Origin of the sequence: Allobosea sp. UC22_33 (assembly GCF_042700715.1) — a bacterium.
Classification (GTDB): Bacteria; Pseudomonadota; Alphaproteobacteria; order Rhizobiales; family Beijerinckiaceae; genus Allobosea.
In genome coordinates this window covers 4,474,367-4,531,520 of record NZ_CP170556.1, presented here as the reverse complement: position 1 = coordinate 4,531,520, position 57,154 = coordinate 4,474,367, and the positions used below count along the sequence as shown (strand labels likewise).

Below are 57,154 nucleotides of genomic sequence, written 5' to 3'. Positions count from 1 at the left end.
AGCTCCAGACCAAGCAGAGCGAGTTATCCGGCAAGGCCGGCGAACTCACGGCCCGCAAGGCCAAGGCCGAGCAGGCGGTCGCCGGGGCCAATCTCGAAATCCTCTCGATCAGCCTCGAGCAGCAGAACGATATCGGCGGCGAGATCCAGGAGGCCCAGCTGATGCTCTCGGAGGTGACCGAGCGCATCGTCCAAGCCGAGGACGTGCTGCGCCGGCTGGTGGTGACCTCGCCGCAGGAGGGCGTCGTCGCCAATATCCGGACGCGGACGGCGGGTAGTGCGATCGCGGCGGGCGAGGCGATCCTCGATATCGTGCCGGAGAATGAACCGCTGATCGTCGAGGCGAAGGTCGACCCGCGCGATATCGATTCGGTCCGCGTCGGGTCCAGCACCCGCGTGCGCCTGACCGCTTTCAACTCGCGCCTGCTGCCGCCCCTGGAGGCCAAGGTGAGTTATGTCGCGCCCGACCAGCTCGTGGACGAGAAGTCTGGAATTCCCTATTTCGTGGTGCGGGCCGAGATCGATCCCAAGAGCCTGCGGGATTATAAAGTCACGCTCCATGCCGGCATGACGGCGGAGGTCATGATCGTTAATGGCGCGCGCCGCGCGGTCGACTACCTGCTCTCGCCGATCACCGACAGCTTCAACCGGGCCTTCCGTGAGGATTGAGCCCTCGTTGACGATGCGCAGCCGGGCACACCCGCATAGCCGGACTTATATTTCGATTTTGAAAGTATATCCGTTGGAATATCGATAGTTTATTGATCGTAAAATAAAGACCAAATCATGCTGCGTCGCAAAATGATCACAATAAAAAGCTTGCTGCACTGCATCTATTGAGCAATCTTCGTTCGGTCGAGCGATGGCCTGATCTATCGATGGCTGTCGAACCAGTCCTGGTCTTCCCGTTCCGCGGTGCGGCCGCCGAATGATCCAGGTTCACAGATCGCCCAGGAGGTGCCGTATGGCGACGATCGAAGGAAGTGCATTCGACGACTTTTTGATTGGGAGTCGTTTCAGCGACGTGATTCTCGCCGGAGCTGGCGACGACATCGTCAAGGGTGGGGATCAGGTCGATTCCCTGTTCGGCGAGGAAGGCGACGACACCCTGTTCGGCGATGGCGGCAACGATGCCCTGTTCGGCGGCGAGGGTAACGATACCCTGTTCGGCGGGCTCGGCGACGATGTCCTCTCCGGCGACGAGGGCAACGATGCCCTGTTCGGTGGCGAGGGCAACGACATCCTCTCCGGTGGCGCCGGCGATGACATCCTGCGCGGCAATAACGGCGACGACGTCCTGATCGGCGGCGAAGGCAACGATATCCTGCAGGGCGGGCCGGGCGACGACATCCTCCAGGGTGGTGTCGGCAACGACGTCCTCCAGGGTGGCGACGGCGCCGATATCCTGAATGGCGGCGTGGGCGACGACATCCTGCAGGGTGGCGCTGGCGACGACATGCTGTTCGGCGGTGCCGGCAACGACATCCTGCATGGCGGCGCGGGCAGCGACACCTTCGTCTTCGAGGGTGGCGGCGGCAACGATGTCGTCCTCGATTTCGAGGCCGGGTCGGACATGCTGCAGATCGCCTCCGACATCAACGGCACGGGCATCGGCTCGGCGGAAGACGTCGCAGCGCGTGCAACCACGGTTGGCGGCAACACCGTCGTCGATCTCGGCAATGGCGACACGCTCACCCTGGTCGGCGTCAGCGCCGACGACGTCCAGGCCGATCCGAACGCCTACTTCACGGTCGCCTGACCCTGATGCGACCCCTCGCCCGGCCGATGCCGAGCGAGGGGTTTGCTGCCCCGGAGCGCGCACGCCCCCGGAAAGCGTCCCCCCGCTTTCCGCAAGCGCTCCGGGATTGTCTGTGCCGCAGGAGCGCTTTCATGCTTTCTCTCGCGCCCGTCGCGATGGCGACGACACCGCCTGCCCAGCTCGAACTCCACCGCCTCGGCGGCTCGGTCTTCCTGCTCTGCTGGACGCTCGAGGCTTCGCCCTTCGGCAAGCCCGCGATCGCGCTGACGGCTGGCGGCCGGCGCCTGCCTGCGGCCTCGATCACGCTTGGCCTGCGCGACGGACGCGAGCGGCTCGCCGTCGCCTTCCGCTCGTCCGGCCATGACAATGTCGTCGCGATGCTCAGCGACCACGGCCCGCAGGGCGAGGTGACGGCTGGCTTCGACCCCACGCTCGTCCACGGCCTTGCCGATCCGACCGAGATTCTCAGGGACCTGACGCCGCAGGCGCGCCTGACACTCGCCAATGCGCTGGTCCGCGCCTGGCCGCCGCTGTTCGGCCTAGCCGCGATCCCGAATTATCTCTCTTTTCTACGCCAGTTCCTGCTGACGCTGTTCCCCAAGCCGGTGGCGATGCTGCCGACTGCGGCGCTGGTCGAAGGCCAGTGGCTGTTCGAGACCGTTGTGCCCCCCGATTTCGGCGCCTTGCAAGGCGTCGCGCGCCTCGATGGTGCGGGGCTCGCGCGCCTCGATCTCAAGGCCCGTCTCGGCTCCTCCGATCGCAGCGGCAAGCGCGAGGTCCATCTCGTGCTCGATGCGCCGCCGAGCCGCGGCGGCGGGCTGTTGATCCTGCAAGGCGAACGCTCGTTGGTCCTGCGCGCTCTGCCCGGCCGGCAGGCTGCGCCTTCGCTCGGTCGCTGGTGGGCTGGCAAGGCCGCGAGCCGCGACGGCCTGCGCAACTGGGTGGTCGAGCAACTCGCTGGCCTGTCCGAGCAGGGGCGGTTGCTCGCGATCGAGATGCAGCGGCGCGTGCCGCTCGCGGTCCAGCATGTCCGCCGCAGCGACGACCTGCCGGCTGCCGAGCTTGATCTCGCGGTCTGCAACCAGGCTGGGCTCCTGATCGGAGGCTTGCTGCGCGATCCCGATGATCTCTTGGAAGAGGTGCTGCTGCATCGCGGCAATGGCGAGCCGATCGCGATCCTCTCGCGCCTGCAGCGCTTTCCCGTGCGCCTGCCGACCGGGACGGATGGCGAGACGCGCGCCGCCACGGGCTTCGCCGGTTTCGCGGCGGACTATGCCGGCGGCGCGCCGGTGCTGCAGCCGCGCTGCGAGATCAAGCTGAAATCCGGGACGACGCTGACGCTGCGCCCACCGGTGCAGCCGGCCGATCCGGTGACGATCCGGGCGCGGGCGCTGGCGGCGATCCCGCCGCAATATCTGACGGCGGATATGATCGAGACGACGCTCGCGCCGATCCTCGCCGCTTGTCAGGAAGATTTGCGCGAGAGCCGGCCGGAGCCGGTGATCAAGGCCTTCGGGCGGCTGCCGGCGCGGCCGAAGGCCTCGGTCGTGATCCCGCTCTACCGCGTCTATGATTTCCTGCGCGTGCAGGTCGCGGCCTTCGCCGGGGATCCGTGGTTCGCTGGCAATGCCGAGCTGATCTACGTGCTCGATTCGCCCGAGCACGAGGCCGAAGTCGCGCATCTGCTCGGCGGCCTGCATCTCGCTTATGGTCTGCCGATGCAATTCGTCGCGATGCGGCGCAATGGCGGCTTCTCGGCCGCCTGCAATGCCGGCGCTGCCGTCGCACGCGGCGAGGTTCTCGCTCTCGTCAATTCCGATGTCATCCCGACCGGCAATGGCTGGCTGGAGGGGCTGATCGCCAGGCTCGACCGCCGCGCGCGGGTCGGCGCGGTCGGTCCGAAGCTGCTCTATGACGACGGCTCGCTGCAACACGCGGGGCTGTTCTTCAAGTGCGACAGCAAAGGCACCTGGCTCAACCATCATTACTTCAAGGGCATGCCCGGCAGCTATGCGCCGGCCAATATCGAGCGGCCGGTACCCGGCGTTACCGGCGCCTGCATCGTGATGGCGCGCGATCTCTACGCGGAGCTCGGCGGCTTCGACGAGAGCTATGTGATCGGCGATTACGAGGACAGCGATCTCTGCCTCAAGATCAGGCGGGCCGGCTTCGGCATCCTCTATGTCCCGGATGTCGCGCTCTACCATCTCGAACGGCAATCGATCGCGCGCAGCGTCGATTACACGCGCGGCGCAGCCTCCCAGCACAATGCCTGGCTGCAATCGCAGCGCTGGGGCGCCCAGATCGATGCGCTGATGCAGGCCTTCGAGACCTCCGCGCCCGAGCTTGCCTTGCCGGCGCCCGCGCCCGCCGAACCCGATCTTGTTCCCCGCTTCAGCTTCCGGAGAGCGACCGCCGCATGACCGCCCTGAGACAGATCGCACCAGAGCCAGCTCCCGCGGACGCATCCGCCGGGCCGGAGCTCGACTGGCTTCTGGCCTCGCTGCAGAGCAATCGCTTCATGCCGCATCCGCCCGAAGGTTCGATTTTCGTCGGCGACGGCGATTATCGCGCGATCGGGGCCGAATTCCTCGGCCATTTCATCCGCATCGGCCGGCTGAAGCCGCATGAGCGCGTCTTCGATATCGGCTGCGGCATCGGCCGCATGGCCGTGCCGTTGACGCAATATCTCGATCCCGAGCGCGGCAGCTATGACGGCGTCGACCCGGTGATGGAAGGCATCCTCTGGTGCGCCCAGACGATCACGCCGGCCTATCCGCGCTTCCGCTTCCAGCGGCTCGACATCGCCCATCCGCTCTATAACCCGCAAGGGTCCCTGCCGGGCATCGAGGTCCGCTTCGGCTTCGCCAATGGCAGCTTCGATTTCGTGACGATGACCTCGGTCGCGACGCATCTGCCGCCGGACGAGCTCGTGGTCTACTTGCAGGAGGCCGCGCGCCTGCTGGCGCCGGGTGGGCGCCTCTTCCTTACCGCCTTCGCGCTCGACGGCACGTCGACCGGACAGGAGCGCCTCTCGTTCAAGCGCTGGCAGGACGGGCCGGGCTGGTACGCCATCGACGAGGCGCCGCTCGCCGCCGCCGGCATCGACAGCCGCTTCCTGCTGGAACAGACGGCGCAGGCCGGGCTCACCGTCGAGGCGCTGCGACCGGGGCATTGGCGCGGCATCAGCGCGGCGCATTACCAGGACCTGCTGATCGCGACGAAGCCGGGGGGCAAGGGTCCGGGAGGCCACGCATGAGCCGCCGCATCCTCGTCGTCGCGCATAACCATCCGTCGCTGCATCCGGGCGGGACCGAGATCTTCGCGCATGATTTGTCCCAGGCCTATCGCGAGCAGGGCTGCGAGGTTTTGTTCCTCGGTGCCACCAATGCGATGCATCGCGAGCCGCATCCCGGCACGGCGCTGCAGGCGGTCGGCGAGGACGTGGTTTTGTGGAGCGCACATTACGACCGCTTCCACATGAGCCAGATTGACCATTACGGCACGTTGCAGGACCTCGCGACGCTGCTGGAGGAGTTCCGGCCGGACGTGATCCACGTCCATCATCTCGTGCTGATCGGCGCGGAGTTCCTGACGCTGGCACGCCGGCTCCTGCCGCAGTCGACGATCGTGATGACGCTGCATGACTACTATCCGATCTGTCATCATGACGGGCTGATGGTGCGGCCGGGCGACCGGCAGCGCTGCAACGGCTCCTCGCCTTCGGCCTGCCATGGCTGCTTCCCGGAGATCGGCTCCGACCGCTTCCTGCTGCGCGAGCGCTTCATCAAGACCCATCTGGCGGCGGTCGATCGTTTCGTCGCGCCGAGCCGCTTCCTGCGCCAGCGCTATGTCGATTGGGGCCTGCCGGGTGAGCGGATCGAGGTCATCGCCAATGCCCGCCCGGCCCAGGAGGCCGCGCCGCATCGTCAGGCGGCAGGCCGGCGCACCAGCTTCGGCTATTTCGGCAATCTCAACCCCTGGAAGGGTGTGCTGCCGCTGTTGCAGGCGGCGCAGTTGCTGCGCGCTTCCGGCGAGACCGAGTTCTCCCTGCGCATCCATGGCGGCGCGCCGTTCCAGAGCGAAGCCTTCACCAGCGCGCTCGATACGGCGTTGGCCGGTGCCGAGGGTGTCGTCACCCATTGCGGGCCCTATTCCCGCGACGAGGTGCCGGGTTTGATGGCCGAGGTCGACTGGGTGGTGATGCCCTCGATCTGGTGGGAGAACGCGCCCCTCGTCATCCAGGAAGCCTTCCAGCACCGCAGGCCAACGATCGTCAGCGCCATCGGCGGCATGGCCGAGATGGTGCGCGACGAGATCGACGGGCTGCATGTCCGGCCGGGCGATCCGGCCGCGCTGGCCCGCACCCTTCGCCGGGCGATGGAAGAGGCCGGTCTCTGGCAGCGCCTCGTCCACGGCATCGCCGAGCAGCCGACGCTCGCCGGCTGCGCCGGCCGCCACCTCGCCCTCTTCGACAGCCTCAAGCTCGCAGAGGCCGCATGACAACGGCTCAGTATCAGGACAACGAAACCCGCCTTCCCAACGTCAATCCCGCACGCCTGAACGGACGGGTCGATGCCCTCGACGGCAGCCGCCTGCATGGCTGGATCTGGGACGAGGCCCGTCCGGATGAAGCGATCACGGTCAGGATTTCCCTGGACGGCAAGGTCGTCGCGGAAACGAAGGCCGACCAGAGCCGCATCGATCTCCGCCGCAACGGCATCGGCGACGGCAAGCACGCCTTCTCGATCGATCTCGACGAGGCGCTGGTCGCAGTACGCGCACATCTGACGGTGGTCGGCATTTCGCCTGCGACGGGGGCGGAATTCGAGTTGCGCCTGCCGGCTGCGGATGAGCTCGCGGCGGAAGCGGCGATCGCCGTGCCGTTGGCCCGCTTCTTCGACAAGGTCGAGATGCTTATCGTGCTCAACCGGCGCGCCCAGCTCGCCCAGAAGGAGCTCAACGAGAAGCTCGACCGCATCGCAGCGCGGCTCGAGGAGAACCATGCGCTGGCAGAGGCCACCAAAGCCGAGACCGAGAGCCAGAGCGAGATCGTGCGCCGGCTCGGCGAGCTCGACGTCTTTCAGCTCCGCTTCGACGGCACCTTGCGCGGCTTCGATGCGCGGCTGGACGCGATCCGCAAGGAGGCGCGGGCGCCGCTGCGGCAGGTCACCGTCATCCTCGGCTTCCTCTCGGCGCTCGCCGCGGTGATGTCCTTCGTCACGCTCGCCGTGACACTCTGGGGAGGCTGAGGCGATGAGCGAGGTCATCGTTCCCGAGAGGACAGCGATCGCGCAGGCGCCGACCGTCTCCTGGACGCCGCTCGGCGAGAACGCGATCCTCGTCCGCAGCCATTGCGACGCCATTCCGGCCAAGGTTCCGGTCGCGGTCGACGGCAATCCGCGCAACCGCGCCCAGACGATGGTGCTGAGCTGGCGCCGGCCCGGTGCCGAGCCCACGTCGGCCACCGGGTTTCTGTGTCTCGCTCCCGCGCCCAGCGTCGACAATAGCGGCACCGGCGCCCTGTTGATCGGGCGCCCCGGCCGTCCCCTGCGCCTGATCCTGGCGCCGAAGCCTCAACCCCTGCAGACGTTCCTGTCGGAGCTCGCCGACGATTCCGGCCAGGCTTTTCCGAGCGTCGTCGATGGCCTGCTCGAAGTGCTGCTGACCGGCGCGCCCAATCCGCGCCGCCTGCGGGCCGTGGCGATGCTGTTGCAGACGGTTGCGCGGCCGGGCGGCTTCGTCGAGGTGATGGGCAAGCTTGGCGAAACCGGCGGCGTCGGCGACGGCATCTTCCTGCAGGGCTGGACCTCCCATTTCGCGGCGGGGCGCGTGAAGCTGCTGATCTCGCATGGCGGCCTGTCGCCGGCTCATCTCGAAACCGGGACCTTCGAGCGCGACGATCTCGGCGAAGGCGCGCGCGGCTTCTTCGGCCTGCTGGAGGATTGCCACGCCCAGCATCCCGGCGAGATCGAGCGGCTCTATTTCCGCGGCAATGACGGCTGGCGCGCGCTCGAGGTCTATGAGCGCCATGTCCTGCTCGAGCCGATCACCGTGCCCGGCCATCTGCGCGACGGCTTGCAGCGCGGGACTGCCCCGCAGGCCACCGTCGATAAGTTGAAGCGCGCCTCGCAGCGCTTCGACGGGCGCGACACGGTCTGCCTGCTGGAGGAGCCGGTGCGGGCCGGTATCGACTCGGTGACGGTCGTCGAAGGCACCGGCGTGCTGATCATCGGCTGGCTGTTCGATCCCGAGCGTCGGGTCGGTGGCGTCACGCTGCGCAGCGGCAGCCAGTCCTGCGCCGTCGATCGCCTGTGGACCCGCGTGCAGCGCGCCGATGTGACCGCGGCCTTCGTGGAAGACCCGCGCTTCGGCCCGGCGCTGGCCTCCCGTCGCAACAATCACGGCTTCATCGTCTTCGCGCCGAAGCTGCTTCCCGAAGCCGGCCAACCGCTGTATCTCGCCTTCGAGGTGCAGGGCACGGGCCCCGCCTTCCTGCCGCTCGAACCGAATCGTGCCCCGGCACGGCGGGCGCTGGAGCGCGTGCTCGGCCTGCTCGACCCGCGCTCCTCGACCGCCAGTTCCGTGGTCGAGCGACAGATCGCGCCGGCCTTGCAGGCGGCGGAGATCGCGCCACCGCGCGCCGCGGAGACGCTCGACGTTGGGAACTTCGATCCCGAGGCACCGCTTGGCCTCGTCATCGGCCTCGATCATCGGCATCGCGAGTTGTCGGCGCTGTTCGCGTTGCTGGCGATGGACCCTGAAGCGCGGCCCTTGCCCATCGTGCTTGCCGCACCCTCCGAAAGCTTCGACCGCGTCGGTGCCGAAGCGCGGCGGCTCGCACGCTTCTATGGGCTTTCCGTGCGGCTCGTCGCGGTCGAGGGCGTCGAGGATGCCTGCGATGCGCTGGAGGCCGGCGTACGCGCCTGCCGCTTCAACACGGTCGCCTTGTTGTCCGGCGCCGCGCAGATCCGGATGCCCGGCTGGCTCGGGCGGCTGGAGCGGGCCTATCGGGCGCGCGGCGGCCAATGCGTCGCGAGCCCGACCTTGCTCTTCGAGGACGATTCCATCCGCTGGGCCGGTGCCTGGCTGGAAGGCGAGGGGGCGAGCCGGCGCATCGCCAACCGTTTCGTCGGCTATCCCCTGGAGGCCGTCGGCAATCTCGGCCCGATGGAGGTCGCGGCCGGCGCCAGCGAATGCTGCGTCCTGTCGCGTGCCGCCTTCATCGAGGTCGGCGGCTTCGCGCGCAATTATTTCACCACGGCGGAGAAGGGGCTCGACCTCTGCCTCAAGCTCCGGATGGCGGGCTCACCCTCGCTCTGGGTGCCCGATGTCGAGGTCTATGCCGTCGACGACGCGGAGACCGCGACGCCCCATGCTGGTGCGCTCGCCCAGCTCGCCGACCGCACCAGCTTCGACCGGCGCTGGGCGCTCGCCATCTCCAACATGAAAGGCTGAGGATGCGGGTTCTCGTGATATCGCACGGCCATCCTTCGCTCTCGCTCGGCGGGGCGGAGGTGGCGTCCTACAACCTGCACAAGGGCTTGCAGGCCGGCGAGGGCGTCGATTCCCATTTCCTCGCCCGCGTCGGCGCGCCGACGCCGCGCCATGCCGGCACGGCGCTGATGAGCCTGCGCCAGCGCGGCGGCGAACTGCTCTATTACGCCGAGGATTACGACCACTTCCTGATCTCGAACCGGGCCACCGACGAGATCGAGCGCGATTTCGTGCGCGTGCTGCACGATCTGAAGCCGGATGTGGTGCATTTCCACCATTTCATCGGGCTCGGACTCGAATGCCTGTTCGCGGTGCGCGACGCGCTGCCTGATGCGCTGATCGTGGTGACCTTCCACGAATATCTCTCGATCTGCCACCACCACGGCCAGATGGTGAAGACCGGCGCCTTCAAGCTCTGCTACCGGGCCTCGCCGACCGATTGCAACGCCTGCTTCCCGGAAATCTCGCCGGCCCGCTTCCTCGCCCGCGAGACCTTCATCAAGGGTATGCTGGGGCTGGCCGACCATTTCGTATCGCCGAGCCGCTTCCTCGTGGATCGCTATGTGGACTGGGGCCTCTCCGAGGAGCGCTTCTCGGTGATCGAGAACGGCATCGACGTGGCCGCCGCCGCCCCGCCGCGCCCTCTCCCGGAAGGTAAGGGGCGCCGCTCGCGCTTCGCCTATTTCGGCCAGCTCACGCCCTACAAGGGCGCCGACGTGCTGATCGACGCGGTGACGCGCATTCCCGAGAAGGTTTGGGGCGAGGATTCGATCCTGCTCGTCTATGGCGGCAATCTGGAGCGCCAGCCGCAGGCCTATCAGGACAAGTTCGCGAAGCTCGTCGAAGCGGCCGGGCGGCGCGTGCGCTTCTGCGGCGCCTTCCAGAACCGCGAGATGCCGAACCTGATGCGCTCGGTCGACTGGATGGTGATGCCCTCGGTCTGGTGGGAGAACTCGCCGATCGTGATCCAGGAGGCGTTCTTCCATGGCCGTCCGATCCTGGCGAGCAATCTCGGCGGAATGGCCGAGAAGATCACAGACGAGGTCGACGGCCTGCATTTCCGACCCGGCAGCCCGGAAGACCTTGTCGACTGCATGACGCGCGCGCTGACCGAGCCCGGCCTCTGGGAGCGCCTGCGCGGCGGGATCAAGCGGCCGATGAGCCATGTCGAATGCGCGGACGCGCATCTCGAGCTCTATCGCCGCCTCCTCACCGAACGTAGCAAGCCTGCCGCCGCGCGGCAGGACCAAGCCGCGATGATCGCCTGAAACCATAACGAAACAACAGGGGAGACCCGACCATGGCCCGCATCCTCGTCATAAGCCCCTCCGGGGAGGTCTATGACCACGACAATGTCCGCTGGTATCGCCATGCCGATCTGCAAAGCCATATCGAGCACTACCACAATATCGGCGACGCCTTCGTCTTCGATTCCTCGCTGAAGCTGCTCAATTTCGAGAAGCTCGACGAATTGCCGATCGACCACGTCGATCCCGCGATGATCGACCGGCTCAATGCCGAGTACGACTACGTCTTCCTGCGCGGCTCCAACTACGTCCATGCGCAGATGAACTGGTCGAAGGCGGCCGAGGTGTTGCGCCGGCTGAAGCTGCCGGTGATCGCCTTCGGCATCGGCGCTCAGGCTCCGGTCAGCGGCAAGCTGGAATTGAGCGAGGACACCAGAACGGTGCTCAAGCTCATTTCGGACTCGACGGCTTCGCTCGGCGTGCGCGGTACCTATTCGGCGGAAGTGCTGAACGATCTCGGCATCCGCAATGTCCGCATCATCGGTTGCCCGACGGCGTTCCGGAACAACGATCCCAACCTCGCCATCCGCCTGCCGCCGCTGGAGCAGATAAAGACCGCTGGCGTGACGCTGCGGCGCGAGGTCTCGAAGACCTATGCGCAGGACATCAAGCGCTACCTCACCTTCCATCGCTCCCTCGTGAAGGCGATGGCCGATCGCTTCGAGGTGACGCTGATGTCCCAGGGCGAGGTCGAGGAGAAGAAACTCGCGCTCGGCACGTCCGAGCAGAAGGCTCAGGCTCTCGCCGCGCTGAAGGAGAACGAGTGGGCCAATAACTGGTATCTCGATGAGCAGGTGACCGGGCTCTACCAGAGCCGGATGTTCTATTCCGACGTGGTCGCGGAATACGAGCGGCTGGTGCGCGGGCTCGATCTCGTGCTCGGCTACCGGCTGCACGGCAACCTGATGGCGCTCGCGAACGGCACGCCGTCGATCTACTTCACCTATGACAGCCGCACGGTCGAGTTCGCCGATACCTTCAAGATTCCGAGCATCGACGTCTTCGCCGGCCAGGATTTCAGGCTGGAGGAGCACTGGGAGCAGGCGCGCTTCGACCGTTTCAACACGGCCTATGGCGAAGTCTACCGCGCGATGAGCGCCTTCCTCAGCGAGAACAGGATCGACCACAAGATGGCCAAGCCGACTGCTGCTGGCCAGGAGGCGCCCGCGCCGGAACGGAAGGTGGCATGAGGGGCGCCTGCAACCTGCGCGGTGCGCTGTCGGCGGCCTGCCTGCTGCTGGCGCTGCCTGCGATGGCGCAGGGCTATCGACTCGAGCTTGAGCCCGGCGCGCAGGAGGAGACGGTAGTGTCCTGGGCACGCGAGCGCTGCGAGGAATGGGACCTGCCGGACGCGCCGTTGCGCGCCTTCCGCGACGACAAGGGCGAGGTTGTCGCCTTCGCCAGCCATTATCGCAGCCGGCCGCTGATCGGCGCCGACCTATCATCGATCCGCAAGAGCTGCGCGGTGTCCTTCGAAGCGAAGAACAGCGCCGATCCCAGCCAGTTCAGCGACAAGAGCTGGATCGCCGCGACCTGGACCGGCGACGGGCGCCATGTCCAGGCGCTTGTTCACGCCGAATACCATGCCGACAAACATCCCGGCGCCTGCCGCTTCAAGGAGGCGATGAGCTGCTGGTACAATGTCGTGACTGCCGCTCAGTCCGATGATGGCGGGCGCAGCTTCAGGACCGACGAGCCGCGCCCGCTCGTGGCGGCGCCGCCTTACAGGCAGGATGTCGGCCAGGGGCGGCATCGCGGCTTCTTCAACCCCTCGAATATCGTCGAGAAGGACGGCGCCTGGTATGCGCTGATCGCGACGACGGGCGGCGAGGGCCAGAAGAACGGCGTCTGCCTGTTCCGGTCGACGGACCTCAAGGATCCGACGACCTGGCGCGCCTTTGACGGGCAGGATTTTACGATTCCCGCCGTCGATCCCTATCGCGACGATCTGAGCCAGGCGCGGCCATGCCAGCCGCTGAAGAACCTGCCGACCACGGTCGGTTCGGTCACGCGGCACGAGGCGAGCGGGCAGTGGCTCGCGATCTTCCATCTCGGCCCCGATCCCCGGCAGGGCATCGTCGGCGGGCGCGTTGCCTATAGCTGGTCCAAGGACCTCGTGACCTGGGCGCCGCTGCAGACGCTGGTCACGCATCCGACGATGTGGAGCAAGGATTGCGGCGACCGCGACCGTTACAGCTACGGCGCCGTCGCCGATCCGGCCTCGCGCTCGCGCAATTTCGAGACCACGGGCGACCAGCCCTTTCTGTTCATGACCAAGATGCATGTCGCCGACTGCAAGGTCGGCCCGCAGCGCGATCTCGTCCGTATCAAAATCCGCATCGTGAAGGACAATCCATGAATGCGCCCGCCCATCCGCTTCCGGCCAGCCAGGCCGTGCAGAGCATGAAGATCCTGCGCGCCACCACGCAGGAGGTCGTCGTACTCGTCGCGCGCGAGCCCGGCGGAAGCTGGCCGTCATTGCGCCTGCTCATCGACGGGCAGGACTACGCCACGATCAACCCGGGCGCGCTCGCCACCGGTGATGCGACCGTGGCCGAGATCGCGATTCCGCTGCCGGCCCTGCCCGAGACGCGGCTGCGCTCCATTGCGGTCGCGGATGCGCGGACCGGCGCGCTCGCGCCCGGCTCGGAATTGCGCCCGGTCTCGAAGACGAAGCCGCTGCGGGCGCTGGTGATCTATCCCGCGGGCGAGGTCTACGACCATGACAAGGTGCGCTGGTATCGCGCACCGATGGAGAAGCTGCTCAGCGACTATTTCAATATCGGCGATATGATCGTCTACGACTCGACGCTGAAGCTCCTCGACTACGCGCATCTGGAGCCGATGAAGATCATGTCGCCGACGGATGCCGATATCGCGCGCTATGCCAGCGAGTTCGATTTCGTCTTCGTGCGCGGCTCGAACTTCATCCATGAGAGCATGGAGTGGTTCCGCGCCGTCGAGGTGCTGGAGAAGGTCAAGCTGCCGGTCTACGCCATCGGCGTCGGCGCGCAGGCGAGCCAGAATCGCCGGATCGAACTGCCCGAGGCGTCCCGGCACTTCTGGTCGATCGTGGCCGAGCGCTCGGCGGCGATCGGCGTGCGCGGTGCCTTCAGCGCCGAGACGCTCAGGCAGAACGGCATCCGCAATGTCGAGGTGGTGGGCTGCCCCTCGATCTTCCGCACCCGCAATCGCGATCTGAAGATCCGCATTCCCGACCAGCGCGACATCCGCAAGGTCGCGTTCAGCCTGCGCCGCGAGGCCGACAAGAGCTATACCGCCGACCCGGAAGCCTATCTGCGCAACCAGAAGGCTGCCTTGCTCAAGGTCGACGCCCAGAGCGAGATGGTGATGTCCTCGCATGGCGAGCAGGAGGAGAAGGCGTTCTTCCTGCGCGACCCCGCCGCCAAGGAGAAGGCTGTCGCCGAATTCACCCGCACCGGCTGGTGGAGCGGCGCGGACGATGCCGCGATGCGCCGGATTTACGAGAAGCAGCTGTTCTCCTTCTTCGATGTCGAGCATTACGACGCCTTCACTCGCTCGCAGGACCTTGCCGTTGGCTATCGCGTCCATGGCGTGCTGCCGGCCGTGGCGCATGGCGTGCCCGGCGTGCTCGTCGCCTATGACACGCGCAGCCAGGAACTGGCCGAGACGCTGAAGATCCCGGTCGTACCGGAGGCGGCGCTCGCCGAGGGCGGCTGGCGCGCGGTCTACCAGGAGGCGGCGTTGAACGGCCTCGCGAAGAGCTACGCCGGCTCCTACGACCGGATGCGCGGCTTCCTCGACCGGAACGGCATTCCGCACCGGATGTGAGGGACTGGCCGGGGCGGGATCACGGTCGAACTGCCCCGGATCTCGGAACGGCTTTCGCCGGCCCGGCAGGGCGCGAGGCCTCCCGGCTATCGGCTTCCACCAACCAGGAGACGATCATGAAGATCGAGTACGATGCGGGCACGGCGCTTTCGATCATGCGCGGCAACCCGGTGCGCGGCTGGACCTCGGGCAAGCCCGAGAAGATGGCCAGGGAGCGCCTGACCACCGGCGACTATGTCGCGGTGGAGCACAAGTCGAAGTTCCGGCTCGATCCGGCCGAGCCGATCTTCACCATGGGCTCCTGCTTCGCGCGCGAGGTCGAGAACATCCTGATGGCGCGCGGCCTGCCGCTGCTGCTCGAAGGCCATGGCGTGCCGGCCGAGCATTTCGAGAGCTGGAACGAGGAGAGCGGGCGCGGCGGCGGGGCCGATCGCGGTCAGCTCAGCCGGGGCGCGTTGAACAAGTACTCGGTGCGCTCGATGACGCATGAGCTCAAGCGCGTCCTGACGGGCGAGAGCTACCCGGACGAGGGGCTGATCGAGCTCGCGCCCGGGCAATGGTTCGATCCGCAGGCGAGTGGTCTCAAGCTGCTCGATCGCGAGAGCGCCTTCGCCAACCGCAAGCGCCTGACCGCAGCGACGGCGCAGATCAAGCAGGCGCGCGTCTGCTTCTTCACGCTGGGCCTGACCGAGACCTGGCTCGATGCGCAGACGGGCATTGCGATGAACGCCCATCCCGGCCCGGTCTGGCTGCAGCGGATGCCGGAGCGCTTCCGCTTCGTCGATTACGGCTATGACGCGACGCTGGCCGACATGCTCGACATCATCGGGCTGATCCGGGAGCACTGCCATCCGGAGATGCGCTTCGTCGTCACGGTGTCGCCGGTGCCCTTTGGTGCGACCTTCAAGGATGCCGACGTCATCGTCGCTAACAGCGCCTCGAAATCGGTGCTGCGGGCGGTGGCGGAGGAACTGTTCCGCCGCTTCGATTTCGTCGACTACTTCCCGAGCTACGAGATCGTGCTCAACTCGCCGCGCGCGCTCGCCTTCCAGGACGACCAGCTCCATGTCGCGCGCGACATGGTCCAGCATGTGATGGAGACCTTCCAAAGCGCCTATCTCGCGCCGCAGGAGCGGCCGCAGGCGGCTTGAGCAGCGGCGATGCCTTCAAGAACTGAGCCGCCCGGCTCCGTTCTTTGCTCAGCCGTAGCGCGCCTCCAACCGCCGATCGAGCCACAGCGCCACCAGCGTGCAGAGCGCGCCGGAGAGCAGGTAGAGCCCGACCCAGGCGAGGCCGAAGCTGCTCGACAGCGTCAGCGCCACCAGCGGGGCGAAGCCGGCGCCGATCAGCCAGGCGAAGTCGGAGGTCAGGGCTGCGCCGGTATAGCGGTATTGCGGCTTGAAGCTGGAGGCGACCGCGCCAGCCGCCTGGCCATAGGCGAGGCCGAGCAGGCCGAAGCCGATGATCACGTAGATCGTCTGGCCGGCCAGGCTGTCGCCGAAGAGCAGCGGGGCGACGATGCTGGAGAGGCTGAACAGCGCGATCATGCCGCCCGAGAGCAGCAGCGTGTTGCGGCGCCCGATCTGGTCGGCGATCAGGCCGGAGGTGACGATGGCGCCCGCGCCGACCACGCCTCCGGCGGCCTGCACCAGCAGGAACTCCGAGACCGAGCGATCGGTGAAGAGGTTGATCCAGCTCACCGGGAAGATGGTGACGAGGTGGAAGAGCGCGAAGCTGGCCAGCGGCACGAAGGCGCCGAGGATGAGCGTGAGGCCGTGGACGCGGATGAGCTCGAACACCGAGACCGGCACCAATTCACGCGTTTGCATCAACTGGGCGAATTCCTGGGTCGCGACCATGCGCAGGCGGGCGAACAGCGCGACGACGTTGATGGTCAGTGCGACGAAGAAGGGATAGCGCCAGCCCCAGCCGAGGAAATCCTCCCGCGACAGGGCGCCCTCGAAATAGGCGAAGAGGCCGGCCGCCAGGATGAAGCCGAAGGGGGCGCCGAGTTGCGGCAGCATCGCATACCAGCCGCGGCGATTGGCCGGGGCGTTGAGCGCGAGCAGCGAGGACAGGCCGTCCCAGGCGCCGCCGAGCGCGATGCCCTGCAGCAGGCGGAAGCCGGCGAGGATGACGATCGACCAGACGCCGAGTGTCGCATAGCCCGGCAGGAAGGCGACGCCGGCGGTCGAGCCGCCGAGCAGGAACAGCGCGGCGGTGAGCTTGGTCGCGCGGCCGTAATGCCGGTCGATCGCGAAGAACAGCATCGAGCCGATCGGGCGGGTGACGAAGGCCAGCGCGAAGATGCCGAAGGAATAGAGCGTGCCGGTGACCCGGTCGGCGAAGGGGAAGACCAGCTCGGGGAAGACCAGCACGCAGCCGAGCCCGAAGACGAAGAAGTCGAAATATTCCGAGGTCCGGCCGATGATGACACCGAGCGCGATATCGGCCGGCGACACGTGGTCGCGGCCATGCGCGTCGGTCGGATGCCTCGATGGATGGCTCGCTGCGTCAGCGCTCATGACCGCGAATTCCTCGTTGGGAGGCAGGCCAGCAGGACCGGGCTTGCCCGCACCTCATACAAATGGATACGGTGGATAGAAGCTACCCGTCAAACCATCGCAATGGGACAGATTGTCCGATGTGCGTTGCGGGCGAATGGGAATAGAGAACGGCTGTTCCCGGATCAGGGAGGTCTCGAGTCTCTTGAGAATCTGTCGCATTCTACCGCTTCTGCCGTTGTTCGCGCTGCTTGGCGGCTGCCAGATGGTGCTGCTCGGCCCATCCGGCGATGTCGCGCTCCAGCAGCGCAATCTCCTGCTGGCTTCCACTGCGCTGATGCTGCTGGTCATCGTGCCGGTGATGGCGCTGACGATTTTCTTCGCCTGGCGCTACCGCGCCTCGGCCAAGGCCAGCTACGATCCGGACTGGAACCATTCGCTGCCGCTGGAGGTGGTGATCTGGTCGGTGCCGCTGCTGATCATCATCGTGATCGGCGCCATGACCTGGATGGGAACGCATCTGCTCGACCCCTATCGCCCGCTCGACCGGATCAGTGCCGGTAAGCCGGCGGTCGAGGCCAAGGCCGGCGGCAACGGCGTCCGCAAGGAGCCGCTGGTGATCCAGGTCGTCGCGCTCGACTGGAAATGGCTGTTTCTCTACCCGGCGCAGGGCATCGCCTCGCTCAACGAGGTGGTGGCGCCGGTCGACCAGCCGATCGAATTCCGCATCACCTCGTCCTCGGTGATGAACTCGCTCTTCATCCCCGCGCTCGCCGGCCAGATCTACGCGATGCCGGGCATGCAGACCAAGCTCAACGCCGTGATCAACCATGCCGGCGAGTTCGAGGGGTTCTCGGCCAACTATAGCGGCGCCGGCTTCTCCGACATGCGCTTCCGCTTCCGCGGCGTCGACGACAAGGCTTTCGGCGACTGGGTGCAAGGCGCGATCCGCAACGGCAGCACGCTGGGGCGCGAGGAATATCTCGTGCTGGAAAAGCCGAGCGAGCGCGAGCCGGTCCGCTATTTCCGCGACATTCCGTCAGACCTGTTCAGCGCCGTCCTCAACATGTGCGTCGACCGGGCCAAGATGTGCGCGCGCGACATGATGGCGCTGGACGCGAAGGGCGGCGGCGGCAAGGAGGGCATCCATATCGTCGCGCAGCTCGAATACGACAAGAGCGTGCGCCGGGGCGGGCAGCCGATGCCGCCGCGCCCCTTCGTGACGGCGATCTGCACGCCGACCGATGTCTACGGCACCGCGGGCGTCAGCGCTCGCGTCGCCAACTGAGGCTGGGAACGATGACCTCCTATCCCGACTGGTGGAAGCTGATCTTCGGGCGCTTCACCCTCGAGGCGATCCCCTATCACGAGCCGATCCTGATCGCGACCTTCGCCGCCGTCGCGCTCGGCGGCCTCGCGCTCGTCGCGCTCGTCACCCGCTACAAGCTCTGGGGCTATCTCTGGCACGAGTGGTTCACCAGCGTGGACCACAAGAAGATCGGGATCATGTACATGATCCTCGGCGTGATCATGCTGCTGCGCGGCTTCGCCGACGCGCTGATGATGCGCGGCCAGCAGGCGATCGCGTTTGCCGGCAACGAGGGCTACCTGCCGCCGCATCATTACGATCAGATCTTCACGGCCCATGGCGTGATCATGATCTTCTTCGTGGCGATGCCCTTCGTCACCGGCCTGATGAACTATGTCGTGCCGCTGCAGATCGGCGCGCGCGACGTCGCCTTCCCCTTCCTCAACAATTTCTCGTTCTGGATGACAGTGAGCGGCGCCGTCCTGGTGATGATGTCGCTGTTCGTCGGCGAATTCGCCAAGGTCGGCTGGCTCGCCTATCCGCCGCTCTCGGGGGCCGCCTACTCGCCCGGAGTGGGCATGGACTACTACCTATGGGCGTTGCAGATCGCAGGCGTGGGCACGACGCTGTCCGGCGTCAACCTGATCGCGACCATCGTGAAAATGCGGGCGCCCGGCATGGAGATGATGCGGATGCCGGTCTTCACCTGGACCTCGCTCTGCACCAACGTGCTGATCGTCGCGACCTTCCCGATCCTGGCGGCGACGCTCGCGCTTTTGACGCTCGACCGCTATGTCGGCACCAATTTCTTCACGAACGATCTCGGCGGCAACCCGATGATGTACGTGAACCTGATCTGGATCTGGGGACACCCGGAGGTCTACATCCTGATCCTGCCGATCTTCGGGGTCTATTCCGAGGTGGCCTCGACCTTCTGCGGCAAGCGCCTCTTCGGCTATGCCTCGATGGTCTACGCCACGGTGGTCATCACCATCCTGTCCTATCTCGTCTGGCTGCACCATTTCTTCACGATGGGCTCGGGCGCCAGCGTGAATTCCTTCTTCGGCATCACGACGATGATCATCTCGATCCCGACAGGGGCGAAGATCTTCAACTGGCTGTTCACGATGTATCGCGGCCGCATCCGCTTCGAATTGCCGATGCTGTGGCTGCTCGCCTTCATGATCACCTTCGTGATCGGCGGCATGACCGGCGTGATGCTGGCGGTGCCTCCGGCCGATTTCATCCTGCATAACAGCCTGTTCCTGATCGCCCATTTCCACAACGTCATCATCGGCGGCGTGGTCTTCGGCGTCTTCGCCGGCATCGCCTACTGGTTCCCCAAGGCCTTCGGCTTCAAGCTCGACCGGTTCTGGGGCCTGCTCTCCTTCTGGTTCTGGGTGATCGGCTTCTACGTCGCCTTCATGCCGCTCTACGTGCTCGGCCTGATGGGCGTGACGCGGCGCCTCAGCCGCTTCGAGGATCCCTCGCTGCAGATCTGGTTCGTGATCGCGGCGATGGGAGCGGTGCTGATCGCGCTCGGCATCCTCTGCTTCATCATCCAGATCGGCGTCAGCATCGTCAGGCGCGAGCAGCTCAGCGACACGACCGGCGACCCGTGGGACGGGCGCACGCTGGAATGGTCGACCTCCTCGCCACCGCCGGCCTACAACTTCGCGTTCACGCCGATCGTGCATGACCTCGATGCCTGGGCCGACATGAAGAAGCGCGGCTACCGGCGCCCGCTCGGCGGCTTCCGGCCGATCCATATGCCGCGGAACACGGGGGCGGGCGTGATCATCGCCGGGCTCGCCACGATCTGCGGCTTCGCGCTGATCTGGTACATCTGGTGGCTGGCGGCGCTGACCTTCGTCGGCGTGGTCGCGACCGCGATCGCGCATAGCTTCAACTACGACCGCGACTTCCACATTCCCGCCGACGATGTCGTGCGGGAAGAGGAAGCGCGCAGCCGACAGCTCGGACGGGCCTGAGGGGCGATGATGGCCAAGGCGAAAGCACAGGCACAGGCCGCGAGCGTCCCGGCGTTCTACGTGACGGACGACGAGCACGCCCATTCCGGCGGCTCGACCATGCTCGGCTTCTGGCTCTACCTGATGAGCGACTGCCTGGTCTTCGCAGTCCTCTTCGCGACCTATGGCGTGCTCGGGCGCAACTACGCCGCCGGCCCGTCGGGGGCCGACCTGTTCGACCTCAAGCTGGTCGCGATCAACACGGTGATGCTGCTGTTCTCGTCGATCACCTACGGCTTCGCCATGCTGGCGATGGACAAGGGCAAGCAGGCGCTGATGCAGCGCTGGCTGGTCGTGACCGGGCTGTTCGGCCTCGCCTTCCTCGCAATCGAGCTCTACGAGTTCGCGCATCTCATCCGCGAGGGCGCGACGCCGATGCGCAGCGCCTTCCTGTCCTCCTTCTTCACACTGGTGGGCACGCACGGCCTGCACGTCACCTTCGGCCTGATCTGGCTGACGGTGCTGATGGTCCAGGTCTCGAAGCGCGGGCTGATCGAGGCCAACCGGCGGCGCCTTTTGTGCCTCTCGATGTTCTGGCACTTCCTCGACGTCATCTGGATCGGCGTCTTCACCTTCGTCTACCTGATGGGCGTGCTGAAATGAGCGGTAGCCAGAACCACGCCGAAACCCATGGTGCGCCTGACGACCATGCCCCGCATGGCAGCCTGCGCGGCTATGTCACCGGCTTCCTGCTCTCGGTCGTCCTGACCGCGATCCCGTTCTGGCTCGTCATGAACGACGTGCTGGGGAATGCGACGCTGACCGCGATCGTGATCATGGCTTTCGCGGCGGCGCAGATCGTCGTCCACATGGTCTATTTCCTGCACATGAACGGCCGCTCGGAAGGCGGCTGGAACATGATGGGGCTGATCTTCACCCTCGTCATCGTGGCGATCGTGCTTGCCGGCTCGCTGTGGGTGATGTTCCACCTCAACAGCAACATGATGCCGGACATGCACAGGATGTAAGGCCGGGTCGATGCCGGTCGATGCGGGCGGGCGCAAACGGGGTCGCTTTGCCCGGTTCGCTTTCGTCGTTGCGCTCGGCCTCTGCGCGCTGATTTTCGCCGGGCTCGGCGTCTGGCAGGTCGAGCGCCGGAGCTGGAAGCTCGACCTGATCGCCCGCGTCGAAGCGCGGATTCATGCCGCACCCGTCGCGGCTCCGGGGCCGGCGGAGTGGTCCCGGATCAGCGCCGCGACCGACGAATATCGTCGCGTCGTGCTGCAAGGCCGCTATCTCGATTCGCCGGAGACGCTGACCATGGCAGTGACCGAGCGGGGCCCCGGCTTTTGGGTGATAGCGCCGTTTCGCAGCGATGCCGGCTTCACCGTGCTGATCAATCGCGGCTTCGTTCCGGAGGATCGGCGCAGCGCGAGCGAGCGGCGTGCGACTGGCACCGGCGATATGACGGTGGCCGGGCTGCTACGTCTGAGCGAGCCCGGCGGCGGCTTCCTGCGCAGCAACGATCCCGTTGCCGGGCGCTGGTATTCCCGCGATGTCGCCGCGATCGCCTCTGCGCGCGGGCTGGGCGAGATCGCGCCCTATTTCGTCGATGCCGATGCCGCGACCGAATCCGGCCCGCTGCCGCTGGGCGGCATGACCCAGGTCAACTTCCGCAACACGCATCTGATCTATGCGCTGACCTGGTTCTGCCTCGCGCTGATGAGCGCGGGCGCTGCGATCTTCCTGATCCGCCGGGGAGGGGAGGAGGCGCAGTGAGGCGGCTTCAAACGGGCCCCTTCCTCAAACGAAATCAGGCGCCCGGAGGCGCCTGAGAGCTGTCGGATATCGTCCCGTTCCGGACCTGCCGAAGCGGCGGCCCGCTTACTTCGTGGCGGTGCCGTAGGACTGCCAGCGCTTGAGGAACTCGTCGCGCTTGGCAGCCGCCTCGTCCTCGTCGATGGCGAAGACCTTGACGCTTTCCATGGCCGGCAGCTCGACATGCTTGGAGACGTCGATGTCGCTGCGGCTCGGGCGGCGGAAGGCGTTCTCCAGCAGGGCGATCTGGGCTTCCTTCGACAGCATCAGGTCATAGGCCGCCTTGGCGGCGGCGCCGGCCGGCGCCCCCTTGACCAGGACCTGGAACTCCGGCGTCGAGAAGGTGCCCTCGGCCGGATAGAGCAGCGAGATCTCGCGCTGGCCGCCGGCGACATAGGCATAGGCGTTCGACTCGAAGGTCAGGCCCATGGCGTATTCGCCCTGGCCGACGGCGCGCAGCACCGTCGAGGCGGCGCTGGAGACGGTCAAGTTCGCGGCGAGGGCCTTGAGGCCTTCCGGCCCCATCAGCTTGTCGACGCCCCAGAGGATGGTGAAGGCGGTCGAGCTGTTGGCGGGGTCGGCGATGATGATCTTGCCCTTGAAGGCGGGGTCGATCAGGTCCTTCCAGGTCTTGGGCGCCGGCTTTCCACCAAGCTGGTTCTTGTTGATCATCGCCACGACGAGATGGACGTTCGAGGCGGTCCAGAGGTTCTCCGGGTGGCGCAGCGCGGCCGGAATGGCGGATGCGGCTGGCGAGGCATAGGATTCGAAGAGCTGCTTGAAGGCGCCGAGCGTGTTGGCGCTGGAGCTCCAGAAGATATCGGCCTGGGGCTTGGCGGCTTCGGCCTCGATGCGGCGCAGCAGCTGGCCCGAGCCGCCGGTGATCGTGCTGATCTTCAGGTTGGGTTGCTTCTCCTTGGCGACGCCGAGCACGGCATCGACGGATTGCGCGTTGTTGGAGGTGTAGAGCACGACGGTGCCCGAGGCGCTCTGCGCGAATGCGGGCGCCGCGGCCATGCCGGCGAGGCCGGCGAGCACGGTGCGGCGGTCGATCAGGTGGGTCATGGTGGTTCCTTTCATTCCGCCTTCCCCTCTGAGCGCGGGCGGCAGGCGGCGCCGGCCCGGCCTTGTTGGTTCGGTTCGTTCAGCTCTTCGATGAGAACAGATCGATCTTGAAGACGCGGGTCGCGACGATGATCGGGATCAGGATCACCGCGACCAGCACGAGGCCATAGGCCGAGGCCGGCGCCATCAGGTTGGAGTCGATCAGCTTGTAGATCTGGATCGGCATGGTCTCGCGGCCGCCGGAATAGACGATGATCGAGGCCGAGAGCTCGGCGACGGTGGTCGTCCAGGTCAGCACCGCGGCGGCGGCGACGGCCGGCAGCATCAACGGCAGCACGACTTTGAAGAAGGTCGCGACCGGCGGCACGCCGAGGCTGATCGAGGCCTCCTCGATCGAGTTCGGGATGTTGTAGAGCGTCGAGGATGAATTGCGGATGCCGAAAGGCAGACGGCGCACGATATAGGCGAGCACGATGATGCTGGCCGTGCCGGTGATCGGCAGGAAGCCGGTGTTGAAGGACATGATCAGGCCGATGCCGATGATCGTGCCGGACAAGGCCAGAGGCAGCGCCGTCAGGTAGTCGAGCGCGGGCGTCAGGATGTTGCGCTTCTTGACGATGAGGTAGCTGACGATGGCCGAGAAGGTGATGCCGATCGCGGTCGCGACCGCCGAGTAGATCAGCGTATTGATCACCGGGTCGGGCGCGATCTTCACGAGCCGCTCGACATGGGCCGTGGTCCATTCGCCCCAGCGCATCACCGGGCCGCGCGAGACGGTGAAGGCGCCGATCACGATCGATCCGAGCGGCAAGAGCGAGACGATGACGAGGAGCCCGGCTGAGAGGCCGATAACGAGGCCGGGCAGGCCGCGCAGCTTCTCGGCCCGCGCGCCGCGGCCCTGCGTCACCTCGTGGCGACCGCGCGAGACGATCCAGCGCTGGACGAAGAGCACGATCATGACCAGCGCGATCGAGACCGTGGCGAGCGTCGACTGCATCACCGGGTCGGAGCCGCCCTCGGCGACGGCGGCCTGATAGGTCAGGACCGAGAGCAGCGGCACGCGGCTGCCGAGGATGGTGGCGGTGGCGAAATTGCCGACGACCAGCGTGAAGACCAGCAGCGCGCTCGCCAGCACGGAGGGCAGCACCACCGGCAGCATGACGTTTAGGCGCGAGCGGGCGGGCGAGGTGCCGAGGCTTTGGGCTGCCTCCTCGAGCTGGACGTCGAAGCCGCGGATGGCGGCGAGCGTGCCGATATAGACGTAGGTGTAATAGGTGAAGGTCATCACCGTGATCAGGCCGGGCCAGCCATAGAAGCTCGGCATGTCGATGCCGTGCCCGCCGAGCCAGCGGGTGATGAAGCCGTTATTGCCGAGCATCATCAGCCAGGTCTGGGCGGCAATGACCTCGGGGATGACCAGCGTGATCAGCGGGAGAACCGCGACGATGCCCTTGCCGGGAAAGTCGAACCGCGCCGTGAAATAGGCCAGCGGCACGCCGATCAGCGTCGTGGTCAGCGTCACCGCGATGCCCAGGACCACGGTGTTGACGATGGCGGCGACATATTTGGGATCGCCGGCCAAGGTCACCCAGCCGTTGCGGCCGCCGCTGCCGATCGAACCGGTCAGCACATTGAGCAGCGGATAGAGCAGGAAGACGGCCAGGATCGCCAGCGCCAACGCGGAGAACCAGAACCAGACCGAGCCGAACTGGCGGGTCATGACGCGAGCACCAGTGTGCGGACGGGGTCGAAGCCGAGGCCGACGGTGGCGCCGGGTTCGAAGCGGTCATGCGCGCCGCTCTGCAGGTCGACCGCAAGCACGCGGCCGCTGTCGAGCGCGACCTTGTAGCTGGTCTTGCCGCCGAGATACTGGCGATGCGCGATCCGGCCGGGCAGCGTGCCGGCGGTGCCGGGCTCGGCCAGCAGGATGTCCTCCGGGCGGGCGACGAGCGTCGCCTTGCCGGCGGCGAGGGCGGCCGGTGCGCGGGCCGCAATCGCGATGCCGTCGAGCGCGATCGTCGCGGTCTCGCCGGCCTGGCGAGCCGCGGTCTCGACAGCGATGATGTTGGCGCCGCCGACGAAATCCGCGACATAGCCGGTGCGTGGCTCGCGGTAGATCTGGGCGGGGGTGCCGACCTGTTCGAGCCGGCCCTGGTTCATCACGCCGATCCGGTCGGACATGGCGAGCGCCTCCTCCCGATCATGGGTGACGAAGACCGTGGTGATCTTCGCCTCGCGCTGGAGCTCGACGATGGTTTCGCGGACCTGCAGGCGGAGCTTGGCGTCGAGATTGGAGAGCGGCTCGTCCATCAGCAGCACTTTCGGCTGGATGACGAGGGCGCGGGCGAGCGCGACGCGCTGGCGCTGGCCACCGGAGAGCGCGGCGGGATGGCGGGCGCCGAGATGACCGAGGCCGACGCGCTCCAGCGCTGCCTGGACCTTGGGCTTGATCGCACTCTCCGCCAGCTTGCGGGCGCGCAGGCCGTAGGCGACGTTGTCGAAGACGGTCTTGTCGGGGAAGAGCGCGTAATCCTGGAAGCACATGCCGATATCGCGCTTGTGCGGCGGCAGATGCGTCACCTCCGTGCCGCCGAAGCGCATATGGCCGCGCTCGGCTGGGACGAAGCCGGCGATGGTGCGCAGGAGCGTGGTCTTGCCGCAGCCGGACGGGCCGAGCAGTGTGAAGAACGAGCCCGGCTCGATCGTCAGCGCGAGCCCGTCGATGACGCGCTGGCCGCCATAGGCGACCGCCAGATCCTCGATCGCAATGCCCATCTCGTCGTCCCCTCCAACTGAAAGCTCCGGCGGATCGGCGCCGTCTCGGAGCGAATGTTCTGTAGTCGGCTTAGCGCTTCATCGCGGTCTCGACGAGCCCCAGCATCTCGCGATGGCGGGCCGGATCGCCGGCCGCCATGATGCGCTTGCCCGTCTGGTGGTCGATCGGCCGTCCGTCCCAATCGGTGATGACGCCGCCGGCGCCTTCGATGATCGGGCGGAAAGGCGCGAAATCCCAGAGCTTCAAACGCGTGTCGAAAGCGGCATCGGTGCGCCCGCTCGCCAGCAGGCCGAAGCTCATGCAGGCTCCGCCCCAGATGCGCCAGGCCGTGGCGGCGCGCATGGCGTCGAGCGCCGGGGTCTCGTCGGCGTCGAAGAAATCGGGGTTGCTGGCGGACAGGATGGCCTCGCCGAGCGCACCGCAGGCGCGGGTGCGGCAGATGCCGCCGTTATGCGTGGTGGGGCTGCCCTTGACGCCGATCCAGCGGTCGCCGGTGATCGGGTGGTCGATGATCCCCAGGATCGGCTCGCCCTCCCGCATCAGCGCGATCAGCGAGCCGTAGACCGGCAGGCCGGCGATGAAGGCGGCAGTGCCGTCGATCGGATCGAGCACCCAGACGAGATCGGCATCGCCATCGGAGGGAGCCTCTTCCTCGCCGATGATGCCGTGGCTCGGAAAGCGGTCAGCCAGCATCTCGCGCATGCGCCGCTCGATGCGGGCGTCGAGTGCGGTGACGAAGCTCTTGTCGGATTTGACCTCGACATCGGGGCGCACGGTCGCTGCCTCGCGCAGGATCGCGCCGCTCTCCGACGCCAGCCGAAGGGCGAAAGCCAGCCACTCGTCCTGATGATTCCCGGCGTGCATTCGCCATCCCCATTCACTCTGAAGGTGGCTTAGCATTTGTGGATATTTGTGGCAATGTGTATTTATGTGTAAATTTGGGGGGCGTTGGTTGTGCGCCGCCATGAGCGGTGCCATGAACATTTCGGAGGAGGCGATTGCTCATGTGGCAAGGCGATCGAAAGCAGCGCATCGGCACGCTTCTCGAGACGTTCGGTAGCGTCTCGGTCGAGCGGCTCGCCCAGGAGTTCGATGTCTCCCACGAGTCGATCCGCCGCGATCTCGTCGCGATGGAGCGCGATGGCCGCTTGCGTCGCATCCACGGTGGTGCGGTCAGCCTTCCCGCTGAGCAGGACGCATCCTACGGAGCCCGTTCTGCGGTCCGGCTGCAGGAAAAGCGCGCCATCGCGCTGGCCGCGCTGGCACTGATCAAGAGCGGTCAAACGCTGTTCCTCGACGGCGGCACCACTACGGCGGCGCTGGCCGAGGAATTGAAGAGCGTTCCCGAGCTCAACATCCTCACGAACTCGCTGCAGGTCGCGACGAGCATGGCCTCGACCCAGCAGAGGATGGGCAGCCGCGTCTTCCTGCTCGGCGGCGCCATCGTGCATGAGCCGCCGGAGACCGGCGGTGCATCCACGATCAACGACATCTATCGCTTCAAGGCCGATGTGGCGCTGCTGTCGCCCTTCGGCGTCGACGTGGATGGCGCGGCGACCAATTTCTTCGAGCACACCGCCGAGATCGCCCGGGCCATGGTCGCCAATGCGGCGAGCGTCGTGCTGATCGCCGACCATTCCAAGATCGGCGTCACGAGCCGGGTCCGCTTCTGCGAGCTCGATCGGGTTTCCGCGATCGTGACCGACAGGAAGGCGCGGAGACTGCCGGCGTTGGCCGCGCTTTCGAACGTCGTCGGGCGCGTCATCGTCGCCGATGGCTAGGGTATCCGACCGAAGTGCTCTGCCGAAGTGAAGCGGGCTGCCGAGCCTGCCTCACACCACGACGAAGCCGTGGGCGAAGGGGTCGCGATCGTCGATGAAGATCGTATTGTAGCCGGTCATCCGGGCCCAGCCGGCGATCGAGGGGATGATCGCCGGGCGGTTGGCCACGGTCGTGGCCGCCTCTACGCGGCCCTTGAACAGCGAGCCGATGATCGATTCATGCACGAACTCGTCGCCGACCGCGAGCTTCCCCTTGGCGGCGAGCTGAGCCATGCGGGCCGAGGTGCCGGTGCCGCAGGGCGAGCGGTCGATCGCCTTGTCGCCATAGAACACGGCGTTGCGGGCATGGGCCTCGGGCTTCGTCGCCTTGCCTGTCCATTGGATATGGCTGAGCCCCTGGATCTGCGGGTGCTCGGGATGGACGAACTCGTATTTGGCGTTCAGCGCGGCGCGCAGCTTCGGCGACCAGCCGATCAATTCGCCGGCGGTATGGTCCGCCATGTCCCGGAAATTCTTCTGCGGCTCGACGATGGCGTAGAAATTACCGCCATAGGCGACGTCGACGACGATCTCGCCAAGGCCCTCGACTTCGGCCGTCAGGCCCTCGGCATGGAGGAAGCCCGGCACATTGGTCAGGCGGACCTCTTCGACGAAGCGGCCCTCCTGGCGATAGCTGATATCGACCTTGCCGGCGGGCGCCTCGATCGAGAGCTTGCCCGGCTCGCGCGGGGTGATCAGCCCGTTCTCGATGGCCATGGTGATGGTGCCGATGGTGCCGTGGCCGCACATCGGCAGGCAGCCGGAGGTCTCGATGAACAGCACGGCGACGTCACAATCGGGGCGGGTCGGCGGGTAGAGGATCGAGCCGGACATCATGTCGTGGCCGCGCGGCTCGAACATCAGGCCGGTGCGGATCCAGTCGAACTCGCGCAGGAAGTGGGCGCGCTTCTCCAGCATGTTAGCGCCTTCCAGCCGCGGGCCGCCGCCGGAGACGAGGCGCACCGGATTGCCGCAGGTGTGGCCGTCGATGCAGGAGAAAGTGTGGCTGGCCATGGTCCGACTCTCAGAAGCGCTGCGGTGAGAAGGAAGCGATGTCGATGACTGGGGGCCGATCGGTCAAGAGGTCGGCGACCAGCCGCGCTGTGCCGGCCGATTGCGTCAGGCCGAGATGGCCATGGCCGAAGGCGTAGATCACGCGCGGGGTCGCTCGCGCCCGGCCGATCGCCGGCAGGCTGTCCGGCAGTGAGGGGCGGAAGCCCATCCATTGCACGCCGTCATTGGGCCTGAGGCCGGGCAGGAAGGCGCGGGCCTTGGCCAGCATCGCCTCCGAGCGGCGGAAATTCGGGGGCAGGTCGAGCCCGCCGAGCTCGACGGCGCCGCCGACGCGGATGCCGATCGACAGGCGGCTGACGACGAAGCCATGGCCGCCGAAGGTGATCTGCGTCCTCAGGTCGAAGGCATCGGGCGGCAGCGTCGTGTTGTAGCCGCGCTCGGTCTCGAGTGGGATGCGTTCGCCCAGGCTCCTGGCGATGCGATGGGAGAAGGCGCCGGCGGCCAACACGACCTGCGCGGCCTGTCGCATCTGACCGTTGCGGGCATGGATCGTGACGCCGCCGTCATGCGGCTGCAGGCTCTCGGCCTCCAGCCGTTCGATCGTGCCGCCGCGGGTGCGGAAATGGTCGGCGAGCGCGATCGTGTAGCCCTGCGGGTCGGCGATCGAGTACCAGCCGGGCGTGAAGGTGCCATGGGTGAAGCGCGGCGCGAGGCCGGGCTGGATCGCGGCCATGCCGGCTGCGTCGAGGTGCTGGAAGGCGATGCCGTGCTCCTCGCGGGCCTGCCAGCCGGGCAGGGAGGCGTCGAGTTCGGCCTTGCCTTCATAGACCTGGAGATTGCCGTCCTTGCGCAGCATGGCGAAGGTGCCGGTTTCCTGCAGGAAAGGCTCCAGCTCCGCCTTGGACAGATCCATGAGCGCAGTCTGCGCCATCATGGAATGGGCGACGCGCGCCGGCGAGCATGCCCGCCAGAAGCGGAACATCCAGGGCGTGATCTTGAGCGCATAGGCCGGCGGGACCGAGAGCGGCCCGAGCGGATCGAGCAGCCATTTCGGCGCCTTGCGCAGGATGCCGGGCGAGGCCAGCGGCAGGATGTCAGTGAAGGCGAAGGCGCCGGCATTGCCGGCGGAGGCGCCCGCGGCCGGCCCGGTCTTGTCCAGCACGGTCACCGACAGGCCGCGCCCCTGCGCCGCGATCGCGGCGGAGAGGCCGACCACGCCGGCGCCTATGACGATGACATCGGGACTGGCCATCTGCGGATGCGTTTCGCGAATGCGGGCTTCGTTGTCGATCCGGACCGGGACCGGTCCGGGATACCAGCGTGGATCTGGCCCCCGCGCAGCGGACGGTCTTCCGCCGCGCGAGGCGTATGGTCAGGCCGCCTGCTTGCGGGCGACGTTCGTCTTCGACCAATCGGCATACCAGGCGTCAAACAGCTTGAGCTGGGCCTCGGCATAGCCGCGCTGGCTGTCGCTCAGCGCATCGGTCTCGTTGAAGTGCAGCGCGTATTCCGCATCGCCCTTCAGCACCATCATGTGCTTGAAGAACAGGACGAGGTCCGGGCCCGCATCGAAGGAGGAGAGCACGGCCAGCGCCTGCTCCAGCTCCTGCGCCTGGCGGCGCGCCGTGGCATCGCCGGCGGCCGCGGCCACCGAGAGCTGGCAGAGATGCAGCACTTCCTTCGGCAGGACGTTGCCGATGCCGGTGATCGCACCGGTCGCGCCGCAATTGACGTAGCCATGGACGACGGTGGTGTCGATGCCGATCATCAGCGAGACGTCATCGTCGCGGCTGGTGATGTTCTCGGCCGCATAGCGCATGTCGTCGGCGCCGCCGAATTCCTTGAAGCCGATGAGGTTCGGGTGCTCGGCGCGCAGTGCGAAGAACAGGTCGGCGCGGGTGGCGAAGCCGTAATAGGGGCTGTTGTAGATCACCGCCGGCAGGCCCGGAGCGGCGGTCAGGATCGCCTTGAAATGCGCCTTCTGGGCCGCGATGACCGAGCCGCGCGACAGGACGCGGGGGATCACCATCAGGCCCTTGGCGCCGACCTTCTGGGCGTGGGCGGCATGGGCGACGGCAGAGGCCGTGTTGACCGCGCCGGTGCCGACGATGACCGGGATGCCGGCCTTCACCAGGCGCTCGACGCCTTCCATGCGCTGGGCATCGGTGAGGAGCGGCCAGTCACCCATCGAGCCGCAATAGACCACGGCGGACATGCCGGCGGCGATCAGTTCCTTGCCCTTGCGCACCAGCCCGTCGAAATCGGGCGTGCGGTCCGCCTTGCAAGGGGTCATCAGCGCGGGGATCACGCCGGAGAAAATCTGGGCCTTCATCTCGCTCTCCTTCTGACTGTCGTTCCTGCGGAAAACTCGCCGCCAGAGCCCGACCCGATCACATTGCCATCCGACCGGACGTGCTCTGACGGCGCGCCCCTCTCGAGTGCGTTATAGCGCTTTGCATATTTTTTGTCGACAAGAATTACGCAAGAAAGCTCACAGCGTGATGTCGAGCCTCTCTTCTCCGATCATAAGCTTTTGAATCTGCTGGACGATCTGTTCAGCATGAGCCTTTCCGAGGCGGTCGGCCAAGGCCGTGTCGCGGGCCACGATCGCGGCGATCATGGTCTCGTGCTCGTCGGCGAACTGCTGCGGCAGCCGGTCGTCATAGGACTGGTAGTAGAGCCGCAGGAAGCGCCGCCCCTCGTCGAGGAGGCGGCTGAACAGGCTGTTGAAATAGGGATTGCGGCCGGCATCGGCGATCGCGGCATGGAAGGCGGCGTTGGTCGCGATCATCGCCAGCGCGTCCTGGGCCTTCACCGCGGCAGCGAATTCCGCCTGCCGGGCGCGGATCGCTTCCAGATCCTCCGGCCGGCGGTTCTGGGCGGCGAGCTGCGTCGTCACCCGGTACATTAGGGTCAGCGCGTCGAAGAAGGGCGACATGTTGAGGAAGTCGAGATTGGCCACCATGGTCGAGCGGTTGGGCAGCGTGTCGATCAAGCCTTCGCCCGCCAGCCTCACCAGGGCCTCGCGGATCGGGGTGCGCGACATGCTGAAGCGCTCGGCGAGCTGGACTTCGTCGATCGGGCTGCCGGGCGGCAGGACGAGATCGAGGATCTCGTCACGCAGCAGGTCGTAGACGAATTTGACGCCCGAGCCGCGCTTTCGCTCCGGAACGGCGGCGGCCTTGGCCTTGGTGGCTTTCATGCGGAATCCTCTTGTCGACAAGAGGAATACGGGGCGCGCGGCGCTTGATCAATCGATTACCGGGCGACGGCGACGATGGTCGTATGGCTGGTCCCGGATAGGCAGGTTGCCGGGCCCTGCTCGCGACCGGATCAGCCGCCGGAACCCGTCTCCGCAACGGAGAGGCCGGTGACCCCGTGCCTGGCGATCAGTTGCGCGACGATGCCGCTCTCGATGGCGGCTGCGACGAAGCTCCTGAGATAGTCGAGAGCGACGCCGGAGGCCTTGGGCGTGCCCAGCGCCTGCTGGACCGCCATGAAGCGGCCGGGCAGCATGCGCGAGCCCGGCAGCGTCTTCTCGTCTTCGATCAGCTTGGGCCGCAGGCCCGCGAGCGCGTCGAGTTTCTGGTCGACGAAATGCCTGTAGGCCCCGTCGAAGCCTTCTCCGCTGACCAGTTCGGCCTCCCGGACGTTCCGTTCGAGCCAGAGGCCATAGGCGGTGCGGGCGGCAACCGCGATGCGCCGGCCCGGGCGGTCGACCTCTGCCACCGATCGCAGCTCCGAGCCCGCCGGCACCAGATAGGTCGCCTCGATCTCGGTATAGGCCGGGGTGAAGTCGATCACGGCGGCGCGCTGCGGCTCGGCGCCGACGAGGGCGATGTCCCATTCGTCTCGCTCTGCCGCATCCGCGAGCAGGCCAGGCGAATCATAGGGGACATATTTGAGCGGCAGGTCGAGGCACGCGGCCAGGATCGCCGCCATGTCCGGCGAGACACCGGCCGGGCCGCCATCGGCCGTGCGGCTGGAAACCAGCAGGAAGTTCGACAGATTGATGCCGGCCCGCAGCATGCCATGGCGCGAGAGCGCCTGACGGACCGCCTCGGCCGGCGCCCCGATGATCGCGCTGATCTGCCGGGCTTCCTCGGTCATCACTTCTAATCCTATAAAACAAAAACGCCCCTCCAGGTCTTTGCATGGACGGCGCGCCATAGAAAGCAAGGCGGGCTTTAAAGCCCGAACGAGATCGTGACGTTGAACGACAAGGCCGAGTGGACAGGTTTTGATGTGGCGGGCGAGCGGCTCCACCGTCTCGATGTCGCGCCTCTGCTGGGGACGGATTTCCGGCGCCTGCCGCATGTGCTGCGGATCCTGTTCGAGAATGCGATGCGCTCGGCGCCCGCGGAGGAGACGGCGCATCTGCCGCAGGCCTTTCGCGATTGGCTCGATGAAGGCTCCAGTCTCGTCGAAATCCCGTTCCTGCCGAACCGGATCATGATGCATGACACGACCTGCGGGCCGGCGCTGGTCGATATCGCGGCGATGCGCGACGTGCTTGCCGAGAACGGGCGAGACCCCGACCTGCTGATGCCGCGTATTCCGGTCGATGTCTCGACGGATCACTCCTCAGGTGTGGATTTCTTCGGCCGGCCGGACGCCTTCCAGCGCAATCTGGAGAAGGAGTTCGGACGCAACGCCGAGCGCTACCGCCTGATGAAATGGGCTGCCGCGGCCATGCCGGGCATCCGGGTGCATCCGCCGGGGTCGGGCATCATGCACACGATCAATCTGGAGCGGCTGTCGCGGGTCGTCGTCAGTGAGATGCATCAGGGCGAGCGCCGTGCCTTCCCGGACGCGCTGCTGGGAACCGACAGCCATACGCCGATGGTCAACGGGCTGGGCGTGCTCGGCTGGGGCGTTGGCGGGCTTGAAGCCGAGGGGGCGCTGTTCGGCGTCCCCGTCGTCCTGCGCATTCCCGATGTGATCGGCGTGAAGCTCACCGGCCGGTTGCGCGATGGCGTGCTGGCGACCGACCTCGCTCTGGAAGTGACGCGCGCGTTGCGGGCCATCGGCGTCACCGGGGATTTCGTCGAATTCTTCGGCTCGGGCGTATCGACGTTGTCGGTCGGCGAGCGCGCGGCAATCGCCAACATGGCGCCGGAATACGGGGCATCGACCGGGTATTTCCCGATCGACGACCGCGCGCTGACCTATCTCGCGCGGATCGGCCAGCCCCCGAAGGACCGCGCTCTGGTCGAGGCTTACGCCCGGGCGAGCGGGCTCTGGTTCGATCCCGTAGCCGAGCCGCGCTTCACGCGTGTGATCACCGTTGATCTCGACGCGATCGAGGCCAGCGTCGCCGGGCCGCGTCGCCCACAGGACCGGCTCCCCGCCGGCTCGACCCGTTCGGCCTTCACGCCGGCTCTGGCATCTGCGCGTGAAGGTGCTCTTCCCAATGGCGCCGTCGTGATCGCTGCGATCACGAGCTGCACCAATACATCCGATGCCAGCATGCTGGCCGCGGCCGGCGTCCTCGCGCGCAAGGCCCGCGCTCGTGGCTTGCAGCCGCCGGACTACGTCAAGACCTCGCTGGCGCCGGGATCGCCGACGGCGGAGCGCTTCCTGCGCCGTGCCGGGCTGCTCGACGATCTCGAAGGGCTCGGTTTCGGCATCGTCGGCTATGGCTGCACGACCTGCATCGGTAATTCCGGGGCATTGCTCGATGTCGTCCAGAACGAGCTCGGCCGGGAGGGTTTTCGTCCGGTCGCGGTCCTGTCCGGCAACCGCAATTTTCCCGGCCGCGTCCATCCCGATCTCGAAAACGGTTTCCTGGCATCGCCACCGCTGGTCATCGCCTTCGCGCTCGCCGGCACGGTCGATATCGACATCACGCGCGATCCGCTCGGCTTCGATGCCGAGGGCAAGCCGGTGATGCTCGGCGAAATCTGGCCGACGGGCGCGGAGATCGACGACGCCGTGACGACTGGCTGGGACGTGGCCGATTTCGATGCCGCCTACCGCGAGGCGGCGACCCGCCCGCTCTGGGTCGAGCTCGAAGCGCCGGACGGGCCGCGTTTCCCCTGGGAGCCTGGCTCGACCTATCTGCGCCGGCCGCCCTTCGTCCGGCCGCAAGGATTGCCCCCGGCAAAGGGCCATGCCCGGCCGCTACTGGTGCTGGGCGACGACGTCACCACCGACCATATCTCGCCAGCCAACCAGATCCGCCCGGACAGCGCGGCCGGCCGGCACATCATCGCTGAAGGAGGCGATCCCGCCGATCTCAACGTCTTCGCCTCAAGGCGCGGCAATTTCGAGGTGATGATCCGCGGCGCCTTCACCAATCGGATGGCGGTCAACCGCCTGCTGCCGGCCGATGCGCCGGCTGGCTTCACGCGGCACGAGCCCTCCGGCGAGATCGTGTCGCTGACGGAAGCGGCCGGACGCTATGCGAACGAGAAGGTGCCGCTCGTGCTGGTGGCGGGCGAGCGCTACGGCATGGGCTCGTCGCGGGACTGGGCGGCCAAGGCCGTGGCGCTGCTCGGCGTCCGCGCCGTGATCGCGGCGAGCATCGAGCGCATCCATCGTACGAACCTGATCGGCATGGGCATCCTGCCGCTCCTGCTGCCGGAAGGCGTCCATTCCGATGCGCTGGCCATAGGCTCGGCCGATCTTTTCGCGATCGACCTTGGCCCGGATCGGCTGGCGCCGCGCTGCGCGGTGCGGCTGACGATCATCCGCCCGTCTGGCGAGACCGTACCGATCACCCTGCGCGCCGCGATCGAGACCTCGCTGGAGATCACGCTGCTGAAATCGGGCGGGCTGATCCCGCATGTCCTCGCCGGGCTTCTCAGCAGCCGATCACCTTGAACTCGACGCGGCGGTCGAGCGCGTCGCTGGCGTCGTCCTTGCCGGTTCCGACGAGATTCTCGCGGAAGCCGCGGCCGGTCGCGATCATGCGGCCGCGATTGTCGGGCGCACCGGTCAGCAGCAGATCCATGACGAATTGCGCGCGCAAGGCGGACAGCCGGTCGTTCACCTGCGGCAAGCCGGTATGCGAGGTATGGCCGACGATTTCCAGGCAGGCGCCTTTCTGGCGCGAGCGCGTTGCGATCTGGCTCAGCCACATCGGGTAGGGTTCGGTGATCTGGCGGTCATCGACGAATTGCGTGGTGCCCGGCTTGAACAGCAATTTCACCATTAGCCGGTCGGATGCGAGGCCGTAATCGATCAGGTCGCCGAAGGCGTCGACCATGTCCTCGCGCCGGGCGAGCTTGCTGGCGGCGAGATAGGTGCCGATCCGGACGCGGTGCTGCTCGCCACCCGGTAGCTTGCGCGCCGTCCGGTAGAAGGCGAGGGCCTCGCGAAAATGCTGGGTCTCATAGGCGAGGATGCCGTCATTGATCAGCGCATTGGCGGTAAGTTTCTCGATATAGCCGGGATCGATCGGGTCGCCGAGCTTCGTGCCCTGGCAGGTCTTGATATAGGCGTCGGTCGCCTGGTCCTTCGCCCAGAGGGGAGAGTCCCGGTAATAGGGTGTCGGCGTCGTGTCGACGCCTTCCGTGCGGGCGCGCGTGACGCCCTTGGAGACGATGCTGTTGGATTTGAGATCGGCCAGCGTTAGGCAGATCCGGTAGGCATCGCGCGGCCCATCGGCGGCGCCCTGGTTGTTCACGGCGGTGAAGGTGCCGACCAGCACTACCGGCTTGCCGGCAAGCGCCTCGCTGTCGAAGGGGAGGACGGTGAAGCGCGGATAGTTCGTCCGCACCAGCTCCATCAAGGTCGCCTGCATCGAGCGTGTTGCGGTGGATTGTGCGCCCGAGGCTGCGTCGATCAGCGGGTCGATGACCAGCTCGACCTTGTCGCCGGACACCGCCGCCTTGGTGAAGAGATCATCGGCCGCCTTGCGCAGCGCCTCGGCGAAGGGCGTGGGGGTCGGTGGCGGCGGCGCGGTCTGGGCGCCGGTCGATGTCGCGCCCGCCAGCAGGGCGAGGCCGATCATCGCGATCTTGCAGCGGACCAGGCCCGTCATGCCTCACCTCTTCGGTTTCGGCCGGGCTCCATGCCGCGGCCAGCTTGCATCAGCGGCACTGCCGCAATTGTTCGCGCGCCGCGGGTGTCAGGTCGCCGAGCTGCGCGCGCATCAGGAGTTCGGCGCATTCACCGGAGGCGCGGCCCCGCGGCGCAACGTCCGGCGCGCGGGGTGCGGCGCCCGGCAGGGCGACGGGCTGCGTTGAACGGCTCGGCACCGCAGGGGCGCCGAGCCGCGCCGCCATGGCCTGCTCGACAGTCCGGCGCTCCTCGGCGAGGCGCTGTTTCTCGGCTTCGATCGCGGCAAGCTCGGATTCGCGGCGGGCGAGCTCGTCGGCGAGGCGCGCGCGCTCTGCCTTGTCCTGGGCGCGTGGCGCGGGCTGAGCAGGGGCAGCCGCGACAGGCGTGGAGCCCGGAGCCGGCACGGGCGGCGGGACGCCGACGGCATCGCCGATATCCTTGCGGGCGAGATCGTCGGCGGCCTGACGCCTGCCTTGCTCCGCCTTCTCGAGACGCTGGAGCAGGGCGCGCTCGCGCTCGGCGAATTCGCGCACCAGCTTGTCGCGCTCGCTCGAGACCGAGGAGCGGCCTTCGAGCAGGTCGAGCCGCGTGCGGGCGTCGATGACGAAGAAGCTCTGCGGATAGCGCTGGATGAAGGCCTGCAAGGCCGTGGTGTCGTCGCTGGCGCGGATGCGGCGCCAGATATCGGCATCCGTCTCCTCGCGGTTGAGGTAGAAATCGCCGAGCAGGGACAGCGACAGCTCCGGCGTCTGCCGCCCGGCGGTCGTGTCGTAGACGCTCTTCTGCACGCGGCGGAACAGCGCCGCGACTTCGAGGCCAGGCTGATCGATCTCCCGCACGAGCGCGGCGGTGAAGGGGCTGTTGCGGCCGGCGCCGTCGGCTGCGACATCGTTGGCCTGCGTCGCATAGGCGATGACCATGCCCTGCGCGCGCTGGACTGGGGCGAGACCGGAGCCGACCGAGAAGCCGCGCGTCGCCTGGCGCTTGGCGAGCAACCCGACGAAGGGGTTGTTGCGGCAGGCGTCGAGCACCATGATCTTGACGCCCTTGGCATAGTTCAGGGCGGTGACGACGTCGTTGAGCCGGGTCGTCTCATACTGGACGCCGACTTCGTCCTCGACTTTGGCCTCCACGGGTACGAGATAGTTCTCGCCGTTGAACTGGAAGCCGTGGCCGGCGAAATAGAACATCGCGGCATCGGCATCCTGCGCCAGCCGGGCGAAGCGCGTCAGCGCCGCATCCATGCCGCGCTTGTCGAGATCGATGCCGTCGACCACCTCGAAGCCGACCTTGCGCAGGGCGACCACCATGTCGCGCGCATCGTTCACGGTGTTGGGCAGCACGGGGGCGTTGCGGTAGCTGGAATTGCCGATGACCAGCGCGACGCGGCGCTCGGGCGGCGTCTCGGCCAGGGCGAGGCCGGACAGCAGCACGAGGAACAGGCCGCAGAGTCGCGCGACGAGGGTCATGGATCACGTTCCTAGAGGCTGCCGGCAGCCTCTACGTCATGCTAATGCATGACCCCGGCCATCTCCAGAACAAAGCATAGTCATCACCGAAACGGGATGGTGTTTTGCTTGAAGGTGTCAGTCGGCGCTGGTAGCCTCCGTCCCATCTTCTCGCGGAAGGAAGACGCTGATGCTTCGTATCGCGCCGGCGCTTCTCCTGTTGGCTCTGGCCGTGGCGATGCCTCTTGCCGGAGCAGCGGCGCAGGAGCGCGCCCGGCAGCGCAGCACGGCCCCGGCAACGGCCCGCCTTTCCTTCGTCGGCCTCGCCGACAAGGCCCAGGTTCCCGCCAAGCTTACGGTGCGTTTCGTGATCTCCGGCATGGAGGTCGTCCCGGCCGGGCAGGCGGCGCGCAATGGCGGACATCACCATCTGTTGATCGACACCGAATTGCCGCCGCTCGACCAGCCGATCCCCAGCGATTTCAACCATATCCATTTCGGCGGCGGCCGGACCGAGGCCGAGATCGCGCTGACGCCGGGCAAGCATACGCTGCAACTGCTCTTCGCCGACCACAACCATGTGCCGCATGATCCGCCCATCATGTCCGAGCGCATCACGGTCGAGGTTCCGGCAACGCCGGCCGAGAAGCCGCGCTCGGTCGCCGCGCCAGGCGCGCGCGTCTTCTTCATCGACCTGCAGGACGGCGCGACGATCCCGAGCCACGCCAGGATCCGCTTCGGGGCGGAAGGCATCACCGTGACGCCGGCCGGAACCAGCAGTCCGAATGGCGGGCACCACCATCTCCTCGTCGATACCGAGCTGCCGGCGCTCGATCGCGAGATTCCCAGCGACTTCAACCATCTGCATTTCGGGAGGGGGCAGACCGAGGCCGAAATCTCGCTGCCGCCGGGCGAACACACCTTGCAATTGCTGATGGGCGATCACGAGCATGTGCCGCATGATCCGCCGGTGGTCTCGCCGCGCATCCGGGTTCGCGTCGTCGGCGAGGCGCAGGCTTCGGTCGCCGCTCCTTCCCCGCCGCATGCCCATGGTCCCGGCCGCGCCCGCACGGCGTCGCCCAACGATGCCGCGGTCTATTTCGTCTATCCCAGGGACGGCGACCCGATCTATCCGACCTCGACGATCCGCTTCGGCCTGCGCAACATGGGCGTGGCGCCGGCCGGCGTCGCCAAGCCGAATACCGGCCATCACCACCTGCTGGTCGATACCGAGCCGCCAGCCTTCGGCGAGCCGATCCCGGCCGACCTCAACCATATCCATCTCGGCGGCGGCCAGACCGAATACAAGCTGACGCTGCCGAACGGGCGGCACACGCTGCAACTGCTGCTCGCCGACGAGAACCATGTGCCGCATGATCCGCCGGTGATCTCGGAGCGCATCACGGTGATCGTCGCGCCGGGCGGCCCGCATGCGAGGAGGCGCCGGTGATCTCGCAAGCCCGCATCGCAGCAGCCGGCCTTTTCGCATTGGCGATCTGGCATGCGGCTCTCCCGGGGGCCGCGGCGCAGACGCCGGCGCGCCAGCCGGCCCCGCCGGGCGCGCAGGTCTATTTCCATTATCCGGTCGATGGCCTGAGCGTGCCCGAGCGTTTCACCGTACGCATCGGCCTGCGCGGCATGGGCGTCGCGCCGGCCGGCGTCGATCATGCGCGGACGGGGCATCATCATCTGCTGATCGACACCGATCCCGGACCGCCCGACCAGCCGATCCCGTCCGACTACAACAACATCCATCTCGGCAACGGCCAGACCGAGGTGGTGGTGACGTTGCCCAAGGGCCGGCACACCCTGCAATTGCTGCTCGGCGACCACAATCATACGCCGCATAATCCGCCCGTGATGTCGCCGAAGATCACGGTCAATGTCCGCTAGCCGGAAAGGAAACCGTCTGCCGATGGCCTGGTTGCGCGTCCTGATTGCCGTTCTCATGCTGCCGCTGCTGGCCGTGCCCGGCTTCGCACAGCAGCCGGGGGAGGTCGCGCGTATCGCCCTCGTCATCGCCAACGAGGCCTATCCGGAGGCCGCGATCGCCGGCGTCGCCCAGCAGGGCAGGGCCGTCGCCGAGACCTTGAGCGCCGGCGGCTTCGATGTCGTTGCCGTCGAGAATGCCGACCGCAATGCGCTGCGGCAGGCGATCGCCGGCTTCGCCAGCAAGCTCAGGCGTGGCGCGCAGGTCGTGGTGTTCTACAGCGGCCATACCACCCAGCAGCGCAACCGCAATTTCCTGCTTCCGGTGCAGAACGGAACTGAGGGTGCGGTCGATCTCGACGAGATCGTCGATCCGCTGATCATCGCAAGGCCGACCAGTGCCCTGATCTTCCTCGATGCCGGCCGCGACAATCCCTGGCAGGGCAACGCCAAGGGGCTGCTGCCGCTCGAGCCGATGGAAGGCATTGCCGTGCTGTTCCCGACTGCGCCCGGCAAGGCCCTGCCGGCCGGCCCCGACCGCGCTGGCGAGGCCTGGCTGAAGGCGATCCGGACGCCGGGGCTGGAGATGGCGCAGGCCGTGAAGCAGGTGCGGGACACGGTCTCGCGCGAGACCCGGCGGAGCCAGCAGGCCTGGCTCTCGGCGGAGCCGCCGAAGGGGCTCGTCGTCACATCCGTCGCCCGGCCGGTTGCCGTGGCGCAAGGCAGCCGCGCTGTGATCCCGCCGCCGCAGACGCCGGGCGTCACCCAGGATGCCGCTTACGACCTCGCCTTCTGGGAATCGATCCGCAACAGCAGGAGCGCGGCGGAATATCGCGCCTATCTCGATGCCTACCCGAACGGGCGCTTCGCCTCGCTCGCCCGCACGCGCGAGCAGGAATATCGCGCCGGTCCGGCCGCGCCGGCTTCCACCGCCGTTGCTGTCGCCACGCCGCCGGCCTCGCCCCAGCCTGCCGCCGGTGCGCCGCAGCGCGACTGCACGGGCTGTCCGGAACTGGTCGCGATCCCCGCCGGCAGCTTCCAGATGGGCTCGAACGATCTCTACGAGTTCGAGAAGCCGGTGCATCCGGTGAGCGTCCGCGGCTTCTATCTCGGAGCCCGCGAGGTGACCTTCGAGGAATGGGACCTGTGCATCGACCAGGGCGGCTGCAACCACCGGCCTGATGATCGCGGGCTCGGTCGCGGCAAGCGACCGGTCACCGATATCCACTGGAACGATGCCAATGCCTATCTCGCCTGGCTGTCGGCGCGGAGCGGCAAGCCCTACCGCCTGCCGACGGAGAGCGAATGGGAATATGCCGCGCGTGCCGGCACGGCGACGACCTATCCCTGGGGCCAGACCCTGGTGAAGGAGCGGGCCAATTGCCTCGGCTGCAACGACCAGAAGCGCGGCAGCGCCACTGCGGCCGGCCAGTTTCCGGCCAATGCCTTCGGACTCTACGACATGGCCGGCAATGCGGCCGAATGGATCGCCGATTGCTGGAGCGAGAATTATCGCAGCGCGCCCCGAGACGGCAGCGCCTATACCGTTGGGGGCTGCCGTGAGCGGGTGCTGCGCGGCGGCTCGTTCAACAACGATCCGCGCTATCTGCGTTCAGCCGCGCGCTTCAAATACGAGGCCGATGTGCGCTTCTACACCAACGGCTTCCGCGTCGCGCGCGATCGCTAGGCTATCGGTTCCTCCCGGAATTGCAGGGTCGGCATGCGTGCCGCCTGCCTTGAAGCCTGCCCCCTCCCGCCGGCAATAAGGACCGGGAAGCAATCAGGAAGGGGAGGCCGACATGGCCAAGGAATTCACCGGCAAGCGCGTCATCGTCATGGGCGGCAGCCGCGGCATCGGCCGCTCGATCGCGCTCGGCTTTGCCGCGGGTGGGGCGGCCGTCTCGATCTGCGCGCGCAGCGCCGGGCCGCTGGAGGCGACGCGCAAGGAGATCGAGGCACTCGGCGTCGCCGCTCATGCGGGAACCGTCGACCTCGCCGATGCCGGCCAGATCGAGGCCTATGTTCCGCAAGCTGTGAAGGCGCTGGGCGGGCTCGATATCCTCGTCAACAACGCCTCGGGCTTCGGCCAGACCGACGACGAGGAGGGCTGGGCCGCCTCGCTCAGCGTCGACATGATGGCGGTGGTGCGCGGCAGCCATGCGGCGATCCCGCATCTCCAGCCGGGTTCCTCGATCGTCAACATCTCGTCGATCTCGGCTCTGCGGGCGTCCTCGCGCTCGGCGCCCTATGGCGCGATCAAGGCGGCGGTGATGCACTATACCGGCAGCCAGGCGAAGATGCTGGCGCGCAAGGGCATCCGGGTGAACTGCGTCGCGCCGGGCTCGATCGAGTTCCCCGGCGGCTCCTGGGAGAACCGGAAGACCTCCAATCCCGAACTCTACAACGCGACGTTGGCGTCCATTGCGTTCGGGCGGATGGGGAAACCCGAAGAAGTCGCCGAGGTCGTGCTCTTCCTGGCTTCGGCCAAGGCGAGCTGGGTCACCGGCCAGAGCATCGTCGTCGATGGCGGGCAGCTCGTCGGGCCTTGAGCCTGATCAGAGCCGCCTAGGCCTCGGCTGCGGCAACTCAGGCGCCGGCCGCCGTCGCAACATTGGCCTGGTCCTTGCCCTCGAAGCTCGCCATCGCGGCGGCGACACCGCCGCTGCGATGGGGCACGCCGGCCGCCGACAGACCGAGCTCGACACCGGAGAGCGCGCCCAGCAGGCTGAGCTCGTTGCATTCGCCGAGATGGCCGATGCGGAAGACCTTGCCGGCGACCTTGCCGAGGCCGGAGCCGAGCGAGATATTGTATTTTTCCAGCGCCACCTTGCGGAAGCGGTCGGCGTCATGGCTCGGCGGCATCAGCACGGCGGTGAGGACGGGCGACTGCTCGGCCGGGTTCTGGCAGAGCACTTCGAGCCCCCAGGCCTTGACTGCGGCGCGGCAGGCTGCCGCGAGACGCTCGTGGCGGGCGAAAACGTTATCGAGCCCCTCCTCCTGCAGCATCGCAAGCGCTTCCTTGAGCCCGTAGAGCAGGTTCGTCGCGGGCGTGTAGGGAAAGAAGCCGTTGGCGTTGATCTTCACCATCTCCTGCCAGTCCCAATAGGAGCGCGGCAGTGTGTTGGTCTTCGATGCTGCCAGCGCCTTTTCCGAGATGGCGTTGAAGCCGAGGCCGGGCGGCAGCATCAGCCCCTTCTGCGAACCGGAGACGGTGACGTCGACCTGCCATTCGTCGTGGCGGTAATCGACGGAGGCGAGCGAGGAGATGGTGTCGACCATGAACAGGGCCGGGTGGCCGGCGGCATCGATCGCCTTGCGGATCTCGGCGATGCGGCTGGTCGCGCCGGTCGAGGTTTCGTTATGGACGACCATCACCGCCTTGATCCGGCGCCCCTTGTCCTCGGCAAGCGTCGCCTCGATCGCGGCCGGATCGGCGCCATGGCGCCAGTCGCCGGGAGTGAACACGACCTCGATGCCGAAGCGCGTGGCGATCTGCTTCCAGAGCGTGGCGAAATGGCCGGTCTCGGCCATCAGCACGGTGTCGCCGGGGGAGAGCGTGTTGACGATCGCCGCTTCCCAGGCACCGGTGCCGGAGGAGGGATAGATCACGACCGGCTGCTTCGTCTTGAAGACCGTCTTGCTGCCTTCCAGGACGTGCCTGCCGAGCGCGGCGAATTCGGCGCTGCGGTGGTCGATGATCGGCATCGCGATCGCCCGCAGGATGCGGTCCGGGATCGGGCTCGGACCGGGAATATGGAGGAAATGGCGGCCCTGCATGGTGTTCTTACCCTCGTTCGGCATTCGGCCTGCGGTGCACGGTCGCCGGCTTCATCTTGCCTTCGCTTTTTTGAAGATCAAACCCGGAATCCTCCCCGGCCGAGCCGGGGTGCCATGCGTGAATGGTCATGTCGGGACCCTTGTCGAGCTGGTCCTACTCCTGCTCTTCTGCGGAGCGGTGGGCGCCCTGATCGCGACTCTGCGCGAGCGCGCCACCTGAGACGGCCGAGGCTGCGGAATGAACCAGACGGCACTTCCCCGTTCGCATAGCCGCAATCTCGGCTTCGAGCGCCGGCTTGCTGGGGCGCTGGAGGGCGAAGTCCGCTTCGATGCCTTCACCCGCGGGCGCTACGCCACCGACGCCTCGATCTACCAGATCCTGCCGCAAGGCGTGGCCTTCCCGAAGAGCGAGGCCGATATCGCGGCGGCGCTGACGATCGCGGCCGAGCATGGCGTTCCGGTGATTGCGCGCGGCGGCGGCACCTCGCAGAACGGCCAGCCGATCGGCGACGGGCTCGTGCTCGACATGAGCCGGCATTTCAACGCGATCCGCGACTACGATCCGGCCGCGCGCACGGTCTGCGTTGCGCCCGGCATCGTGCTGGAAGCGCTCAACACGCATGTGAAGAAGCACGGGCTGTTCTTCCCGGTCGAGCCCTCGACGGCGAGCCGCTGCACCATCGGCGGCATGACCGGCAACAACTCGTCGGGCGCGCGCTCGCTGCGCTACGGCAAGATGGTCGATAATGTCCTCGCGCTGAAGGCGATGTTCCATGACGGCGAGCCCTTCGCGCTGGGCGAGGGCGCCGTTCGCGACAATGCCTCGCCGCGCGCCCGCGACCTGATGACGGGGATGCTGGCGCTTGCCGGGCAGCATCGCGAGGCGATCGAGGCGATCTTTCCGAAGGTTCAGCGGCGCGTCGGCGGCTATAATCTCGACGAATTGATCGTGCCGCGGCCGAACCTGTCGCACCTGCTCGTCGGCTCGGAAGGCACGCTCGCGATCACCACGGAAGCGACGCTGAAGCTCTCGCCGCTGCCGCAGCATCGCGTCATGGGCGTCTGCCATTTCCCTGCTTTCCGTGCGGCGATGGAGACGACGCAGCATATCGTCGGGCTCGGGCCTGTCGCGGTCGAGCTCGTCGACAACAACGTGCTGGTCTTAGGCGCCGATATCCCGCTCTTCGTGCGCACGCTCGCCGATATCACTAGGGGCCGGCCGAACTGCCTGCTGCTGGTCGAGTTTGCCGGTGACGATCTCGCCGATCTCAGGCGCTACCTGAAGCGGCTCGACCAGTGCATGGCCGATCACGGCTTCCCCGATGCCGTGGTGGAGGTGATCGAGCCGGCCCGGCAGAAGCCGGTCTGGGATGTCCGTGAGGCCTGCCTCAACATCATGATGTCGATGAAGGGCGACGGGAAGCCGGTCTCCTTCATCGAGGACTGCGCAGTGCCGCTGGAGCATCTCGCCGATTATACCGACGCGGTGACGGCCGTGTTCGAGAAGCACGGCACGCGCGGCACATGGTACGCCCATGCCTCGGTCGGCTGCCTGCATGTGCGCCCGATCCTGAACATGAAGACGGAGGCCGGCGTGAAGGCGATGCGCGGCATCGCCGAGGAAGCCTGCGATCTCGTCCGCCGCTTCAAGGGTTCGTTCTCGGGCGAGCATGGCGACGGCATCTCGCGCTCGGATTTCGTCGAGCCGATGTTCGGAGCGCCGCTGACCCGCGCCTTCGAAGCGGTGAAGGACGGGTTCGATCCAGACAACAAGCTGAACCCCGGCAAGATCGTCCGCTCCTACCATATGGACGATCGCGACCTGATGCGCTTCGCGCCGGGCTATGCCACGCCGGTCCCTGCCCGAACGGCGCTCGACTGGTCCGACTGGGGCGGCTTCGGCGGCGCCGTCGAGATGTGCAACAATAACGGCACCTGCCGGAAGATGGCGGGCGGGACGATGTGCCCGTCCTGGCGCGCGACGCAGGACGAGCAGCATGTGACGCGCGGCCGGGCCAATACGCTCCGGCTCGCGATTTCCGGCCAGCTCGGCCCCGATGCCTTCACCTCGGCGGAGATGAAGGAGACGCTCGATCTCTGCGTCTCCTGCAAGGGCTGCAAGCGTGATTGCCCGACCGGCGTCGACATGGCCCGGATGAAGGTCGAGTTCCTGCACCACTACCATGCGAAGCACGGCCTGCCGCTGAAGGAGCGCCTGATCGCCTTCCTGCCGCGCTATGCGCCCTTCGCAGCGAAGCTCGCGCCGCTGATGAACCTGCGCGACCGGATTCCGCTGCTGGCGAGGCTCAGCGAAAGCTGGCTCGGCTTCTCGGCGCGGCGTTCCCTTCCGGTCTGGCGCAAGCCCTGGCGCGAGATTGCAGCGCCCGCGGACCCCTCGGCGGTCAAGGGCGATGGCCGCGACATCGTGCTCTTCGGCGACACCTTCAACCGCTATTTCGAGCGCGAGAACCTGGAGGCGGCACAGCGCGTTCTGGAAGCGGGCGGCTACCGTCTGCATCGCGTCGCGGCGCAGGATGGTGGCCGGCCGCTGTGTTGCGGGCGCACCTTCCTCTCGGCCGGATTGGTCGATGAGGCGCGGGCGGAGGCGCGGCGGACTGTCGATGCGCTCGCGCCCTTCGTGGCGAAGGGCGCGCGGGTCGTCGGTCTCGAACCCTCCTGCCTGATGAGCTTCCGCGACGAGTTCGCGGCCATGTTGCCCAAGGCAGAAGTCGAGCCTTTGGCCAAGGCTGCACTGCTGATTGAGGAATTGCTGGCGGCGGACATGGCGGCCGGCAGGACCAGCCTGCCGCTACGCGATCAAGGCGGGCGCGTCGCGCATCTGCACGGGCATTGCCACCAGAAGGCGTTCGACGCGATGGGGGCGGTCGAGAAGACGCTGCGGGCCGTGCCGGGGCTCGAGGTCAAGCCGATCGAGTCGAGCTGCTGCGGCATGTCCGGCGCCTTCGGCTATGGCGCCAAGACGATCGACGTTTCGCTGGCGATGGGCGAACTCTCGCTCCTGCCGGCGGTACGCAAGGCCGGCCGCGACGATCTTGTGGTCGCCGACGGTACGAGCTGCCGCCACCAGATCCATGACGGCGCGCAGCGCGAGGCCGTGCATGTCGTCAGGGTGCTGGATTCGGCGCTCAGGCCATGAAGAAGGCCGCTGCCATCCCGAGCCCGATCAGCGTGATGAAGATGCGCAACGCCCGCATGTTGGTGATGCGCCGCGCGAGATGGGCCCCGACGAAGCCGCCGAGCGCGCAGGAGACGCCGAGAACCAGTGCCGAGCGCCAGTCGATCAGCCCCGCGGCGGCATAGGTCGCGACGGAAACCGCCGACAGGATCGCCGACATCAGGCTCTTCAGCCCGTTCATCTCGTGGAGGTTGGTCAGGCCGACGAAGCCGAAGGCGGCGAGGAGCATGATGCCGAGGCCGCCGTTGAAGTAGCCGCCATAGATCGAGACCGCGAGCAAGAGCAGCAGGGCCGGCAGCTTCGGCAGGCCGCCGCCGTTGCGCAGCACGCGGCGCACCAGGGCCGGGCCGGCGGCGAAGATCAGGGTCGCGCCGAGCAGCAGCCAGGGCACCAGCGTCGAGAAGGTCTCCTTCGGCGTGACCAGCAGCAGGAGCGCGCCCAGCAATCCGCCGAGAGCGGCCATCGCGATCGTCCAGGAGAGGCTGATCGGCCCGCTCGCGCGGATGTCCTTCCGGAAGCCCCAGGCGCCGCCGATATAGCCGGGCAACGCGGCAAGCGTCGCCGTGGCGTTGGCCATGATCGGCGGCACGCCGATCCAGACAAGGGCGGGGAAGGAGAGGAAGGTGCCGCCGCCGGCGACGGAATTCAGCGCTCCGGCAGCCAGGCCCGCGACGACCAAGACGATGTTCGATTCCATGAGACCCTCTTCGGACCGCGGCTGGATTGCCGAAATCGGATAGGTCTGCAAATTGGTCTGTTTGATAAGGCTGGGCCGATCCTGCGATGGCAAGACAGAACACGGCTGCGATCCTCGCGCGCCTCAGGTCGATGCTGGAGGCGCAGGGCATGACACCCGGCGCGAAACTGCCGGACGAGCGCGCGCTCTCCGCGGCGCTCGGCTGTTCGCGCCAGACATTGCGGCAGGCCCTGTTCACGCTCGAAAGCGAAGGGGCGATCTGGCGCCATGTCGGGCAAGGTACCTTCGTCGGCCCCCGGCCGCCCGGCCGCCCGATCCGGGAGGCCGTATTACTGCAGGCAACCTCACCCCTGCAATTGATGCAGGCGCGCCTGATCATCGAGCCGCCGGTCGCGGCCGAGGCGGCGCGGATGGCGACATCGGCCGATCTCGATCGCCTGCGCCGGCTGGTGGCGGAGGGCAGGCGCGACCGCTCGCGGGCCGAATGCGAACGGCATGACGCGGCCTTCCATCGCGCCGTCGCGGAGATCGCCCGCAATCCGATCCTGCTCGGCCTGCTCGATTATCTCGCGGGCGCGCGCCGTCGCGCCGCCTGGCAGCAGCAATGGGACCGGACCTATCGCCGGATCGGGGCCTCGGAATTCACCGGCCTGCACTGCGACCAGCACGCGGCCGTGGTTGAGGCGATGGCCGGCCGGAACGATCTCCGGAGTGAAGACGCCATGCGCCGGCATCTCGAAGTCATCGCACAGGCGATAGAGGCGAGCGCCTAGCCGCGAAGTTCGAGCCGCCGGCATCGTGGCAGCGGCACGGCCGGCGCCATCGCCGGCCGTTTCGCAGAGATCCGGCCGCGTCAGGCGGCGCCGGTGCCGCCGAAGACCATCCGGCCGCGATGGAAGGTCGCGCTGCGCTCCGGCAGCCGGGCAACGGCCTCGGCCGAGCAGCTCGCCGGGACCAGCGTGAAATCGGCGGAATCGCCGGCCTTGGGCCAGGCCCGCTCGCCCTTGTCGGTGAGCGGCAGCACGCCGCCGGTGGCGATCGCCAGCGCGCGGGACAGGCGGAACTCGTCGCTGCCGCGATAGAGCTGCGCGTAGAGATTGGCCTTTTCGAGCATGTCGGCACGGCCGAAGGGCGACCAGTGGTCGGTGACGCTGTCAGTGCCGGTCATCACGAAGACGCCCTTGGCGCTGAGCTGCGGCAGCGGCATCGTCGAGGCGCCAAGCGGCACCGTCGAGGCGACGCTGATGCCCTGCGCGGCCATGCGCGTGGCGGCTTCATCGAGCGCGCCCGGCGCCATCGTGGCCAGCGCGAAGCCGTGGCTGATCGTGACCTTGCCGCGCAAGGCCGGGTTCTTCTCGACGGTGGCGATCATGTACTGGATCGCCGCGACGCCGGCCGGGCTCGACTCGTGCAGGTGGATGTCGACTCCCGTGCCGGTGTCGAGCGCGATCTGGAACATCGCGTCGAGCGACTTCTCCATGGCGCCGTCGACATTCGTCGGGTCGAGGCCGCCGACATAGGCGACGCCCATGCTCATCGCCTCGCGCATCAGCTTGTCGACCTTCGAGAGGAGGAGGCCATGCTGCGGGAAGGCCACGATCTCGCAGGAGAAATCGTCGCGGTGCTTCTCCAGCGCGCGCTTCAGGTTCTCGAGGCTCTTCAGCCCGCTGACCGGATCGATATTGCAGTGGCTGCGGGCGACCGTCGTGCCCTTGGACTGGAGCAGGGCGATGAGCTGCTCGGCATGCTCTTGCGAATCCGGCAGCAATTGCGGGATCAGCTTCTCCTCGCGGGCGATCATGTCGAGGATGGTCTTGCCCTGGCGCGGCAGCGGCGCCTGCCAGGCGCGGCCATAGAAGGTCTTGTCGAGATGGATGTGCATGTCGCGCATCGCGGGCAGGGCGAGCTTGCCATGGGCCTCGTAGCTCGGCACGCCCGCCGGAAGCGCTGCGCCGGCCGGATGGATCGCGGCGATCTTGCCGGCCTTGATCTCCAGGGTGTTGAGGCCCGAGCGCGTGCCGGTGACGACCTCGCCGTCATGGACGAAACCCTCTTCGAGCCGGACATTGCTCAGGAGATAGTGCTGCTCGGTCGGAGCGCGCATGCTCGCCTTGGCCGCAGGCCTGACGGGAGCGGGCTGGGCCGCGGCTGGTTGGGCCTTGGCGGCCCCGCCCGGAAGACCCGCCATCACGGCGCAGGCGGTGGCGAGGCCACCCGTCCGGCCGATGAACGAACGCCTGCTCTGATGATGTGCCAGTTCCATGGTCGCCGCCTCCTTGTGATTGTTGCGGACGCCATAAGCGCGAAGCCGACGAATTGGCAGCGATATTTGGCAATGCTGGCGATTGCGACCGGCAATGCTGCCGCCATTCACGCCTCCAGATGGCAATAGGCGATCAGCCGCTCGGCCAGGATCGCCGTCGAGACCGGAGCGTCGTCGCGATAGTAGAGCGCGAGTTCGAAATCGGTGATCTCGGCGAAGCCCTCGGCCACGCCGAGGACCCTGTGGCCGGGCAGGCGGCAGCCGGCCGGCAGCAGGGTCATGCCGAGCCCGGCTGCGGAGGCGGCGGCCAGCGCAGCGAGGCTGCCGCTGCAATAGCCGATGCGCCAGCGCATGCCGAGCGCGTCGAGCGCCTGGCACAGTTCGTCGCGATAGAGCCCGCCGAGCGGAAACATTGCCAGCGAGACCGGCGCGCGCTCGATCGCCGGATGCGCCAGGCTGTCGAGCCAGAGCAGGGGCTCCTGCCTTGCCGCGCGGGGCGGCTGGCCGCGCCGCTGCTTCACCAGCACGAGGTCGAGCTCCTCGCGCTCATAGGCGCTGCGCAGATCGGCGCTCAGGCCGCTGCTGACATCGAGCCGCAGATGCGGATGCTGCCGGCCGAAATCGGCGAGCAGGTCGATGGTCGGTACCGCGAAATCCTCGGGCATGCCCAGCCGCAGCACGCCGTCCCGCCAGACGCCGGTCAGCGCGTCATGGGCCTCCTCGTTGAGGGCGATGATCCGGCGCGCATAGCTCAGCAGCCGCTCGCCCTCCTCGGTGAGCTGGACCTGGTGCGATGAGCGTTCCAGCAAGGGGCAGCCCAGCAGGTCCTCAAGGCGTTTGACCTGCAGGCTGACGGTGGATTGCGACAGCGAGACCCTGTCGGCCCCGCGCGTGAAGCTCAATGTCTCGCAGACCGCGACGAAACTGATCAGCACCTGCGGGTTGAACATCGGATAGCGATTCATCTGCTCGTCGCTCCGGGATCGCCGCTAACCCTGTGATTATCCCGACAAGCTCTTCCACCGCAACGAAGCCGCTAGCCGTTCCAGTCGATCACGGCACGCCCGCTGGTGAGATCCGTCACCAGCCGTGCGACGTCATCGGCCTCCGTCTTTGGGACGGCAACCGACAGCATTGCGCCGGCATCGGTGAATGTCTGGTCGCTGATCGTCACGCCGGGCAGCGCACCGAGTCGCGCGTTGACAAGGGCCAGGTCGCCGAAGCTGCAAGTGATCGCGACCGAGACCGTCTCGATCAGCGGCAGTTTCGCCGCCTCGCGCAGGCACTGGGCGGCGCTGCCGCCGTAGGCGCGGATCAATCCGCCGCTGCCCAGCAGGATGCCGCCGAACCAGCGCGTGACGACCACGACGACCCCGTCGAGCCCTTGTCCGTCGATGGCGGCCAAAATCGGCTTGCCGGCGGTGCCGCTCGGCTCGCCATCGTCGTTGAAGCGATAGTTCTGCCCGAAGCGCCAGGCCCAGCAGTTGTGATTGGCCGCCGGATCGGACTGCGCGGCGATGAAGTCCCTGGCCGCCGCCTCGTTGGCAACGGGACCTGCGACCGCGATGAAGCGGCTCTTCTTGATCTCCTGCCGGATTGTCGAGACCCCGACGAGGGTAAGGCGTGCGACCATGGGCCCCTGTAACACGCTCCGCTCGGAGGGGAACCGGGGCAAGTGCAAGCGAAAACGCTCGGGATGACTCGCTGCCAGGGGGCGGGCGCCCCTAGAACATGTCTGGCTTGAGCGCGAAGAATCGCGTCTGCTGGCCTTGCCCCAGACGGAAACGGCCGCCCGATGACGCTCGCCCTGCTCAGACGCGTGCTTGAACCCATGACGGTGACGGCCATCGCCGGCACGCCCGAAACCGATGTGCTGGTGGCGCAGATCCGTGCGGAGCCCTATCGCGGCGCGCTCACGGTGCTTCCCGATGCGCGTGCCCTTGCCTCGATGCCGCCCTCCGATCTCCTCATTGCTCCGGCTGCGCTGGCGGAGCAGGTTCTGGCGGCGGCGGCCGGGCGCGGTTGTGCCGGGCTCCTCGTGCCTGACGGAAGCGCCGCCGATGCCGAGCGGTTGCGAAAGGCGGCGCGGGCTGCGGGCCTGCGCCTGATCGGGCCGTCTTCGCTCGGTCTGGCCGCACCGCGCCTTGGCCTCAATGCGACGGCCGTCCCGGTGCATCTTGCCGCGGGCTCGCTTGCGCTGATCGCACAATCCAATTCGGTCGCAGCCGGAATTCTCGCCTGGGCCGCCGGGCGCGGGATCGGCTTTGCCGGGGCGGTGGTCCTGGGCGAGGGCGCCGATGTCGATATTGCCGACTGCCTCGACCATTTCGGCGCCGACCCGGCGACGCGGACGATCCTGCTGGCGATCGACGACGTCACAGATGCCGCGCGCTTCCTCTCGTCGGCGCGTGCGGCCGCGCGGCTCAAGCCGGTGCTGGTCCTGAGGCCGCCGCGACACGAACCGCCCTGGCCGGCCCTGACGCATTCGGCCCTGATCGTGACCAGCGACGCCGCGCATGATGCCGCTTTCCACCGGGCCGGACTGCTGCGGGTCAGCGATCTCGACGAACTCTTCGCCGCGGCCGAGACGCTCGGACGGGCGCGCGCGGCCGATGCCGGCCGGCTGGCGATCGTCAGCAATGGCGAAGGGCTGGCGGCCCTGGCCGCGGCGCGATTGCGACAGGCCGGCGGCGTGGACCGGCAGCTCAGGGAGCCCGTGATCGTCCGGACGGCGCAGGGCTATCGCGAGGCCGTCACCCGCTTGCTGAGCGAGCGTGATGTCGATGCCGCCCTGGCGCTCAATGCCCCGCTCGCGCCGGACGATTCCGCCGATTGCGCGCGCGCTCTGGCCGAGGCTCGTTCGGCCGCGCCGGCATCCAAGCCGGTTCTGGCGGTCTGGGTCGGTGGCGGCGAGGAGGTGGCGGGGATCTTCGCGGCCGCCGGCATTCCCTCTTTCGCGACGGAACAGGATGCGATCCTCGGTTTCCAGCACCTGACGCGGCATGCCCGCCTGCTCAAGGAGCTGATGGCGACGCCGCCTGTGCTCGATGAAGACGACCAGCCGGATACCGAGGCCGCCACCGCGCTGGTCGAACGGGCAATCGGGCAGGGCCGCACCTGGCTCGAACCGGACGAGGTCGCGCAGCTTCTCGCCCTGTTCCGGATTCCGACGCTCGGCCTCGTCATCGCGGCGGATGCCGCCGCTGCCGCCGAAGCCGCGAGGGCGCAGTTCGCTGCCCGCCGCACGGTCGCCCTCAAGATCGTCTCGCCCGATATCGCGCATAAATCGGATGTCGGCGGCGTCGAGCTTGATCTCGCCAACGAGGAGGCTGTGCGGGAAGCCGCTGGGCGGATGGCCGAGCGTCTGCGTGAGCAGCGCCCCGAGGCGCGCCTGACCGGTTTCATGGTGCAGCCGATGGCGCATCGCGCCAAGGCCCGCGAGCTGATCGCCGGCTTCTCCGTCGATCCCTGCTTCGGCCCGGTCATTGTCTTCGGGCGCGGCGGCACGGCGGCCGAGCTGATCGCCGATACGCATGTCGCATTGCCGCCGCTCGATCTCGCCTCGGCCGAGAACCTGATCGCCAGGACGCGGGTATCCCGCATTCTCGCCGCCTATCGCGACGTTCCCGCGGCGGACCGACGTGCGATCGCTGCCGTGCTGGTGGCGCTCGGCAACATCGCCTCGGCGCTTCCGCAGATCCGCGCGATGGATCTCAATCCGATCCTTGCCGATGCCAATGGCGCCGTCGCGGTCGATGCGCGCGTCGTGCTGGAGCCGGACCCGGCGCGGCGCCGCCGCCCGGCGATCCGGCCCTATCCCGGCAACTGGACCTCGCAGCTCGCGCTCGGCGAGCGGCGCTTTCTCATCCGCCCGATGAAGCCGGAGGACGAGGTCCTGATCGGCGCGATGCTGGCCCGGGTCACGGCGGAAGATCTGCGCCTGCGCTTCTTCGCGCCGCTGAAATCGTTCAGCCACGCCTTTCTCGCGCGCCTGACCCAGCTCGACTATGCGCGGGAGATTGCCTTCATCGCGATCGAGGAGGGGTGCGGCGATGCGGCCGGCGCCGTTCGCCTGCATGCCGATCCCGGTCATGTCGAAGCCGAATATGCGATCCTGTTGCGCTCCGACCTCAAGGGCATTGGGCTCGGCCGTGCGCTGATGGAGCTGATCATCGACTGGGCCAAGGCCGAGGCGCTGCAGCGCGTCCATAGCCAGGTCCTGGCGGAGAACGGGCCGATGCTCGCGCTCTGCCGCGACCTGGGCTTCGAGATCACGCTCGACCCCGACGATATGTCCATCAGATGCGTCGCGCTCGACCTGAGCGCGGGCGGCGGCAAGGGGCCGGCCAAGCGCCGACGGCGGCGAGGATAGCGTGATGTCCTTGCCGATGCCGGCCGGCCCGCATCGGTCGCCCGGCCTTATGACAGGCTGTTGGGGCGCTGCGCGACCAGCGCGCCGACGGCGTCGGCAGTGGCCGCCGACAGGGTCCAGCCGAGATGGCCGTGGCCGGTATTGTAGAACACTCGCGGATTGCGGCCGGGCATGACGCGCGGAACCACGTCCGGCATCATCGGCCTCAGGCCGGCCCAGGGGACGACCTGGCGCGTGCTCATCGTCTACGCCTGGCTCGGCTGGGCCGGCGGCTGCGTTGCCGACAGGATCCGGGAACGGGAGGCGGACAGAACCGCATTCTGATACGGCGCGTCAGGTGCCGACGAAACGATAGGCCGTTCCCTGCCGTTCGACACGCCCCGTGGCGCCAGGGAGGTGATAGCCGATCACTTGCATGCCGGTCCGGCCGAGCTCGTCGAGCAGCCGGCGGCGCGTCGCGGCGGCCAGTTCGGCGTCCTGATCCGAGGCCGGCTGCCAGTCGGGATGTGCGAAGGAAATCTGTGGGTGAGTGAGGGCGTCGCCCAGCACCATCACCGAGGTTCCCCCAACGCTCAGTACGAAGGAGACGTGGCCTGGCGTGTGCCCGGCGGTCTCGACGGCGGCAATGCCGGGTAGCCATTCGCGCCCGGCTTCCGCCCGTTCGAGCCGATCGCCGAGGTTCTTTGCGATGCGCTGCGCCCCGGCGGCGAAGGCATGGCGGTCGGCCGGGAGATGGTCGTACACCTTGGCGCTGGTCCAGAAATCGATTTCCCGCGCTGCGGCGAGCCAACGCGCATTGGGGAAGAGCGGACTGTCGAACTCGTCGAGCGCGCCCCAGAAATGATCCGGATGGAGATGGGTGAAGAGCACATGCGTCACCGCTTCGGGCTCGATGCCGGCGGTGCGCAGGCTCTCCTGCAACCGGCCGGAACCGGGCAGGAAGTTCGCCCCGGCGCCGCAATCGAACAGGATCACGTCCTTGCCGCGCCGCAGGCAGGTGATGTTGAGGGGCGTGCGGAAGGGGTTGGACGGCCCGGCCTGCGCGCTGATGTCGGCGACAGGCACCGCGCGGGCCAGCGTCGACAGCGGCATCTCGAAGCCGCCGTCGCTGAGGATCGAGATCTGCTCGTCCCCGGAGCCGAGCGTCGCCACCACCTGCGCCAAGGCGGGCATGGCGACGCTGCAGGCACCGGAGGCAAGCAGAGTGCGGCGCGTGAACATCATGCGGCTATTTGTTGACCGGCGATTCCGGGTCGAACAGATAAGCCATCACGTCCTTGATCTGCTCGTCCGTGAGGACCTTGTTGACGCCAAAACGCGGCATGGTCGAGCACGGTATGGCTGCCATGGAGTTGTAGATCTTCGTGTAGGCGTCCTTGACGCTTTCAGCGTCGTATTTGCGGTCCTTGCCATAGGCGGCCAGGCTCGGCCCGAGGGTGCCATAGCTCAATTCCTTGGGGTCGAGCTGATGGCAGGCGAAGCAGTTTCCGCCTGAAACCGTTCCCGGTGGGTCGGAAAACTGGCCGCCGCGACCGTTATTCGCGACCTGATAGCCCTTCTTCCAGTCACCGAGGAATTTGCCGTCGGTGGGGTAGGCCACACGGCTTCCCTCGCGTTTCAGAATATCGTCGGATTGTGCGGAGGATGGATTGTTGCGGGTCGCGTTGCAGATCGCGAGCGTCTCGTCCGGCTTGATGCGCGCCTGCCACTCGGGCGGCGCCTTGCCAAAGGTCGATTTGATATAGCTCTCGATGACGGCCTGGCTCGGGCGATCCTGGGCACAGGCTTGCCCGACCGCGAGAAGGCCTGCGGCGATGGCGATGGTGAGTTTCAGCATCATCAGGTCCTCACCGCTTGATCGAGGGAACGTTGAGCTCGCCGCCTTCCGCCTGCTGCTGCAGATAGACGGTGAGGGCCGTTATCGCGTCGGAGCCGTATTCCGGCACAGGCCAGCGCTGTTGGCGATAGCAGTCCCAGAGCCGGTTCTGCATGGTTCGCACGGCGCTCTGCGAAACCCGGTACGTCGGCCATGAGCCCATCGTCTCCTGCGCTGACTTGCTCTTGACCGAGAAGTTCGGAAGATTCGTCAGGCGGATGCGCTTGCCTTCCTCGGCATGGCAGCTGGCACAGGAGAAGTCGTTGACGCCACCGCGCGTGTAGAAGAGGGCCTCGCCCACGGCCGCCATCTCCTTCTCCTTGGGGTGGGAGAGCTGCGGCTGGATCTTCATCCCACTCGACTTGCTGGCAATGAAGGCGACGAGGTCCTCCATGTCGGACGTGCGGCCCGGGGCCGAGAAGCGACGCGCGATCACGTCCGTGGTGTCGAGGCCCTGAAGCTTTTCCATGCAGAAGAGCAGCCTCTGCTCGGTGTCCATCACCCGATCGGCATCTGCGAAATGGCGGGGCAGCTTGGCGAAGGCCCCTTCGAGCTTGCCCGGGCCTTCACCGAGATCGCAGCCTTCCAGCGAAGCGTCTTTGCTGCCGCGCCGCTCGGCCCATAAAGCCTCGCCCCGGTCGGCCGCCAGAAACGCGGGGTTCGAGAACGGGTCCGAGAGCATCTGCCGATAGCGCTCGAGCTCCTTTTCGGTGTCGCCCTGGGGGGATTGCGCGGCCAAACGGGCACTCGCGAACCCCATGGCGACCGCGACCACGGCCGCGGCTATCAGCGGAAACTTCATCCCTCGCCCTTTCGTTTCCTCGGCAGCCGCTTATGCTGCGGCTTGGCTCGAAAGCCCGTGTCGGGCTTTACATTCAAAAAAAACAATATAACGATACGTGCAAATGATGTGCGGCGTTTGGCCGCTTCGTCAAGCT

Annotated in this window: 46 protein-coding genes and 1 pseudogene (1 of these 47 only partly in view); 26 read left to right on the top strand and 21 right to left on the bottom strand. The window is 67.3% G+C overall.

All coding sequences use genetic code 11. The features are described 5' to 3' along the window. The 12 genes from ACFJGT_RS21910 to ACFJGT_RS21855 all read left to right on the top strand — a co-directional run. Positions 1 to 668, top strand: the final stretch of a protein-coding gene (locus ACFJGT_RS21910; RefSeq protein WP_377842392.1) for an HlyD family type I secretion periplasmic adaptor subunit. 691 nt of this gene lie to the left of the window's left edge; the window shows 668 of its 1,359 coding nt (coding positions 692-1,359); its start codon lies off the left edge, out of view; the stop codon is at positions 666 to 668. Positions 669 to 963: 295 nt separating this feature from the next. After that, positions 964 to 1,758: a calcium-binding protein gene (locus tag ACFJGT_RS21905; protein WP_377842389.1), complete on the top strand. Its 795-nt coding sequence runs from the start codon at positions 964 to 966 to the stop codon at positions 1,756 to 1,758. Positions 1,759 to 1,889: 131 nt separating this feature from the next. Continuing rightward, positions 1,890 to 4,181, top strand: coding sequence for a glycosyltransferase family 2 protein (locus ACFJGT_RS21900; RefSeq protein ID WP_377842386.1), 2,292 nt, complete (start codon positions 1,890 to 1,892; stop codon positions 4,179 to 4,181). Next, complete coding sequence (locus ACFJGT_RS21895) at positions 4,178 to 5,017, top strand: class I SAM-dependent methyltransferase (RefSeq protein ID WP_377842384.1); 840 nt, start codon at positions 4,178 to 4,180, stop codon at positions 5,015 to 5,017. Before ACFJGT_RS21900 ends, ACFJGT_RS21895 begins: the two co-directional genes overlap by 4 nt. Next, on the top strand, positions 5,014 to 6,261 hold the full coding sequence (locus tag ACFJGT_RS21890) for a glycosyltransferase family 4 protein (protein ID WP_377842382.1): 1,248 nt from the start codon (positions 5,014 to 5,016) through the stop codon (positions 6,259 to 6,261). Before ACFJGT_RS21895 ends, ACFJGT_RS21890 begins: the two co-directional genes overlap by 4 nt. After that, on the top strand, positions 6,258 to 7,010 hold the full coding sequence (locus tag ACFJGT_RS21885; protein ID WP_377842380.1) for a hypothetical protein: 753 nt from the start codon (positions 6,258 to 6,260) through the stop codon (positions 7,008 to 7,010). The genes ACFJGT_RS21890 and ACFJGT_RS21885 overlap by 4 nt, the downstream gene beginning before the upstream one ends. A gap of 4 nt (positions 7,011 to 7,014) precedes the next feature. Next, entirely contained in the window at positions 7,015 to 9,216 is a 2,202-nt protein-coding gene (locus ACFJGT_RS21880) for a glycosyltransferase family 2 protein (protein WP_377842377.1), read from the top strand. 2 nt (positions 9,217 to 9,218) lie between these two features. Continuing rightward, on the top strand, positions 9,219 to 10,523 hold the full coding sequence (locus ACFJGT_RS21875) for a glycosyltransferase family 4 protein (protein ID WP_377842374.1): 1,305 nt from the start codon (positions 9,219 to 9,221) through the stop codon (positions 10,521 to 10,523). 32 nt (positions 10,524 to 10,555) lie between these two features. Continuing rightward, entirely contained in the window at positions 10,556 to 11,752 is a 1,197-nt protein-coding gene (locus ACFJGT_RS21870) for a polysaccharide pyruvyl transferase family protein (protein WP_377842372.1), read from the top strand. Next, positions 11,749 to 12,921 carry a hypothetical protein gene (locus tag ACFJGT_RS21865; protein WP_377842370.1) on the top strand — a complete coding sequence of 391 codons (1,173 nt, stop codon included), beginning with the start codon at positions 11,749 to 11,751 and terminating at the stop codon, positions 12,919 to 12,921. Before ACFJGT_RS21870 ends, ACFJGT_RS21865 begins: the two co-directional genes overlap by 4 nt. After that, positions 12,918 to 14,375, top strand: coding sequence for a polysaccharide pyruvyl transferase family protein (locus tag ACFJGT_RS21860; RefSeq protein ID WP_377842368.1), 1,458 nt, complete (start codon positions 12,918 to 12,920; stop codon positions 14,373 to 14,375). The genes ACFJGT_RS21865 and ACFJGT_RS21860 overlap by 4 nt, the downstream gene beginning before the upstream one ends. Before the next feature lie 116 nt (positions 14,376 to 14,491). Then, entirely contained in the window at positions 14,492 to 15,526 is a 1,035-nt protein-coding gene (locus ACFJGT_RS21855) for a GSCFA domain-containing protein (RefSeq protein ID WP_377842365.1), read from the top strand. 48 nt (positions 15,527 to 15,574) lie between these two features. On the opposite strand, the gene ACFJGT_RS21850 is transcribed toward ACFJGT_RS21855, so the two are convergent. Further along, positions 15,575 to 16,900 carry an MFS transporter gene (locus tag ACFJGT_RS21850; protein ID WP_377842363.1) on the bottom strand — a complete coding sequence of 442 codons (1,326 nt, stop codon included), beginning with the start codon at positions 16,898 to 16,900 and terminating at the stop codon, positions 15,575 to 15,577. Between the two features lie 136 nt (positions 16,901 to 17,036). Between ACFJGT_RS21850 and cyoA the strand changes: the two genes are divergently transcribed. From cyoA to ACFJGT_RS21825, 5 genes are read left to right on the top strand one after another with little or no spacing between them, the layout of a single operon-like run. Then, positions 17,037 to 18,167, top strand: a complete 1,131-nt coding sequence (gene cyoA, locus ACFJGT_RS21845) for a ubiquinol oxidase subunit II (protein WP_377842360.1) — start codon at positions 17,037 to 17,039, stop codon at positions 18,165 to 18,167. 11 nt (positions 18,168 to 18,178) lie between these two features. Continuing rightward, on the top strand, positions 18,179 to 20,179 hold the full coding sequence (cyoB, locus tag ACFJGT_RS21840) for a cytochrome o ubiquinol oxidase subunit I (protein WP_377842357.1): 2,001 nt from the start codon (positions 18,179 to 18,181) through the stop codon (positions 20,177 to 20,179). Positions 20,180 to 20,188: 9 nt separating this feature from the next. Then, positions 20,189 to 20,821, top strand: a complete 633-nt coding sequence (cyoC, locus tag ACFJGT_RS21835) for a cytochrome o ubiquinol oxidase subunit III (protein ID WP_377842354.1) — start codon at positions 20,189 to 20,191, stop codon at positions 20,819 to 20,821. Then, positions 20,818 to 21,186: a cytochrome o ubiquinol oxidase subunit IV gene (gene cyoD / locus ACFJGT_RS21830; protein WP_377842353.1), complete on the top strand. Its 369-nt coding sequence runs from the start codon at positions 20,818 to 20,820 to the stop codon at positions 21,184 to 21,186. Before cyoC ends, cyoD begins: the two co-directional genes overlap by 4 nt. 10 nt (positions 21,187 to 21,196) lie before the next feature. Next, complete coding sequence (locus tag ACFJGT_RS21825; RefSeq protein ID WP_377842352.1) at positions 21,197 to 21,937, top strand: SURF1 family protein; 741 nt, start codon at positions 21,197 to 21,199, stop codon at positions 21,935 to 21,937. A 105-nt stretch (positions 21,938 to 22,042) separates the two neighbouring features. Here the strand turns inward: ACFJGT_RS21825 and ACFJGT_RS21820 are convergent, their stop codons facing one another. The 4 genes from ACFJGT_RS21820 to ACFJGT_RS21805 all read right to left on the bottom strand — a co-directional run bounded on the left by ACFJGT_RS21820 (position 22,043) and on the right by ACFJGT_RS21805 (position 26,681). Continuing rightward, complete coding sequence (locus ACFJGT_RS21820) at positions 22,043 to 23,056, bottom strand: extracellular solute-binding protein (protein ID WP_377842349.1); 1,014 nt, start codon at positions 23,054 to 23,056, stop codon at positions 22,043 to 22,045. Between the two features lie 64 nt (positions 23,057 to 23,120). Continuing rightward, a complete protein-coding gene (locus ACFJGT_RS21815) occupies positions 23,121 to 24,761 on the bottom strand; it encodes an ABC transporter permease (protein WP_377842346.1) in 1,641 nt (546 codons plus the stop codon). Continuing rightward, on the bottom strand, positions 24,758 to 25,816 hold the full coding sequence (locus tag ACFJGT_RS21810; RefSeq protein ID WP_377842343.1) for an ABC transporter ATP-binding protein: 1,059 nt from the start codon (positions 25,814 to 25,816) through the stop codon (positions 24,758 to 24,760). The genes ACFJGT_RS21815 and ACFJGT_RS21810 overlap by 4 nt, the downstream gene beginning before the upstream one ends. A 70-nt stretch (positions 25,817 to 25,886) precedes the next feature. Beyond that, positions 25,887 to 26,681 (bottom strand): inositol monophosphatase family protein, encoded by a 795-nt coding sequence (locus tag ACFJGT_RS21805; RefSeq protein WP_377842339.1) that lies wholly within the window; start codon positions 26,679 to 26,681, stop codon positions 25,887 to 25,889. Between the two features lie 140 nt (positions 26,682 to 26,821). Here ACFJGT_RS21805 and ACFJGT_RS21800 point away from each other — a divergent pair, with 140 nt between their 5' ends. Next, positions 26,822 to 27,598 carry a DeoR/GlpR family DNA-binding transcription regulator gene (locus ACFJGT_RS21800; protein ID WP_377849040.1) on the top strand — a complete coding sequence of 259 codons (777 nt, stop codon included), beginning with the start codon at positions 26,822 to 26,824 and terminating at the stop codon, positions 27,596 to 27,598. Positions 27,599 to 27,649: 51 nt separating this feature from the next. Here the strand turns inward: ACFJGT_RS21800 and ACFJGT_RS21795 are convergent, their stop codons facing one another. The 5 genes from ACFJGT_RS21795 to ACFJGT_RS21775 all read right to left on the bottom strand — a co-directional run bounded on the left by ACFJGT_RS21795 (position 27,650) and on the right by ACFJGT_RS21775 (position 32,761). Continuing rightward, positions 27,650 to 28,651: a 4-hydroxyproline epimerase gene (locus ACFJGT_RS21795; protein WP_377842337.1), complete on the bottom strand. Its 1,002-nt coding sequence runs from the start codon at positions 28,649 to 28,651 to the stop codon at positions 27,650 to 27,652. Positions 28,652 to 28,661: 10 nt separating this feature from the next. Then, positions 28,662 to 29,903, bottom strand: a complete 1,242-nt coding sequence (locus tag ACFJGT_RS21790; RefSeq protein WP_377842333.1) for an NAD(P)/FAD-dependent oxidoreductase — start codon at positions 29,901 to 29,903, stop codon at positions 28,662 to 28,664. Positions 29,904 to 30,023: 120 nt separating this feature from the next. Beyond that, positions 30,024 to 30,983 carry a dihydrodipicolinate synthase family protein gene (locus tag ACFJGT_RS21785; protein WP_377842329.1) on the bottom strand — a complete coding sequence of 320 codons (960 nt, stop codon included), beginning with the start codon at positions 30,981 to 30,983 and terminating at the stop codon, positions 30,024 to 30,026. 159 nt (positions 30,984 to 31,142) lie between these two features. After that, positions 31,143 to 31,853 carry a GntR family transcriptional regulator gene (locus ACFJGT_RS21780; protein WP_377842326.1) on the bottom strand — a complete coding sequence of 237 codons (711 nt, stop codon included), beginning with the start codon at positions 31,851 to 31,853 and terminating at the stop codon, positions 31,143 to 31,145. Positions 31,854 to 31,984: 131 nt separating this feature from the next. Next, on the bottom strand, positions 31,985 to 32,761 hold the full coding sequence (locus ACFJGT_RS21775; protein ID WP_377842323.1) for a transporter substrate-binding domain-containing protein: 777 nt from the start codon (positions 32,759 to 32,761) through the stop codon (positions 31,985 to 31,987). A 102-nt stretch (positions 32,762 to 32,863) separates the two neighbouring features. Here ACFJGT_RS21775 and acnA point away from each other — a divergent pair, with 102 nt between their 5' ends. Further along, on the top strand, positions 32,864 to 35,476 hold the full coding sequence (gene acnA / locus ACFJGT_RS21770) for an aconitate hydratase AcnA (protein WP_377849039.1): 2,613 nt from the start codon (positions 32,864 to 32,866) through the stop codon (positions 35,474 to 35,476). Here the strand turns inward: acnA and ACFJGT_RS21765 are convergent. Then, entirely contained in the window at positions 35,457 to 36,638 is a 1,182-nt protein-coding gene (locus ACFJGT_RS21765; protein WP_377842319.1) for an OmpA family protein, read from the bottom strand. The genes acnA and ACFJGT_RS21765 overlap by 20 nt on opposite strands. Before the next feature lie 49 nt (positions 36,639 to 36,687). After that, complete coding sequence (locus tag ACFJGT_RS21760; RefSeq protein ID WP_377842316.1) at positions 36,688 to 38,127, bottom strand: caspase family protein; 1,440 nt, start codon at positions 38,125 to 38,127, stop codon at positions 36,688 to 36,690. Between the two features lie 169 nt (positions 38,128 to 38,296). Here ACFJGT_RS21760 and ACFJGT_RS21755 point away from each other — a divergent pair, with 169 nt between their 5' ends. The 4 genes from ACFJGT_RS21755 (at position 38,297) to ACFJGT_RS21740 (ending at position 42,584) form a co-directional block, all read left to right on the top strand. Beyond that, positions 38,297 to 39,556 (top strand): DUF4399 domain-containing protein, encoded by a 1,260-nt coding sequence (locus ACFJGT_RS21755; RefSeq protein ID WP_377842313.1) that lies wholly within the window; start codon positions 38,297 to 38,299, stop codon positions 39,554 to 39,556. Further along, a complete protein-coding gene (locus ACFJGT_RS21750) occupies positions 39,553 to 39,999 on the top strand; it encodes a DUF4399 domain-containing protein (protein WP_377842310.1) in 447 nt (148 codons plus the stop codon). The genes ACFJGT_RS21755 and ACFJGT_RS21750 overlap by 4 nt, the downstream gene beginning before the upstream one ends. A 22-nt stretch (positions 40,000 to 40,021) precedes the next feature. Next, a complete protein-coding gene (locus ACFJGT_RS21745) occupies positions 40,022 to 41,722 on the top strand; it encodes an SUMF1/EgtB/PvdO family nonheme iron enzyme (RefSeq protein ID WP_377842307.1) in 1,701 nt (566 codons plus the stop codon). A 112-nt stretch (positions 41,723 to 41,834) separates the two neighbouring features. After that, complete coding sequence (locus tag ACFJGT_RS21740; protein WP_377842303.1) at positions 41,835 to 42,584, top strand: SDR family NAD(P)-dependent oxidoreductase; 750 nt, start codon at positions 41,835 to 41,837, stop codon at positions 42,582 to 42,584. Between the two features lie 37 nt (positions 42,585 to 42,621). On the opposite strand, the gene ACFJGT_RS21735 is transcribed toward ACFJGT_RS21740, so the two are convergent. Then, complete coding sequence (locus ACFJGT_RS21735; RefSeq protein WP_377842299.1) at positions 42,622 to 43,836, bottom strand: pyridoxal-phosphate-dependent aminotransferase family protein; 1,215 nt, start codon at positions 43,834 to 43,836, stop codon at positions 42,622 to 42,624. A 214-nt stretch (positions 43,837 to 44,050) separates the two neighbouring features. Here ACFJGT_RS21735 and ACFJGT_RS21730 point away from each other — a divergent pair, with 214 nt between their 5' ends. Beyond that, on the top strand, positions 44,051 to 46,969 hold the full coding sequence (locus ACFJGT_RS21730; RefSeq protein ID WP_377842296.1) for an FAD-binding and (Fe-S)-binding domain-containing protein: 2,919 nt from the start codon (positions 44,051 to 44,053) through the stop codon (positions 46,967 to 46,969). Here ACFJGT_RS21730 and ACFJGT_RS21725 read toward each other — a convergent pair. Further along, entirely contained in the window at positions 46,959 to 47,705 is a 747-nt protein-coding gene (locus tag ACFJGT_RS21725; RefSeq protein ID WP_377842293.1) for a sulfite exporter TauE/SafE family protein, read from the bottom strand. The genes ACFJGT_RS21730 and ACFJGT_RS21725 overlap by 11 nt on opposite strands. 86 nt (positions 47,706 to 47,791) lie before the next feature. On the opposite strand from ACFJGT_RS21725, the gene ACFJGT_RS21720 reads away from it, so the two are divergent. Next, positions 47,792 to 48,478 carry a FadR/GntR family transcriptional regulator gene (locus ACFJGT_RS21720; RefSeq protein WP_377842290.1) on the top strand — a complete coding sequence of 229 codons (687 nt, stop codon included), beginning with the start codon at positions 47,792 to 47,794 and terminating at the stop codon, positions 48,476 to 48,478. Positions 48,479 to 48,558: 80 nt separating this feature from the next. On the opposite strand, the gene ACFJGT_RS21715 is transcribed toward ACFJGT_RS21720, so the two are convergent. The 3 genes from ACFJGT_RS21715 to ACFJGT_RS21705 form a co-directional block, all read right to left on the bottom strand. Next, entirely contained in the window at positions 48,559 to 49,968 is a 1,410-nt protein-coding gene (locus tag ACFJGT_RS21715; RefSeq protein WP_377842288.1) for an amidohydrolase family protein, read from the bottom strand. A gap of 107 nt (positions 49,969 to 50,075) precedes the next feature. After that, on the bottom strand, positions 50,076 to 50,933 hold the full coding sequence (locus tag ACFJGT_RS21710) for a LysR family transcriptional regulator (RefSeq protein WP_377842285.1): 858 nt from the start codon (positions 50,931 to 50,933) through the stop codon (positions 50,076 to 50,078). Positions 50,934 to 51,004: 71 nt separating this feature from the next. Continuing rightward, a complete protein-coding gene (locus tag ACFJGT_RS21705) occupies positions 51,005 to 51,601 on the bottom strand; it encodes an IMPACT family protein (protein WP_377842280.1) in 597 nt (198 codons plus the stop codon). A gap of 162 nt (positions 51,602 to 51,763) precedes the next feature. Here ACFJGT_RS21705 and ACFJGT_RS21700 point away from each other — a divergent pair, with 162 nt between their 5' ends. Next, on the top strand, positions 51,764 to 54,340 hold the full coding sequence (locus ACFJGT_RS21700) for a GNAT family N-acetyltransferase (RefSeq protein WP_377842276.1): 2,577 nt from the start codon (positions 51,764 to 51,766) through the stop codon (positions 54,338 to 54,340). 47 nt (positions 54,341 to 54,387) lie between these two features. Here ACFJGT_RS21700 and ACFJGT_RS21695 read toward each other — a convergent pair. From ACFJGT_RS21695 to soxA, 4 genes and pseudogenes are all read right to left on the bottom strand, one after another. Continuing rightward, positions 54,388 to 54,582, bottom strand: a pseudogene (locus ACFJGT_RS21695) (FAD-dependent oxidoreductase); the annotation flags it as partial. 91 nt (positions 54,583 to 54,673) lie between these two features. After that, complete coding sequence (locus tag ACFJGT_RS21690; RefSeq protein WP_377842273.1) at positions 54,674 to 55,564, bottom strand: MBL fold metallo-hydrolase; 891 nt, start codon at positions 55,562 to 55,564, stop codon at positions 54,674 to 54,676. Positions 55,565 to 55,568: 4 nt separating this feature from the next. Then, complete coding sequence (gene soxX / locus ACFJGT_RS21685; protein WP_377842270.1) at positions 55,569 to 56,180, bottom strand: sulfur oxidation c-type cytochrome SoxX; 612 nt, start codon at positions 56,178 to 56,180, stop codon at positions 55,569 to 55,571. 7 nt (positions 56,181 to 56,187) lie between these two features. Continuing rightward, on the bottom strand, positions 56,188 to 56,976 hold the full coding sequence (gene soxA / locus ACFJGT_RS21680) for a sulfur oxidation c-type cytochrome SoxA (RefSeq protein ID WP_377849038.1): 789 nt from the start codon (positions 56,974 to 56,976) through the stop codon (positions 56,188 to 56,190). Positions 56,977 to 57,154 lie beyond the last annotated feature (178 nt).

Coding starts and splice junctions, on each gene's coding strand:
- ACFJGT_RS21905 (WP_377842389.1), top strand. CDS start 964: ATGGCGACGATCGAAGGAAGTGCATTCGACGACTTTTTGATTGGGAGT.
- ACFJGT_RS21900 (WP_377842386.1), top strand. CDS start 1,890: ATGCTTTCTCTCGCGCCCGTCGCGATGGCGACGACACCGCCTGCCCAG.
- ACFJGT_RS21895 (WP_377842384.1), top strand. CDS start 4,178: ATGACCGCCCTGAGACAGATCGCACCAGAGCCAGCTCCCGCGGACGCA.
- ACFJGT_RS21890 (WP_377842382.1), top strand. CDS start 5,014: ATGAGCCGCCGCATCCTCGTCGTCGCGCATAACCATCCGTCGCTGCAT.
- ACFJGT_RS21885 (WP_377842380.1), top strand. CDS start 6,258: ATGACAACGGCTCAGTATCAGGACAACGAAACCCGCCTTCCCAACGTC.
- ACFJGT_RS21880 (WP_377842377.1), top strand. CDS start 7,015: ATGAGCGAGGTCATCGTTCCCGAGAGGACAGCGATCGCGCAGGCGCCG.
- ACFJGT_RS21875 (WP_377842374.1), top strand. CDS start 9,219: ATGCGGGTTCTCGTGATATCGCACGGCCATCCTTCGCTCTCGCTCGGC.
- ACFJGT_RS21870 (WP_377842372.1), top strand. CDS start 10,556: ATGGCCCGCATCCTCGTCATAAGCCCCTCCGGGGAGGTCTATGACCAC.
- ACFJGT_RS21865 (WP_377842370.1), top strand. CDS start 11,749: ATGAGGGGCGCCTGCAACCTGCGCGGTGCGCTGTCGGCGGCCTGCCTG.
- ACFJGT_RS21860 (WP_377842368.1), top strand. CDS start 12,918: ATGAATGCGCCCGCCCATCCGCTTCCGGCCAGCCAGGCCGTGCAGAGC.
- ACFJGT_RS21855 (WP_377842365.1), top strand. CDS start 14,492: ATGAAGATCGAGTACGATGCGGGCACGGCGCTTTCGATCATGCGCGGC.
- ACFJGT_RS21850 (WP_377842363.1), bottom strand. CDS start 16,900: ATGAGCGCTGACGCAGCGAGCCATCCATCGAGGCATCCGACCGACGCG.
- cyoA (WP_377842360.1), top strand. CDS start 17,037: ATGGGAATAGAGAACGGCTGTTCCCGGATCAGGGAGGTCTCGAGTCTC.
- cyoB (WP_377842357.1), top strand. CDS start 18,179: ATGACCTCCTATCCCGACTGGTGGAAGCTGATCTTCGGGCGCTTCACC.
- cyoC (WP_377842354.1), top strand. CDS start 20,189: ATGGCCAAGGCGAAAGCACAGGCACAGGCCGCGAGCGTCCCGGCGTTC.
- cyoD (WP_377842353.1), top strand. CDS start 20,818: ATGAGCGGTAGCCAGAACCACGCCGAAACCCATGGTGCGCCTGACGAC.
- ACFJGT_RS21825 (WP_377842352.1), top strand. CDS start 21,197: ATGCCGGTCGATGCGGGCGGGCGCAAACGGGGTCGCTTTGCCCGGTTC.
- ACFJGT_RS21820 (WP_377842349.1), bottom strand. CDS start 23,056: ATGAAAGGAACCACCATGACCCACCTGATCGACCGCCGCACCGTGCTC.
- ACFJGT_RS21815 (WP_377842346.1), bottom strand. CDS start 24,761: ATGACCCGCCAGTTCGGCTCGGTCTGGTTCTGGTTCTCCGCGTTGGCG.
- ACFJGT_RS21810 (WP_377842343.1), bottom strand. CDS start 25,816: ATGGGCATTGCGATCGAGGATCTGGCGGTCGCCTATGGCGGCCAGCGC.
- ACFJGT_RS21805 (WP_377842339.1), bottom strand. CDS start 26,681: ATGCACGCCGGGAATCATCAGGACGAGTGGCTGGCTTTCGCCCTTCGG.
- ACFJGT_RS21800 (WP_377849040.1), top strand. CDS start 26,822: ATGTGGCAAGGCGATCGAAAGCAGCGCATCGGCACGCTTCTCGAGACG.
- ACFJGT_RS21795 (WP_377842337.1), bottom strand. CDS start 28,651: ATGGCCAGCCACACTTTCTCCTGCATCGACGGCCACACCTGCGGCAAT.
- ACFJGT_RS21790 (WP_377842333.1), bottom strand. CDS start 29,903: ATGGCCAGTCCCGATGTCATCGTCATAGGCGCCGGCGTGGTCGGCCTC.
- ACFJGT_RS21785 (WP_377842329.1), bottom strand. CDS start 30,983: ATGAAGGCCCAGATTTTCTCCGGCGTGATCCCCGCGCTGATGACCCCT.
- ACFJGT_RS21780 (WP_377842326.1), bottom strand. CDS start 31,853: ATGAAAGCCACCAAGGCCAAGGCCGCCGCCGTTCCGGAGCGAAAGCGC.
- ACFJGT_RS21775 (WP_377842323.1), bottom strand. CDS start 32,761: ATGACCGAGGAAGCCCGGCAGATCAGCGCGATCATCGGGGCGCCGGCC.
- ACFJGT_RS21765 (WP_377842319.1), bottom strand. CDS start 36,638: ATGACGGGCCTGGTCCGCTGCAAGATCGCGATGATCGGCCTCGCCCTG.
- ACFJGT_RS21760 (WP_377842316.1), bottom strand. CDS start 38,127: ATGACCCTCGTCGCGCGACTCTGCGGCCTGTTCCTCGTGCTGCTGTCC.
- ACFJGT_RS21755 (WP_377842313.1), top strand. CDS start 38,297: ATGCTTCGTATCGCGCCGGCGCTTCTCCTGTTGGCTCTGGCCGTGGCG.
- ACFJGT_RS21745 (WP_377842307.1), top strand. CDS start 40,022: ATGGCCTGGTTGCGCGTCCTGATTGCCGTTCTCATGCTGCCGCTGCTG.
- ACFJGT_RS21740 (WP_377842303.1), top strand. CDS start 41,835: ATGGCCAAGGAATTCACCGGCAAGCGCGTCATCGTCATGGGCGGCAGC.
- ACFJGT_RS21735 (WP_377842299.1), bottom strand. CDS start 43,836: ATGCCGAACGAGGGTAAGAACACCATGCAGGGCCGCCATTTCCTCCAT.
- ACFJGT_RS21730 (WP_377842296.1), top strand. CDS start 44,051: ATGAACCAGACGGCACTTCCCCGTTCGCATAGCCGCAATCTCGGCTTC.
- ACFJGT_RS21725 (WP_377842293.1), bottom strand. CDS start 47,705: ATGGAATCGAACATCGTCTTGGTCGTCGCGGGCCTGGCTGCCGGAGCG.
- ACFJGT_RS21720 (WP_377842290.1), top strand. CDS start 47,792: ATGGCAAGACAGAACACGGCTGCGATCCTCGCGCGCCTCAGGTCGATG.
- ACFJGT_RS21715 (WP_377842288.1), bottom strand. CDS start 49,968: ATGGAACTGGCACATCATCAGAGCAGGCGTTCGTTCATCGGCCGGACG.
- ACFJGT_RS21710 (WP_377842285.1), bottom strand. CDS start 50,933: ATGAATCGCTATCCGATGTTCAACCCGCAGGTGCTGATCAGTTTCGTC.
- ACFJGT_RS21705 (WP_377842280.1), bottom strand. CDS start 51,601: ATGGTCGCACGCCTTACCCTCGTCGGGGTCTCGACAATCCGGCAGGAG.
- ACFJGT_RS21700 (WP_377842276.1), top strand. CDS start 51,764: ATGACGCTCGCCCTGCTCAGACGCGTGCTTGAACCCATGACGGTGACG.
- ACFJGT_RS21690 (WP_377842273.1), bottom strand. CDS start 55,564: ATGATGTTCACGCGCCGCACTCTGCTTGCCTCCGGTGCCTGCAGCGTC.
- soxX (WP_377842270.1), bottom strand. CDS start 56,180: ATGATGCTGAAACTCACCATCGCCATCGCCGCAGGCCTTCTCGCGGTC.
- soxA (WP_377849038.1), bottom strand. CDS start 56,976: ATGGGGTTCGCGAGTGCCCGTTTGGCCGCGCAATCCCCCCAGGGCGAC.